Raw genomic sequence first — 56477 nt, forward strand, 5'->3', positions numbered from 1 at the left:
CCGTAACACCATCCATGTGAGGGACGACCGCCCGCCTTCCAAGCAAGCCGCGCGAAGCGCGCATTCAACAGCGCCGTAGCAAGCGCGGCTTGCTTGGAGGGCAGACCGGGCCCGTTACCCCATCTACGAATTTCAGCCATGCCGTTGGATTAGGGCACAAATTGCCTCGCTGCGTCGGCCCGAACGCAGATGGGGCGGTCACACCTTCACGCCATGCGGTCGGAACAGCCGGCCTTTCTCCACCACCAGCACCACGGCGAGCGCGGCCAGCGTGCAGAGCAAGAAGCCGGTCGCGAACGGCACCAGGGTGCCGTCGTAATCCTGGCCGATGGTGGCGCCGATGCCGATGGCGAGCAGGGTGGTGATCGAGCCGTACAGCGACGCAGCGGTGCCGGCGATATGGCCCTGCGGCTCCATGGCGAGCGCGGTGAAATTGGCGATCATCAACCCGAACGCAAACATCATCGATACCGAAAGCACCATGAACAGTGGCAGGGGCAGCATCTGCATCTTCGCCGCCACCAGCATGGTCGCGGCGATGACCACGAAGCCGACCAGCGCGCTGTGGGAGAGCACGCGCATGCCGAGGCGGCCGACGAGGCGGGAATTGACGAACCCGGCGATCGCGGTTCCGACGGCGACGCCGGCAAACGCAACCGGAAAATAATGTCCGAGCTGGTAGATGCCGGTGAACACCTGCTGCGAGATGAATACGAAGGCGAACAGCGAACCCAATACGCCGCCGGCCGCCAGCGCATAACCCAGCGTCTGGCGATTGGTCACGGTCTGGCGGAACGCATCGAACACCGCGCGAACCGCGAGCGACCTGCGGTTGGCGACAGGCAGCGTCTCCGGCATGCGCAGCGCACTCCAAACCAGCGCCACCACGCCATACAGCATCAGCACGATGAAGATGCCGCGCCATTGCGTCAGCATCAGCACGGCCTGGCCGAATGCGGGGGCGATGACCGGCACGGCAATGAACACCATCATCGCCAGCGACATCACGCTCGCCATACGCCGGCCGGCGTAGCAGTCGCGGACGATCGAGGTCGCAATCACGCGCGTAGCCGAAGTGCAGAGGCCCTGCAGCGCGCGCGCCAGCAGCAAGGTTTCAAAAGAAGGAGCCGCGATCGCAAGCAGGCTGGCGATACAATAGACGGCCATGCCGCCGAGCAGGACCGGCCGCCGCCCGAACCGGTCGGACAGCGGGCCCATCACGAACTGGCCAACGCCGAAGCCGACCAGAAAGATCGACAGCACCATCTGCGGCCGGTTGGCTGAGGTGATGTGGAAGGCGGATGCGATGTTCGGCAGCGCCGGCAGCATCATGTCCATCGCAAGCGGATTGAGCGCCATGATGGAGGCGATCACGATGACGAATTCGGGGAAGCCCATCGGGCGGTGGCCTGAAGCGGCCAAGGCATCGGCACTGGTATCGGACAACGAAAAATCCTTTTTCAGGTGGCACCTTATGGAGTTTGGTGCGCTGCACAATCGGCGTTTTCGGAATGGCAGACCATCGGTAAGTGGGCCTTGAACGCGCAACACTCTTATTTGCCGGCGAGTGCCTCATTGCACCTCTTTGCAAACGCCAGGAGATAGGCACCCATCTCGGCGGACAGCCGTGAGGTGGGTTGCACATTCTGCGTGCTCATATTAAGCGCGTACACTGGCAGACCCTTGACGATGATTGGTGTCGCAACAGCCAGAACGCCGCGCTGCCACGAGGCGGCGCAATAACCATCGCGCTTGACGGATCGGATCGATCTTTGCACCTCGGCGAGCAAGTTCTGCGTTGCGCCGGCACCGCGCCGCTTGAAGGTCGCAAATAGTTTGGCTCGTTCTTGTTCGGTTATGCCCGCCAGATAGGCGCGCCCGAGCGAGGTCGATTCCATCGGCACCTGCTGCCCCGCAACGACATTGCGTAGCGCTACGCGCGGGTTGAAGCGGACCGATTCCAGATACACCATCATTGAGCGGTCCGCGGTGGCCAATCCAACATTCATCTTCCGCCGCATGGATTCAACGCGCATCATCGGGCCCAAGGCGTTGAGGATTGGCGAGCTCATACGCATCGCGTGCCCGAAGCTGATCACCGCCGCGGCCAGCCTGTAGGCGCGTTCGCTGCGAACATCGTCCAGCATGCCGGCTTGGACAAGCGTGCGAGTGAGCCGGCTGACCGTCGCTCGCGGAATCCCGGTTCGCTCCGCGATCTCTCCATTTCCGAGAACATCGATTCCCTGCCGGAACGCCCGCAAGATCTCGACGCCCCTCTGCAACGAACGATTGCCGTCAGCAGAGTTCATCCGTGGCTCCTCCTCGGCTCGTCTAATGGATAGGCGGAATACAAGGCAGGACGCAAGCGGCCACCGCTCTTGGACCAACTCAGCCGCGTCGCGGACGTCAAACCGCCCGGCCGCCAATTCCACTAGGTGGAAATGGGCCCAAGGAACGCGGGCTTGCATGTGCTACCGCATAGCGCGGCCCGGATAAGCAGGAAGCCGCCGTGACAGAAGGCATTTTCAAAATGCTCGAACAACAGCCAAAGGGAGGTACGCATGCAGAAGAGCAATGTCACCCGTCCTTCAGGACCCGCAGCACGCCGGGGCCTGCAGATCAGTCTTGCCGCTTTATCGCTGGTAGCGGCATTGGCCGCCACCCCGGTTCGAGCCGAATACCCCGCCAAGATCATCAAGATCGTGGTTCCCTTCGCATCCGGCGGCGGTACCGACGTCATCGCGCGAACGCTGGCTCAAGAAATCTCGTCGGATCTGGGCAAGTCGGTCATCATCGAAAACAAGCCGGGGGCCGGCACCATCATCGGAACGAAGACTGTCGCCGCCAGCGAGCCTGATGGCTACACGCTGCTGCTGGCAAGCTTCTCCCATGCGGTCAATCCGAGTTTGAACGACAAGCTTCCATTTGATCCGCACAAGGATTTCGCGGCGGTCTCGCTGATCGCGCGATCCCTCAACATCGTCGTGGTGAATCCGGCATCGAAGATCAAATCGATCCCCGACCTGATCGCGGAAGCCAAGGCTAACCCTGCGAAGCTCAACTACGGCACGTTCGGGACGGGAACTTCGGCCCATTTGGCGGGGGAGCTGTTCAAATCGATGGCGAATGTGAACCTGACAACGGTGTCTTACAGGGGCGCTGCGCCGGCGATCACCGATCTCCTGGGCGGCCAGATCGATGTCATTTTCACCACGGTGGCAAGCGCAGCCTCGCTTGTCGGAGCTGGGCAACTCCGAGCACTGGCCGTCACGACTGCCGAGCGCTCGCCCGCGTTCCCCGATTTGCCGACGGTCGCCGAAAGCGGGCTGCCAGGCTACGCCGCTGAGAGTTGGTACGGATTGTACGCGCCGGCCAAGACGCCCGCGCCGATCATCGAGCGTCTAAACAAGGCCGTCGCCAAGGCCATTCAGTCCGCAGCTTTCAAACGGCTCGAGAGCAACGAAGGCCTGATCACGGTCGGCGGCTCCCCCGAAGAACTCGATCGCTATGTTCAGGATGAGGAAGCCCGATGGCGCAAGCTGATCAAGAACGCGAATATCAAGGTGGAATAGCGCTCCGCAATCTTGGCCCACATCCCTGCGCTTTGACGAAGTCACGCCGCGCCGCGAGCGTACTAGATTCCTTCACCGGTTTGAGAGGTAACCATGACGAGCCTGGTCGAGTTGTCAGTTGAGGATTCAGTCGCGATCGTGAGGTTAAACAGGCCGGATGTGCGCAACGCCATCAATGACGAGATGCGCGCTCAGTTCATCGCCGCACTCGATCGAGCAGGTAACGACGAGGCCGTGCGCGCCGTCGTTTTGACCGGAAATGGCAAGTCGTTCTGTTCGGGGGGCGACATTTCCGGCATGCGCGATCGGCTGCAGGCGCCGTCCGGAAAGGTGGCATTCAACGGCTGGCGGCGGCAGCAGCAGACTCACAGGAGCGTTGCGGCGCTTCACGGCATGGGAAAGGTGACTGTCGCCGCCGTGAACGGCGCTGCGGCGGGTCTCGGATGCGATATCGCGCTCGCGTGCGATTTCATCGTGGCCTCGGAAGATGCCGTGTTCAGCATGAGTTTTGTTCGTCGTGGATTGGTTTCCGATGGTGGAGGAATGTACTTCTTGCCGCGTCGGGTAGGTTTGTCGCGCGCGAAAGAGATGATCTTCACCGGCCGCACCGTGAGTTCAACCGAAGCTCTCGCGATTGGACTGGCGGATCGCGTGCGTCCGGCTGCGACGCTCGTGCATGACGCCGCAGCATGGGCGCGCGATCTCAGTCGGGGTTCTATCGCAGCGATCGCTCTAACCAAGAGTATCGTGGACCGCACATTTGAAACTGCGGAAGAGCAGGTCTTTGCGCTCGGCCGGGAAGCCCAGGCCATCTGCTACACGACGTCCGAACACCGGGAATCCGTCGCGGCATTCCTCGACAAATCCGCGCGCTAGGGGGCGATATGGATTCGCTGGAACGTTTGATCCGACCGAAGAGCGTGGCGATTGTCGGCGCTTCAGCCGATGCCGGCAAACTGACCGGCCGTCCGCTGGCCTTTCTGGAGAAGTATGGCTACGGGCATGAGGTCTTCCCGGTCAATCCGCGCTATCAATCGATTGGACGCTATCCGTGTTTTCCGGATATCCGGTCGCTGCCGCATGCTCCCGATGTCGCGATAGTCCTGATCGGCTCCAGCCGTGTTCTCGACGCGGTGAAGGATCTGGGAGCCATTGGAACGGGGGCGGCGGTCGTTCTTGCCGGCGGATTCGGTGAAAGCGGCGCGGAAGGAATGGCGCGACAGCAACGTCTGAAAAGCGCAGCCGGCAATATGCGGCTTCTTGGACCGAATACGATCGGCCTCGTCAATGTCACCGACGGCATCGCCCTCTCCGCGAGCGCGGCCCTCCAGATCAACCAACTCGTGCCCGGGTCCATCGCGCTGGTTTCCCAAAGCGGGGGAATCCTCGGATCGCTGCTGTCGAGAGCTGAGGCCCAGGGTATCGGGTTTTCCAAACTGGTCGCGACGGGCAACGAATCAGACATCGACGTGTCCGATCTGATCAACTACCTGGTCGATGATCCCGCCACGAAAGTGATTGCGCTCTATCTGGAGGGCCTTCGCAAGCCGATGCAGTTTCGGCAGGCGGCACTGCGGGCAGCGGAAGCTGGCAAGCCAATTGTCGTCTTCAAAGTCGGACGATCGGAGTCTGGTATCCAGTCGGCAAGTTCGCATACCGGAGCGTTGGCGGGATCGGATGTCGTCTACGATGCATTGTTCAGGCAACTCGGCATCATCAGAGCACTGTACTTCTCTGATCTGCTCGATATCCCGCTCGCGCTGAGTTCTGGGCGCCGATTGAAAGGCCGCCGCGTCGCCGTGGTAACATCAACTGGCGGCGCGGCGAGCTTGGTCGCTGATGCAGCCGGCCTGGCGGGGTTCGAAACCCCGGCACCAGACCCCATGACGGCTGGGCGCCTGAAGGCTCTGAATATTCCCGATGCCGTGCTGGATAGAAACCCCATCGACGTTACGCTCGCGGGCGTGAAATCCGAGTACTTTCGAGATGTGCTCGACAGCGTGCTCGAAAGTCCTTCCTACGATGCAGTTGCCGTCATTTTGGGTTCGTCTTCGATCACGGAACCGGAGACTGTCGGCGCACCGTTGCGTGATTGTTTCGTCGGGACCGACAAGCCCGTTGTGGTATTTGCCAGCCCCCACGCGCCGCACGCGGTCAAGCATCTCAATCTCGCGGGCATACCAACCTTCGCCGCGCCTGAGGCCTGCGCCGCGGCATTTTCCGCAATGTGGCGCATGCACCGAAAGACCTCCCCGCAAACCGGCGATCCGGCCATGCCCGTGGCCGTCGGGGCCGACATCCGGCGCATGCTGCGTCCCGGTCCTCTCAATGAGTATGAGAGCAAGGCGCTATTTGCGAAATTCGGCGTTCCGGTCACCCGTGAGATCTGTGCCGCCACGCCCGAGGAAGCCGCGTCTGCAGCGGCACACTTCCAGAGCAACGTCGTCATCAAGGCGCTTTCACGCGACGTGCTTCACAAATCCGATGTCGGCGGAGTTGCAGTCAACATCTCTTCCAGCGATGTCGCGGCCACTTGCACGCGGATGGCGGAAACATTCTCGTTGGCGACGAATCGAAAGGCGGAAGGATTTCTGGTCCAGGAACTGGTGACCGGCGCGATCGAACTGATCCTGGGCCTCAAGCATGACAATCAGCTTGGGCCTTCGATCCTGTTGGGCATGGGCGGCATCGCCGCTGAACTTTACAAGGACACCGTCGTGAGGCTGGCGCCGCTTTCGCGAAAGGATGCTGAGGAAATGATCGGCGAGTTGAAGTCCGCCCCACTGCTGAGCGGCTTTCGCGGCCGCCCGGTTGCGGATGTCGAGGCCCTTATCGACGCCATGCTTGCATTTTCGAGCATGGTATCTTCGATCGGGACAAACCTGCTGGAGGCGGAGATCAATCCCTTGTTTGTCTTGCCGCGGGGGAGCGGGGTGAAGGCGGCGGACGGCGTCGCGGTGGTGGCGGCGGACAAAGCCGAGATCGGAGGTTAAAAACCTGGCGAAACAGGCCGTTGCGGTGCACAATGGGCACTCCAGAACAAACGGCCCGCCGTTACCCAAGGAGTTGTTCTGGTGGGTCGCTTGCTCTATCCCCCTACGCACGAAACAACAGCTTGATCGCCTTCGAACGGAGACCTTGTGTCGGGACAGACCTTGAAGATCGGCACGCGCAAGAGCGTGATGGCGCTGGCGCAGACGGAAGCGATCGCGCGGCTGCTCCGCGCCGCCGATCCCACGCTCGACGTCGAAATCGTCAAGTTCGAAACCCGCGGCGATCAGGACCAGACCAGCAAACTGCTGCGCCACGGCGGCAAGGGCGGCGCCTTCGTCGCCGAAATTCGCGAAGCCATGCGCGGCGGCGAATTGCAGGCGGCGATGCATTCGCTCAAGGACGTTCCCGGCAACGAGGAGACGCCTGGCCTGATCATCGCGGCCACCCTGCCGCGCGACGCCGCCAACGACGCGCTGGTGTTGCGTCCCGGCGTCTCGCTGGAGGATTTCCGCGCATCGAAGGGCAGGGGCTTCAAGATCGGCACCAATGCGGTGCGCCGTGCAGCCTATCTGCGCCGCCTGTTTCCCGAGGCGACCGTGATTCATTTTCGCGGCGCGGCTGATACCCGCGTCGCAAAACTCGATCGCGGCGACAAGCAGCGGCTTCCCAAAGGCGGCAAGGTCGGCCCGGCGGACGCGCTGGTGATGGCGCGATCGGGGCTCGAGCGCATCGGAATGGCTTCACGTATCGTCCATGACTTTTCGGTTCGCGAGATGCTGCCGGCAGTGGGGCAGGGCATCGTCGCGGTCGAATGCGTCGAGAAGGATTGGCTCACCCGCGGGCGCCTCGCCAGGATCGAGGATGCCTCGTCACGGCTTTGCGCCGAGGCCGAGCGCGAGGTGCTGTGGGTGTTGAACGGCCATTGCAATTCGCCGATCGCCGGCCATGCCACGCTCGCAGGCGGCGAGATGACGCTGACGGCTGCTGTGCTCGATGAAGCCGGCGACCGCTTCATCGAGGTCTCGCAGCGTGGCTCCGCGGACCGGCCCCGCGAACTCGGCCGCGCCGTCGGTCTCGACCTGCTCGACAAGGGCGCCGCCGAAATCATCGCGCGCACACGGCCGGAGGAAACGTCGCTGCTTTCGTGAAGCTGCCGACATCGCGCCCAGCGTCATTGCGGGCCAACTGGTCGCGAATGCGCGCCCGATGACAAGCAATCCATCTATCCCCGAGCCGAAATGTGGATTGCTTCGCTGCGCTCGCAATGACGTGGATAGGCCGCGGGGTATGTGCGGTGGCGCAATGGCGGCGGTGAGTGTCACAGCCACAAAATCTTCTTCATCGATCGTTTATATCGATGGCGGTGCGCTGGTGACCTGACGGCAGAGGAGGCCATCATGGCTTCAGAAAATAACGGCGCCTTCATCCGCAACATCGCTGAAGTGCCGTGGCGCGAGTTCCCCAATCATTTCGGCGGCGCGCTGTCGAAACCGCTGGTGATGCCGGAGACCGCAGGGTCCCGTCACATCGACTACCGCATTTCGATGTATCAGCCGATGGCGCATGTCGCGCGCCACAAGCATCTCGTGCAGGAACAGATCTATCACGTGCTCGAAGGCGAGGGGCTGATGGAGATCGCAGGCAAGAACCATGTGGTGCGCAAGCACGATTTCATCTTCCTGCCGCCCGGCGTCGAACATGCGATCTCGAATTCGGGGTTGGTCGATCTGGTGTTTTTGGTGATCACCTCGCCGGTGACGGACGGCGAAAAGCCTGTGTGAGGTGCGTTCCCCGGATGCTGCGCAGCACGAAGTGATGCGCTGCTGAGCCGGGGTCCATGTCCGCCATATGGGTCCCGGCTCTGTGGTGCATCGCCAAGAGGCGCTGCACCGCGTCCGGGACACGGAACCAAGAATCAAGCCGCCAGGTCCTGCAACAGCAGCGATGAGCCGCGAATCAGCACCTTGCGTCCCTTCGCTGTGATAACCGGCACATCGCCGTTCATCACGGCAAGTTCGAGCGCGATGAGGCCGTCGATCGTGAAGCGGCTCATGCGCGGCAGCCGTGAAGCTGGCGTCCGCAATGCCTTCAGCGTTTCCCACTGTGCCGGCGTCAGCTCGTAGTCGAATTCTTCGTTCATGGTACCTCGGCTTCCCACAATTCTTGTGGCGCCTCATAGCGAGCGCACATGAAATTCGTGCGACCGCAACGAGTCGGTATTTCGACAAGCGACGATGCGCTGTCACATCATCGTGTCATTGGAATCAATCGATTTTGTCGAATCACGCGGGCAGCCAAAAACAAACAACGCCGGCGCAGGTCGCGTGAGCAGGGACGCGTCAAAAAGACCGCCCAATCGCCGCAACCCTTAAGAGAAAGTTACTAACCAAAGGTAAATTTGCGGATGGGAGGAATGCGGTTTGTGCTGCGCGTGTTCTGTCAGACCTCATCCTGAGGAGGCGCGTAAGCGCAGTCTCGAAGGATGAATGGCACCAGCAGGGCCGCATGGTTCTCCCGGCGATGCGAAGCATCGTCCGGAGACGGCGCTAAAGCGCCTCCTCACCATAAGGGTTGAGCTGCCGTAGGGTGGGCAAAGCGAAGCGTGCCCACCATCTTTTTGGTGCCGAGAGAATGGTGGGCACGGCGCGGTGCGCCTTTGCCCACCCTACAGTCTAGGACTATCCCCGCCGCACACTCGCGCCGCCATCGACCGGCAGCGTCACGCCGGTAACAAAACTCGCTTCGTCCGAGGCGAGAAACAGCGCAGCGTTGGCGACGTCCCAGCCGGTGCCCATCTTCTGCCGCAGCGGAACTTTTGCGTCGCGTTCGGCCTCGACTTCGGCGCGGCTTTTTTTGAACTCGCGCGCACGGGTATCGACGGCCATCGGCGTGTTCATCAGCCCGGGCAGGATGACGTTGGCGCGGATGCCGTATTGCGCGTTCTGATAGGCGAGCTGTTCGGTGAAGGCGATCATCGCCGACTTGGTCGCCTTGTAGGCCACATAGGGATAGGTCGTGATCGCGGCCATTGAGGAGATGTTGATGATCGCGCCGCTGTTTTGCGCCCGCATGATCGGGATCACGTGCTTGGCGGCCCAGACGCAGCTCTTCAGGTTGATCGCTACGCAGCGGTCGAACGCTTCCTCTGAGATCTCGAGCAACTCGGCGTCGCCGCCGGAAAGGCTGACGCCGACATTGTTGTGCAGCACGTCGATGCGACCCCAGCGACCTTTCGCATCCTCTACCATCGCCTTGAGGTCGGCATTTTTGGTGACGTCGGCCTTGAACGCCGTCGCGGTGCCGCCGCTGGCGGCGATCATATCGACGGTCTCCTGCGCCGAGCCCAGATTATGATCGACGCACAAGACCTTCGCGCCTTCGCGCGCAAAAGTGAGCGCTGTGGCGCGGCCGTTGCCGATGCCCTCGCCGGGGCTTTGGCCGGCGCCGACGACGACGGCGACACGATCTTTCAGGCGCATCTCACTCCACTCCCGGGATCGGGTACTGTCTCAGTACCTCTTTATAATGGGGTTCGTTGTCGATCTTCATCGTCGCCAGCACGCGCAGCCGTTGCGCTTGAGCATGTCGCGATATTCGGGGGCGACCTGGTCGGCTTCGAGATAGGGCAGGCGGGCCATTTTGTTGTTGTCCTTGTTGGCGATGGCGGATCTAGCTCAGCTAGCCGTAGAGCGCTTTGTGCTCCCGCTCGTAATTGGCGTAGGAATCCTTGATGCTCGCCATGTTCAAGAGCATGGTTGCAACCGGTGTGTCGTCGGCGCCGAACACGGTGGTGCGTATCCACACGCTCTCGGTGCGGCGGCTGCCGCTCAGCGCAACGACCTCGCGCTCGGTGGTGTAGCCCTCACCGACGAATAGCGGGCCGCGCAGCAGGCGGATTTCCTGATCCGCAAACAGCCCGACGGCGGGCCCGCGCACCGGCAGCCGGTCCTCGCGCGCGCGGTATTGAAACAGCACGCTCAGCATCTCGAACGGGATGATCGCCCGGCCCCAGGGGTTGAGCTCCTGCGAATAATACGCCGAAGGTTCGGTGATGACCTTCAGCTTCTGCTCAAGCGAAAACGGATAGAGATCGCCCATGTGCTGGTCGAAATCCATCTTCACGGTCTGGCGGGGTGTCTTCATGCCGACCTTGAGGTCGGCGAGAATGACGGGATCGGCGAGCGGCTTCAGTTCGCCGAGCCGCCGCGCCAGCGCAGTCTCAGATCCGTCGCCGCCAACCGACGCGGTGCCGCGCAAAATCTCGGTGCCGTCGCGCTTGGTCATGCCGATCGCGCAAGTTGTCTGGCCGGGCTTGGGCCTTTCGATGTTGGCCTGGACTTCCTCGCCCTCGAAGGCGGGATTGCGGTAATGCGCGGAGAGGCAGCCGGTCTCGAACCAATCCTGGCCCCAGATTCGTTCGCATAGCGGCGCAAACTGGCTGAAATGGGTCGGGCCCTCGATGGTGCCGCCCTGAAACCCGAGCTTCTGCGCGGTCGCATCGTCGTGGATCGAGGCGTGGGAGTCGTAGACCTGCGCGTGAAGCATCTGCTTCGGGCTCCGCCACGGCCCAACGAGCAGATTGCCGCTCTCCAGTATCTCGGTCCTGAACGCCGGTTCTGTCATCCCTGGTGTCTCCCTTTACTCCCAAGCGTTTCAAAGAAGACGGGCTTCGGCAAGAGGCCGGCTGATCCGCAAGATGGTGAGATATGTCCTGCGGCCATGAATCCACGCTGGGCACGCATAGCAAAATCAGTGCATTCTGTTCCCAATTAGACCGGTTCAAACAACCGGCGGAACGCGCGACGGGGAGCGGACGAATGGCGTTGATGGAAGTGGGTCTGGACGACAAATACCGTCTGGATGCGAAGCGGATTTTTCTTTCCGGTACGCAGGCGCTGGTCCGCCTTCCCATGTTGCAGCGCGAACGCGACCGCGCTGCAGGACTCAACACTGCGGGTTTTATCTCCGGATACCGCGGCTCGCCGCTCGGCATGTACGACCACGCGCTGTGGCGCGCGAAGACCTTCCTCAAGCAGCATGACATTGAGTTCTCCCCCGGCCTCAACGAGGACCTGGCGGCAACGGCGGTGTGGGGCAGCCAGCAGGTCGGCATGTTTCCCGGCGCCAAGGTCGATGGCGTATTTGGCATCTGGTACGGCAAGGGGCCCGGCGTCGATCGTTCCGTCGACGCGCTGAAGCACGCCAATTCGGCAGGCACCTCGCCGAATGGCGGCGTGATTGCGCTGGCCGGCGATGACCATGGCTGCCAGTCCTCGACACTGGCCCATCAGAGCGAGCAGGTGTTCGCCGCGGCGCTGATGCCGGTGGTCAACCCGGCAACGCTGCAGGATTACCTCGATCTCGGCATCTTGGGCTTTGCGCTGTCGCGCTACTCAAGTTGCTGGGTCGGCTTCAAGGCGATTTCCGAAACTGTTGAAAGCTCGGCCTCGATCGTCAGCGATCCCGATCGCATCAAGATCATGTTGCCCGATGATTTCGAAATGCCGCCGGGCGGGCTTTCGATCCGCTGGCCGGATGGACCGCTGGAGCAGGAGCGGCGGCTGCACGGACCGAAGATGCAGGCGGTCGCGGCGTTCACGCGCGTCAATCGCTTCGATCGCATCGTGCTGGATTCAAAGCCGGCGCGGCTTGGCATCATGGCGACCGGCAAGGCCTATCTCGACGTCCGGCAGGCGCTGGCCGATCTCGGCATATCAGACGCCGAGGCGCAGGTGCTGGGCTTGCGCATCTACAAGGTGGCGCTGACCTGGCCGCTGGAGGAATCCGGAGCAAAGGCGTTCGCGGAAGGCTTGCAGGACGTGCTCGTCGTCGAGGAAAAGCGCGGCTTCATCGAGGACCAGCTCCTGCGCATTCTCTACAACGTCGATGCCTCCAAGCGGCCCTCCGTAGTTGGCAAGCGCGACGAGAGCGGCGCGCCGCTGTTGCCGAGCGAAGGTGAGTTGACACCGACCATGGTCTCGGCGGCCATTGTCGCGCGGCTGCGCAGGCTCGGCCATCGCAGCCCGGCGCTGGAACAGCGCCTCGCCAAGCTCGAAGCGTTCGATCGGCCGGCGGAGGGCATTGGTGCGGCAAAACTGCAGCGGACGCCGTATTTCTGTTCGGGCTGTCCGCACAACACCTCGACCAAGATCCCCGAGGGCAGCCGCGCGATGGCCGGCATCGGCTGTCACGGCATGGCGCTGTCTGTGCCGAACCGCCGGACACAGACGATCTCGCATATGGGTGCGGAAGGCGTCACCTGGATCGGGCAGGCACCATTCACCAGCGAACAGCACGTGTTCCAAAATCTCGGCGACGGCACTTATACCCATTCCGGGCTGTTGGCGATCCGCGCGGCGGCAGCTTCCGGCGTCAACATCACCTACAAGATCCTCTACAACGATGCGGTGGCGATGACCGGCGGCCAGCCGGCCGAGGGCGGACTGACGGTGTCGCAGATCGCGCACCAGGTTTCGGCGGAAGGCGCCAAGCGCCTCGCCATCGTCTCCGACGATCCGGAAAAGTATCCGTCGAACTATTTCCCATCAGGCGCGACCATCCATCACCGCCGCGAACTCGACGCGGTACAGAAGGAGCTGCGCGAGGTCAAAGGTCTCACCGTCCTGATCTACGACCAGACGTGCGCGGCGGAGAAGCGCCGCCGTACGAAGTCGCCCGGCTTTATTCCGACGGCGAGTTTGCGAAAACGCTGAAGGAGCAGTTCGACGGCGGCCCCGGCGTCAAAGTCAGCCTCGCACCGCCGCTGCTTGCTTCCCGCGACAGGGCGACCGGGCATCTGCGCAAGCGCGAGTTCGGCTCCTGGATCTTCCGCGCCTTCGAACTCTTGACGCGGTTCAAGTTCCTGCGCGGCACCGCATTCGATCCGTTCGGCTACACGGCCGAGCGGCGGATGGAGCGCGCCTTGCCGGGTGAATATTCCGCGATGATCTTCCGCCATCTCGACAAGGCGAAGCCGCATGACTGGCCACGTCTGGTAGCGCTGGCAAAATCCGCGGAACTCGTTCGCGGCTACGGCCACATCAAGGAAGCCAATGTCGCGAAATACCGCGCGGAGTGTGTGCGGCTGGAAGCCGCGATTGGCCAGGAAGTGGCGCAGGCAGCCGAATAGAGGGAGTTCATCCGGCTCGTGAAGTTCTTCACGGCCGGGATCACTCACCAGCAACCCTGAGGGCGGAACCGGCTGGAATTGTCCGGCCGCCTTCCTACATGAGGATCGTTCTTCAAACCTTTGGTTGATTTCAGGAGGCCTGCGATGGTCCTGAAAGGCGCTATTGCGGCAGTACTTTGCACGGGGTTCCTGATGTCGGGGGGCACCGCGCTAGCGGATGAATACCGTGCAGGCGAGATCCTTGGTCTCGATCTCCCCGAGGCCCTGCTTTCGCCGAAGCGGCTCGGCCCGCCGACGCAATTCGCGCCGGTGCGGATCGAAGCCAGAACCGACCGCAAGCCGGTGAAGACGGAGCGCGTGGTTGTGCCTAAGGCTGCCGAGCGGAACGTGGTTCCGAGGCCCGCCGAGCGCAAGCCCCGCGTCGTGCAGGAGCGTGTGGAGAAGCCGCGCGCTGCGGTCCGCGCCAAACTTGCGCGTCGCCCTACCAATCCGCTCGACGCGCAGGCGCGCGACACGCGGATCCAGACCTGGCCGTGCAGGTCCGGCGGCATCTGCGACTGGCAGCGCTGACGTTCTCGTTGCGCGGCAACCATCAACCCTCATGGTGAGGAGGCGCGCAGCGCCGTCTCCGGACGATGCTACGCATCGCCGGGAGAACCACGAGGCCCCGCTGGCTGCGCGGAATTGATGGGTATCGCTGCGCTCCACCCATCCTACGGCTCTGCGATTCCGCCGCGTCATCCACCTGTCGTAAAACCTTAGACGTAGAGTCAAACTCTACAGGCACACCTTCGTCGTGATTCGACGAGGGTGCTTCGATGCCGATTGCGATACGCGCCGGGCAAAGCTTGAACCGGCGTCAATTGTTGGTCCGCTCCGCCGCAACATGTGCCGTCGCCGGTCTCGGCAGTCTCGCCAGACCCTACCTCAGCCGCGCCGCGGATCGGCCGCTCATCACGAGCGGCATTCAATCGGGCGACGTCTCGGCCGACTCCGCGGTGATCTGGGCACGCGCCGATCGCGCCGCCCGCATGCAGGTCGAGTGTTCGACGCTCGAGAGCTTCAATACCGTCATCGGCTCGGCGACCGCCGACGCCTTGCCGGACAGCGATTTCACCTCAAAGGTGCTGCTCGACGGCCTGCCGCCCGGGCAGGACATTTTCTATCGCGTGCGGTTTGAAAGCATCGACGGGCAGGGGCTCGCCGGCGAGACGCAGCTCGGGCACTTCCGCACCGCCCCGACGTCGCGAAGTTCGATATCGTTCGCGTGGTCAGGCGACACAACGGGCCAGGGTTGGGGCATCGACGAAAGCCGCGGCGGCATGCGGACTTACCGCACCATGCTCGACAACCGTCCGGACTTCTTCATCCATTCCGGCGATCACATCTATGCGGATTGCCCGGTGGAGCGGGAGTTGAAGCTGCCCGATGGCGGCGTCTGGCGGAACATCGTTACCGAAGAAAAGTCCGTCGTCGCCTGCAGCCTCGCCCAGTACCGCGGCAACTACAAATACAATTGGCTCGACGAAAGCTTTCGCGCCTTCCATGCCGCCGTTCCGTTGTTCGCGCAATGGGACGATCATGAGGTCACCAACGACTGGGCGCCGATCGGCACGGCCGACGAGACCGGCTACGCCGAGGACGGGACTTCGCACCTGGTGGCGCGGGCGCGCCGCGCGTTCCATGAATTCATGCCGATGCGCGCGGCACCCGCGCAGGAGGACGGCCGCATCTATCGCAAGATCGCTTACGGCCCGCTGCTCGACGTCTTCATGATCGACATGCGCAGCTACCGCGATTCCACCTGGAATAAGCGCGACGACCACGGCGACACCTGCATTCTGGGCGCTGCGCAACTGGCGTGGCTGAAGCGCGAACTGGTGGCTTCCGATGCCACCTGGAAAGTGATCGCCGCCGATATGCCGATCGGGCTCATCAGCGAGGACGCTATTGCGCTCGGCGACGGTCCGCCGGAGCGGCGCGAGCACGAGATTGCCGACCTGTTGTCGTTCATGAAGCGCGCCGGCATCCGCAACACGGTGTGGCTGACCGCCGACATGCATTACACGGCTGCGCATCAATACGATCCGAATCGCGCGGCCTTTCAGGATTTCGAACCGTTCTGGGAATTCGTCTCCGGCCCGCTGCATGCCGGCACCTGGGCGCCGGCCCCGCTCGACAATACGTTCGGCCCCAAAGTGATGTTCCAGAAGGGCTGCAGCGGCGAGAACCTCGCCCCCTGTTACGGCATGCAGTTTTTCGGCCGCGTCGATATCGACGGCAAGACCGAAGTGATGACCGTGACGTTGAAAGACGTCGACAACCGCGACCTCTGGTCGGTCGATATCGAGCCCCGCCAGGATGCGCGGCCCGGCCAGATCATGGCGCAGCATATCTAACGTGTTCGATTGGGAGACCGTCGGCACGGAATCCCTCCATGTTCGCGCCTCATAGTCTGGATAGGTTTCGTCGCCTTGCTAACGGGTAGCGCGCATAACAGCATCTGGAAGTTGCGTATTGTTTCTTGAAGGAGGCGTTGCGGTGGCGCACAATTCACCTGTCCCTCCCGATCGGAGCGTTGCCATGTTTGTCGCCGAGCGGTGGTGATTGGGAGACCGATTTGCGGGTCGCCAGGATGGCCGTCGAGTCGATCGGCGCGGATTGGGAATGACATAGCAGGGGCCGGAGCCACCAACTCGGCCTCGGGAAGAGAGTTTTGGAGAGGGCAAAGTGATGAGTGCCGATCCGCTCCGCGTGGCCTGTATCGGGATGGGATGGTGGTCCGACGTTCTGGCGGATGCCATCCAGCGCTCGGGCAAGCTCGAGATCCGTAGCTGCTACACCCGGTCCGACGAAAAGCGCAGGAATTTCGCGGCAAAATATCGCTGCCGGCCGGCCGCGAGCTTTGAGGCGATACTCGCCGATGCCGAGATCGAGGCGATCATCAACACGACGCCGAACGATGTGCATCTGGCGACGACCTGCGCTGCCGCGGCAGCGGGCAAGCACGTCTTTCTGGACAAGCCGATCGCCAACAGCATCTCGGACGGCCGCGCCATCACCGAGGCCTGTCGCCGGGCCGGCGTCGTCCTGGCGCTCGGCTATCAGCGGCGGCGCGAGAGCCATTTCCGCTACATTAGGCAAGAGATCGATGCCGGTCGCTTCGGCAAGCTCGTTAACGCCGAGGCGAACATCAGCCGCGACCGACTCGGAAAGGTCGATCTCACCTCCTGGCGCTACCAGGCCGCGGACATGCCGGGCGGCGTGATGCTGCAGATCGGAATCCATTACATCGACGTGCTCGCGTACCTGATCGGGCCGATCCATGCAGTGTCCGCACAGTCGGTGCAACTGGTGCTGCCCGGCGACAACCCGGATGTCGCGAGCCTGATCCTGCAGCATGAGAACGGCGCACTTTCGACGCTGAACGCAAGCTACGCCTCGGCGTCCGAGTACTACCTAATGAATGTCTACGGCAAGGACCAGACGGCCTACTACGATCTGCACAACGGGCTCCGACTGCTGAGGCGTGGTGAAAGCCAGCCAGTCGTGGTGCCATGCGCGAGCAACGATACCCTGGTCGAGGAACTCGAGGAATTTGCTGCGGCAGCGCGCGGGCAGCGCCAGCACGAAGTCGGGGGCGAGGAAGCGACGAGATCGCTCGCAGTAGTGCGCGCCGGCATTCTCTCGGCGATTGAAGGACGTGGGGTCGAGGTTGCGGAAATATTGAACGGTGTGCGAAAAATGTGAGCGCGCAGCAGCACGGACAGGAGCCGCGTTATGAAACCTGGCATGGGGATCTGGAAAGCTTTCGCGATTGCAATGGTATTGGTCGGCATCGCGGGGAAGGTAGGCGCGCAGGACTACCCCTCCAGAGCGATCACGGTGGTCGTGCCGTTCCCTCCCGGAGGCGCAAGCGACGTCGTTGCGCGCATCGTTACCAACCAGATGTCGAAGACCCTCGGGCAATCCATCGTTATCGAGAACGTCAGCGGCGCCGGCGGCACGGTCGGCAGCGCGCGCGTCGCGGCGGCTGCACCCGACGGCTACACCCTGCTTGCCGCGGCGATGGGCTCGCATGTCGCAGCGCCGGTGCTGACGCCCAACCTGAAATACGATCCCGTTGCCGACTTCGTGCCGATCGGCTTCACCGCCCACTCCCCGGCAACCATTATCGCGCGGAAGGATTTCCCGGCCAAGGACCTGAAGGAATTCGTCGCAGCCCTCCGGCAACGCGGTGACGCGGTGAAGCAGGCCCATGGCGGCATCGGTGCGTCCTCGCATATGGCGTGTCTGCTGTTCACGGCGGAAATCGGCGCGAAGCCGGCGCTTGTTGCCTATCGTGGTTCAGGACCGGCATTGAATGATCTGGTCGGGGGGCACGTCGATTTCATGTGCGAGCAGTCGGTCAGCGTGGCGGAGTCGGTTCTGGCCGGCTCGGTCAAGGCGTTCGCGGTCTCTGCCGCGAAACGCCTCGATACGCTGCCCAATGTTCCGACGGCCAGGGAGGCCGGCATCAACTACGAGATGAGCGTCTGGGCAGGATTGTTTGCGCCGAAGGGCGTTTCGTCCGAAATCATCGCCAGGCTTTCCGACGCGCTTGAGCGAGCGCTTGATGAGGACGTCGTGCGCGAGCGGATTGCCCAACTCGGTGGCTCGATACCGGCAAAGGACGAACGCAGCCCGGCTGCCTTCGATCGCTTTGTTCGATCCGAGATCGCACGCTGGGCACCCATTCTTGCTACGGCCGGAACCGGAAAATGAGGCAAGTGAAGCAGTGGGCCGGGGAGGGACTGCTCAAACCTCGTGCTGCGAACTGCGATTGTCGAACAGTGCGCCACAAATTGGCTCAGGGCGTCACCTCGAGATAACCGCCCACCACCAGCAGTACTGAGAGCGTCACGACCACGCCGAGCACAGCGGCGATGATCGCGGGCAATTCATGGTTTTCCAGCCATTGTCGCAACGCCCTTACCATCGCACCCCTGACCTGGTCCTGATTGCTCCGCGCCTTGCACGCGGGTGATTTCAATAGCGGTCAATTTCGCTCAGTGAAATAGCTCGTCCATGCGTCTTTCGTCGCGCGTCGCGTCGCGCCGCTGCAAAAGCGGGAACGCCACCACGGCCTTGCCGAAGGACGGGCGTTGTGCAAATCCCCGCTCCGGGCCGGGCTGCGGGGCAATTCTTTTCCGCGGGCCGGAATTCGGGTTTTCGCTACACACGGGCGCGGCTCCAGTCCATACTGGATCGCATCAAAGGGAGGTCTTTCAAATGCGTGAAGCTGTCATCGTTTCCTATGCACGTACGGGGCTGGCAAAGTCCGGCCGCGGCGGGTTCAACATCACGCCGCCGATGTCGATGGCGGCTCACGCCATCAAGCACGCCGTCGAGCGCGCCGGGGTCGAGAAGGAGTATGTCGAGGACTGCTATCTCGGAAATTGCGCGCATGGCGCTCCCAATATCGGCCGCCAGGCCGCGCTGCTCGCGGGCCTGCCGAAATCGACGGCCGGCGTCTCCGTCAACCGGTTCTGCTCCTCCGGCCTGCAGACCATCGCGATGGCCGCCAACTCGATCCGCTCTGACGGCGCGGATTGCATCGTGGCCGGCGGCGTCGAGAGCATCTCGATCCCCGGCGGCGGCTCGCCCAAGGAATCGATCGATCCTGATTTGCTCAAGGCCGCGCCCGACATCTTCATGGCGATGATCGACACCGCCGATATCGTCGCCGAGCGCTACAAGGTCAGCCGTGAGTATCAGGACGAATACTCGCTGGAATCGCAGCGCCGCATGGCGGCCGCCCAGCAGGCCAACAAGTTCAAGGACGAAATCGTCCCGATGAAGACCAAGATGAAGGTGGTCGACAAAGCGACCAAGGCGGAAAGCATCGTCGACTACACCGTCGATCGCGACGAGTGCAACCGCCCCGAGACCACCATGGAAGGCCTCGCCAAGCTCGAGCCGGTCAAGGGCCCCGGCAAGTACGTCACCGCCGGCAACGCCAGCCAGCTCTCGGACGGTGCTGCGGCGGTCGTTCTGATGGAAGCCAAGGACGCCGAGAAGCGCGGCCTCAATCCGATGGGCCGCTTCGTCGCCTGGGCGGCCGCGGGCTGCGAGCCGGACGAGATGGGCATCGGCCCGATCTATGCCGTGCCGAAACTGTTGAAGCGCCACGGCCTGAAGGTCGACGACATCGATCTCTGGGAGCTCAACGAAGCCTTCGCCAGCCAGTGCCTCTATTCGCGCGACAAGCTCGGCATCGATCCCGAGAAGTACAATGTCAATGGCGGCTCGATCGCGATCGGCCACCCCTTCGGCATGACCGGTGCGCGTCTCACCGGCCACATCCTGCAGGAAGGTCGTCGGCGCAAGGCCAAGTGGGGCGTCGTCACGATGTGCATCGGTGGCGGCCAGGGCGGCGCAGGACTGTTCGAGATCTATAGCTGAGGTTTTTCGAACGGCGCGTTACTGAGAAGGCGCTCGCAACAAAGAAGATGGCTCCGCAAGGAGCCATTTTCCGTTTGAGACCTCGTTCCGTTCGAGGCCCCGGTGCCTCAGTAGCGATGCTTCTTGATGATCACGACCTTGTCGCGATGACCATGCCGCCATCCGCGATGGTAGCCGCGGCCGCGGTGCCCTCGGAATTCGGCACGCGCGCCGTAGCCGTGGTGATGGCCGTGATAACCGCCACGCTTGATCACGACGGTCTCGGCGCTCGCAATCGACGGCGCCGCGATGATGATCGCGCCAAGCGCGGCGATAGCGTATCCAAGCTTCTTCATTCCAATTCTCCTCAATTGAGCGAAGACAAAACATTGGATTGCGGGGAACGTTCCCGCGGAACCTCAAGAGAATTCTGAACGCTTGTTCAGATGCGTGCGTCGCGCTGCGTCGGCCGTTCGACCTTTGGATAGATTCGTAGGATGGGTGGAGCGAAGCGATACCCACCAACGCCAGCGCTTGTGGGCGATGGGTATCGCTTCGCTCCACCCATCCTACGTGGATGTAGCCGCCGGTGGATCAAAACGCGTCGGTCTGCCCACTCATGGATCGTCGGCACCACGATTGGCTTTGCGTGGGACGATGGACGCCCTGCTTGCGGAACGCCGGTGCCGGGCGCATCATCGCGCCATAAAAATCACAGGGGGGAGTGTTGCCATGAGCGGGGTTTCACGCCGTCATTTTCTGGGTCTGACCGGCTCGGCCGCGGTCGCAGCCATGTCGGGACCTGTCAACGCCGCGATGGGGCCGAATGACAAGTTCGACCTCGTGATCAAGGGCGGCGATGTGCTGGATCCCAGCCAGTCGCTTAGGGGCAAGCGCGACATCGGCATTCGCTGGGGCGTGATCGAGGCGGTCGAGAACGAGATTCCGGCCGCGCGCGCCGCAAAGACCATCGACGCCTCGGGCAAGCTGGTGACGCCCGGCCTGATCGATCTGCATTCCCACGTCTATCCCTACGGCTCGGCGATCGGCATTCCCGCGGACGAACTGGTGCAGGCGCAGGCGACCACCACGGTGGTGTCGGCGGGCGATGCCGGCGTCCACAATCTCGCTGCGCTGCGCCGTTACATCGTCGCGCAATCGCGGGCGCGGATTTACGCCTTCGTCCATATCGCCAACAACGGCCTGTCCGGATTCCCGGTCGCCGAACTCTACAACATCGATTACGCGCAGGTGGAAGCCTGCGCGATGGCGCTGGCCGAAAATCCGGATTTCCTGCTCGGTGTGAAGGTCCGGATGTCGGAGAACGTGATCGCCAAGCACGGCCTGGAGCCGCTGAAGCGTTCGATCAAGGCCTGCGAAATGTGCGGCTGGCCGGCCAAGATGATGGTGCATATCGGCGGCGTCGAGACCAAGGAACTGATGTCTGAGATTCTCAACCTGCTGCGGCCGGGGGACGTGTTGACGCACGCCTATTCCGGCGCCCCGAACATCGCCGGCGCCTTCACCAACATCGTGCAGGATGGAAAACTGTTGCCGGCGGCGCTCGCCGCCAAGCAGCGCGGCGTGATGTTCGATGTCGGCCATGGCGGCGGCAGTTTCGACTTCACGGTGGCGGAGGTGGCGATCCCCGGCGGCTGCACGCCTGATACGATCTCCTCCGACATCCACGTCTTCTCCGGCAATTCGCCGGGCATGCCTTACTTGCCGAACGTCATGAGCAAGTTCATCCCGCTCGGCCTTTCGCTGGAGCAGGTGGTGGCGGCGGCGACGGTGACGCCGGCCAAGATCATCAACCGCGCGCCGAAGATCGGCACGCTGCAGATCGGCGCGCCCGGCGACGTCGCGATCTTGGAGTTGGTCGAGGGGCAGACCTCGTTCGTCGACACCCGCAACAACAAGCGCGAGGGCAAGCTGCTGCTCAAGCCGGTGCAGACTGTGATTAACGGCGTGCCGTTCGGTCGGCCCTACCAGGCGCCGTTCGCGGTGCGATGAGGGATCGCGCCGCTGGCCTCAGGCGGAAGCGGGCCCGTCGGCTCGGCCGATCAGCTTCCTGACCAGCGGCTCGGGATCATCAGGGATGGCGTCGCCCCGCCAGGCGACGTGCTGATCGGTGCGCGCAAGGATGAGCTTTGGGCCGCCGGGCGGCTGCGCTTCGTTGGCGGGGACGTCGACAATCCCAAACGGAACGCCATTGGCGCGCATCGCCTCAGCCAAGGGCTCAACCGCGATGTCCGGGTCGTATCGCAACAGGGTGTAGCCCGGCCCGAGCGCATCATAGACCGGCCGTCCGTCGGACAATGTCGCGAACGGAAGCCGGCAGCCCGGCGTCGAGGACGGCGTGAACTCCGCCATCGTAAAACCCGGCTGCTCGGCGCCGTCATAGGCGATGATCGGGGAGCGATCGTAGAAATAGCCAAAGTTGAGGCCGGCGCAGCAATATTGCTGCACGTTCAAATCATAGGCCGCTTGCCCCACTTGCTGGCGGACGGCGTCGCCCTCCGGCCCCGGCTGCTCGATCGCATCGGGAACGGTGCGACGCTGGCTCAACACCTTGCCCGCCATCTCCATCGCAAAGCGGGACACTTGCTCGGTGATCGGAAGGCGCTCGGCTTCATAGGCATCGAGGATGGCGACGTCGGCCCATCCCTGCAGATAGGCGGCCAGCAGCCAGGCGAGGTTGGTTGCATCAGCGATCCCGGCATTCATCCCGTAGCCGGCATAGGGCATCCACAAATGCGCGGCGTCGCCACAGATGAACGCACGCCCCTTGCGAAACCGGTCGGCAACAAGGCGGCGGCCGACCCAATCCTCCTTGCTCAGGACCTCGTATTCGAAGTCAGGGCCGACGCCGAGAATGGCACGGATCGAGGTGTCGCGATCGACAGATTCGAAGGTCTCGTCCTCGCGATTGAGGTGGTTGTGGATCAGCCATTTCTCCCGGCCGTCGATCGCGACCACCGTTCCGCAGCGCCGCGGATTGAGCGACAGCGTCATCCAGGCAGGACGGTCCATAAGCTCGATCAGGCCGGGCGCGTGTATGTAGGTCGATTGCACGCGCTGGATGATCGGTGTTCCCTGCAAATTCGCATCGATGGCCTTGCGAACGAGCGAGCGCGCCCCATCGCAGCCGACGATGAAGTCGGCATGAATCTGCGAAGCAGTTCCGGTATCGAGGTTCCGGACGGTCGCAACGATGCCGTCATTGCCTTCGCTGAAGTCTTCGAACGCGGTGCGGTTTAGAATCTGAAGCCCGTCGATAGCAGCGGCGTGGGCGAACAGCACGGGTTCCATGTAGATCTGGTTGATACGGTGCGGCGGCTCGGCCGTCAGCCAGTCGGTATCGGGTCCACCAGTGGCGGTATAGCGATCGCGCCGGCAGGGAATCAGGATGCGCGAAAGCTCGATGCCCGTTGCTGTTGTGCGGTAAGAGCAATCGTTCGGGTAGTCGGCCGGCAGTCCGGTGTCGCGCAGCTTCTGCGCCAGCCCGAGCCGGCGGAAGATCTCCATCGAACGCGATGAGACATGGTTGCACTTCACGCTCGGCGGCTCGCCGGCCGAGCGCGTTTCCACTGTCGTGACGGATATTCCACGCAGCGCGAGGTCCATGGCGAGCGTTAGCCCGACCGGACCGGCGCCGACCACGAGAACAGAACAGGTCTTCACCTTGTCGCTCACTGCCTTGTCGCTTGCTGCGTGGGGACGATCATGCATAACTGCTAGCCACAAAAAATTTCATCGGGGAGACGTGGATGTTTCGATCGATGCGGCAGCGCGTAGCCTTGCGTCCTGTTGCCTTGGGCCTTGTTGTCATGTTCTCGCTGCTGTCGCCATTGGCAGCCAGTATAGCAAACGCATATCCCGATCAGCCGATCAAGATCATCGTGTCGTTTCCGCCCGGCGGCAGTGCCGATATCGTGATCCGTGCCCTGCAGCCGGCGCTGGCGGAGGAATTGCGTCAGCCGATCGTCATCGAAAATCGAGCGGGAGCGGGCGGCAACATCGGAATTGGCGCCGTGGCGCAGGCCGCGCCGGACGGCTATACGGTCGGCGTCGCCGCAGCGGGCGTGCTCACGGTCAATCCTCACCTCAATCGCGCGGCGATGCCCTTCGATCCGTTGAAGGATCTTGTGCCCGTCACCTTGCTGGCGGAAATCCCGTTCGTGTTGGTTGCATCGCAAAAATCAGAAATTTCTTCAGTCACGGACCTCATTGCGAGGGCCAAGGCCCAACCGCAAAATCTGTCGATCGGCCATGGCGGCAACGGCACCGCCATGCACCTGACCTCGGCGCTGTTCGCGCAAAAGGCGGACATCAGAGTTCAATTGATCGCCTATCGCGGCACCGCGCCGGCTACGACCGACGTTCTTGCCGGCCACATTCCGCTGGCCGTGCTGGATATCCCGGCGTCCCAGCAATTGATCCGGGAGGGCAAGCTCAGGGCGCTCGGGGTCTCTGCCGCCAAGCGCGTCGTATTCCTGCCGGACGTTGCGCCGCTGGCGGAGTTGGGCCTGAGCGGATTTGAATCCGTCGGCTGGTTTGGAATTGTTGCGCCCGCGGGCACGCCGCCCGACATCGTCGGTAAATTGAACGCAGCTTTCGTCAAGGCATTGAGCGATCCCGCGGCCATCGAGAAGATCCGCGTGCTCGGCGCCGAGCCCGCGCCCACCTCGCCCGACGCCTTCGCCAGATTCATTCAGAGCGAAAGCACGAAATGGGGGAAACTGATCGCCGAGGCGGGAATCAAGAGCGAATAAGACGCGTCTCGATCGTGCGGCTATTGCGGATCGCGCTGGTGTTTCGCTGCGAATAGCGCGAAGCCGATCCGGCCGTCAGGCCGGCTGCTTCCGTGCGCGGTTCTCGCCGATGATGTCGGCGACGACGGCTGCCATCACCAAGGCCCCGCCAACGAGCGCCCGCGAACCTGGCGCCTCGTGGAACGCCAGCCACACCCAGAACGGCATCAGCGGTGTTTCCAGCGTTGAGATCAGCGCGGCCTGACCTGATGGCAACAGGCGCAAGGCGAGGAAGAACAGCGTCAGGCCGAGCGCGACCTGAAAGAACCCGAACATTGCGAGAATGAGCAGGTCGTGGCCGGTGACGGCCGCTACCCCCTGGGCAAAAGGAAAGCTGACGATGCTGCCCAGGATATTGGAGACGACTGCGGCGGCGACCATCGACCGATTCTTGTTCCGCCTGACCGCGGCCGTCATGACGGCGATTGCCACGGTGGTGAGGCAGGCCAGCGCAATCCCGAGGACATCGGAACCAATACTGGCATGGCCGACGATGATCACGACGCCGAAGAGCGCGGTCAGGATGGCCAGAACGGTGCGCAGCGCAATCGCCTCCCGCAGCCATATCCACGCGATCGCGGCCGTGACCAGCGGGCCCGTCGCAATGATGACGGCGACATTGGATACGTTCGTCAACTGCAATGACGGAATGAACGCCACCATCGCCAGCGTCGAAAGCGATGCGACCAGCCAGCCGCTTGTGCCCATCTCGGCCAGATCGCGCAAGCTGGTGCGGCCTTGCAGCACCAGCATGATCGCAATGATCATCGCACCGCCGAACAAGCCCCGCCAGAACAGGATGGTCCAGGAATCATAGGGCAGCAGTCGCGTGAAGAACGGCGCCGTGCTCCAGGCTATGGAAGCGCCCACCACGAGCGCAATCCCGATGCGATGCTGCGAATGTGTCCCGGTCATCTCTGGATTTCATCTCCGCGCACGACCGGGTTTCGGGCGCTCAGCTCCGCGCCCGTTTCTCCACATTGGCGATTCTGGCCGGCACGCCAAATTCCTTGCGGCAGACTTCGGCGAGGACGGCGACACCCTCGCGGATCTGCTCATGCGAGGGGCTGGCAAAGCACAGCCGTAAGCGGCTGCCGGCATAGGCCTTGTCGGTCGACCATTCAGGACCGGGATTGATGGCGACGCCCGCGGCAAGCGCGGCCTGATAGAGCTTCAGCGTGTCGACATTGTCGGGAAGTTTCACCCACAGGAAGATCCCTCCCTTGGGATCTTCGAATTCGGCCGCGGTGCCGAACTGCTCGTTGAGCGCTTCCATCAGCGTGTCGAGCTTCGCGCGCAGGCCGCGCGTCAGCTTCGGCACATGGGTGGAAAAATGCGGCGCGCAATATTCCGCCAGCACCATCTGCTCCAGCGCGCCACTTCCGGCGTCGGTCTTCAGCGCCAGCATCCGCGACATCATTTCCCAGGGCGCGACGATGAAGCCGACCCGCAATGCGGGCGCGATCGATTTCGAGAACGAGCCGATGTGAATGACGCCGCCGTGCCGGCTCATGGCATAGATCGCGGGCGGACGCTCACCGCTCCAGATCAGATCGGCGTAGCAATCGTCTTCGAAGATCGGCACGCCGTATTCCTGCGACAGTTTCAGCATCTCCGCGCGCCGCGTCTGTGGCAGGATCGAGCCGGTCGGGTTTTGCACGGTCGGAATGGTGTAGATGTATTTCGGCGTGATGCCGCGCCGCTTGTGGTCGGCGAGCGCCGCCGCCAGCGCGTCCATCCGCATGCCCTGATCGTCCAGGGGAATGCCGACCGCCTTGACGCCGAGCCGCGTCAGCCGGTTCAGCGCGCCCTGATAGGTCTCCTGTTCGACCAGCACGGTATCGCCGCGCGCCAGTAGCGTTTGATTGACGAGGTCGAGCGCCTGCAGCGAGCCCGAGACGATCAGGATGTCGTCGGCGCTGCAGGCGATGCCGGCGTCACGCTTGAGTTTGGCGGTGAGGAATTCGCGCAACGGGCGATAGCCCTGCGGCCCGCTGGCAAGCCCGTAGGTCGCAAGCGTCTTGCCCTCGCGCCTGAGCACGGCGTTGACCGCCTCGATCAGGCCGTCGACCGGCACCTGCTCGGGATCGTTGTTGCCGCCGACGAAGCTGTATTTGGCGAGACCCGTCCACCGCGCTGCCGGCGCCGGCAATCCGGCTGGCAGCAAGGGCGCAAAGTCGAAGGGGGTTGCGGTAGACATGGATATTCACTCCCGTTTTGTTTTTCGTTGAGAAGGCCGCTCGCGGGCTTCCGGCAGGCTAGTTCTTGCTGATCCTGGTCGGCCGTCCCTGGCTGATGAAGGCATAATGCCCGCCGACGCCGCTGAACATCAGCGCCCCGGCCGTGGATTCGGCGATTTCGCCGGAGGCGGCGAAGTTCTGTTCGATGGTCCCGGTCTGCGCACCGGCGGCCGCACAGTTCAGGATCGACAGCGCGGCCAGAATCGCGAAAAGAAGGCTGCTACCGCCGCTGTGACACATTGCTTGTTTGACCCCCGCACCGGGACCTCTAGGTTGGGGCAGGGGAAAGTCCGGAACCATGCACGAGCTTATTCGCGATATCACCTTATCCATCCTGTTCGCCTGGGGGCTCGGCCTGCTGGCGCATTTTTCTCGGCAGCCGCTGATCCTGGCCTACCTTATCGCCGGGTTCGTCATAGGTCCATTCGGCATGCGCTGGGTCGAGTCCCAGGAATCGATCACCGTCATCTCCGAGCTTGGCCTGATCTTCATGCTGTTCATGATCGGGCTGGAAATCGACCTGAAGAAGATCGTGCGCGCCGGCAAGGTCATCCTGTTTGCCGCCGGCGGGCAATTATTCGGCGGCGTCCTGCTCGGAATATTGTTCTTTATCGGGATCGGCCTGTCGATGGGCAACGGCCATTTCGACGCGCTGTATCTGTGCGTCGCCTGCGCGCTGTCGAGCACGGTCATCATCGTCAAGGTGCTGTACGAGAAGCGCGAGCTCGACACGCTGCCGGGGCGGATCACGCTCGGCGTGCTGGTGCTGCAGGATATCTTCGCGATCCTGTTCCTGGCGGTGCAGCCGAGCCTCGACAATCTGCAGGTGAGCGTGATCCTGATCTCGATCGGCCGGGTCGGCGTGCTGGTGGCGACCGCGCTGGTGCTGAGCCGCTATGTGCTGCCGTGGCTGTTTCACCACATCGCGCGCCGGCCGGAACTGGTCCTGCTCGGCGCACTGGCCTGGTGCTTCCTGATCGGCGAGATCGCCGAGAAGCTGCATCTGTCGCGCGAGATGGGCTCGCTGGTGGCGGGCGTTTCGCTGTCGACGTTCCCCTATGCGCTCGACGTCACCGCCAAGGTGACCACGCTGCGCGACTTCTTCATCACGCTGTTCTTCGTCTCGCTCGGCATGACGATCCCGATCCCCGGAGCCTCGGTGATCGGGCTGGCGCTGATGATTGCCGCCTTCACGGTCGTCAGCCGCGTGGTGACGACGTTCGCGCCGCTCTACCTGATGAAGCAGGGCCTGCGGGCGAGCCTCTTGCCGGCGATCAACCTGGCGCAGATCTCGGAATTCTCGCTGGTCGTGATCCAAACCGGCGTTGCCGCGCGACATATCAGCACCGAGACGTCGAGCGCGGCGTCATTCGCCTTCGTGGTGCTGGCGGTCCTGAGCACCTTCGTCATGGGCCGCAGCGACCAGGTCACGCGCGGACTGATCGGTCCGTTGAAGCGGATCGGCTTGCGCGATCTCGATCACAAGCATGAGGCCGACGCCGGACATGAGGGCGCGCATGGGGAGGCGCGCCGGATCGTCATTCTCGGTTTCTTCCGCGCTGCCAGCGCGCTGTTGAGCGAGATCGAGCGGCACAGTCCGGCGGTTCTCGAACAGATCACCGTGATCGATTTCAATCCGCTGGTGTTCCGGACCTTGACCGATCGCGGCATGCACGTAGTCTATGGCGACATCAGCAGCGTCGATACGCTGGTGCATGCAGGCGTCGGCAAGGCCGAACTGATCATCCTCAGCATCCCGGACTCGCTGTTGAAGGGCGCCGACAACGAAAAGCTGGTCCGGCATGTCCGCTCGCTGAACCCGACCGCCAAGATCGTCGCCACCGCGGAGATCCTGGCCAGCGTCAACGACCTCTACGAGGCCGGCGCCGACTACGTGACGGTGACCAGGCTCAGCGACGCCGACGAGCTCTATAAGGTCATTGAGGCAGCCCAGGCCGGGCTTTTGGAAGACAAGCGCGCCGAGACCGACGCGCTGCTCAGCGAGCGCCGCGAGGTGCTACCGTAGAAGCGGGCCCTGCGTAGCCCGGATGAAGCGAAGCGAAATCCGGGACTCTCGCAAAACCGGGTGGACTTTCCCGGATTGCGCTTCGCTCCATCCGGGCTACAGGCTCCATCCGGGCTACGGCCGGTATGCCTGCGGGCGCCGTTCTGCCCTGCGTATTGACGCTGGCGCTGACCATTGAGTCCGGCTAATGCACTGGCTGTAAATAGCGAGATTTTGGAAAAATGGCCGATACCATCCAGGAAGTTCTGCAAGCCTTTGCCAAGGGTGAACTCGTCGTCGTCACCGACGATGATGACCGGGAGGGCGAGGGCGATCTGATTGTCGCGGCCTCGCTCTGCACCGCGGAGAAGATGGCATTCATAATCCGCCATACGTCCGGCATCGTCTGCGCGCCGATCACCACCGACGATGCGCGCCGGCTGCGGCTCGATCCGATGGTGGCGCACAACGAGTCCAACCACACCACCGCCTTCACGGTCTCGATCGACTACAAGCCCGATGGCGGCACCGGCATTTCGGCGGACGAACGCGCCTCGTGCTGCCGCGCGCTCGCCAACCCCAACGCCGGCGCCAACGACTTTGCCCGGCCCGGTCACATCTTCCCGCTGATCGCCCGCGACGGCGGCGTGCTCTTGCGCTCCGGCCATACCGAGGCGGCCGTCGATCTATGCAAGCTCTCCGGCCTGCCGCCGGTCGGCGTCATCTCTGAGTTGATGAACGACGACGGCACCGTGATGAAGGGCGAGCAGGTCGCGCGCTTCGCCGCCGCCCACAAGCTCAAGCACGTCACGATCGCTGACATGATCGCCTACCGCCAGGCGCGCGAGAAACTGATCGAGCGGGTCGCGACCTTCACCACCGACAGCCCGATCGGTCCGTTGCAGGGCTATGCGTATCGCTCGCCGTTCGACGAAATTGCGCATGCCGCCTTTGTCTATAACGGCGTCGGCGACGGCAAGAACGTGCTGACGCGGCTGCACAAGCCCAACATCGTCAAGGACCTCTTCACCGGCCAGGCGCGCATGCAGATCGTGCTGGACCATTTCAAGAAGGCCGGCCGCGGCGTGCTGGTCTATCTGCGCGACGGCGCCGCCGGGGTTCCCGTCGAGCCGGTCGGCGAACAGAGAACCGCTGAAGCCGATCGCCATCGGCAATGGCGTGAAGTCGGCGTCGGCGCCCAGATCCTGCGCGATCTCGGCATCACCTCGATCGTCAACCTCACGTCGTCGGTACACGACTACAAGGGACTGTCCGGTTTCGGCATCGAGATCGTTTCCAACGAAAAGTTGGAGTAGTCGTCATTCCGGGGCGATGCGCAGCATCGAACCCGGAATCTCGAGATTCCGGGTCTGCGCTTCGCGCATCCCGGAATGACAGGTGAGAGACGTCACCCAATCCAATTGCGCTTCTGCCGAGAGCGCATTAATTTGTTGACAATTTCCAACAGGACAGTGATGCGAAAGGGATTTTCATGAGCGTGCGGCCTCAGACCAAGGACAAGCCGACTACTGCGGGTTTCCAGTGGGACGATCCGTTCCTGCTCGATGATCAGCTTACCGAAGACGAGCGCATGATCCGCGACACCGCGCGCGCCTATGCCCAGGACAAGCTGTTGCCGCGTATCGTCAAGGCCTATCTCGAAGAGAAGACCGACCGCGAGATCTTCAACGAGATGGGCGAACTCGGCCTTATCGGGATAACGCTGCCCGAGGAATATGGCTGCGCGAACGCGAGCTACGTCGCCTATGGCCTGGTGGCGCGCGAGATCGAGCGCGTCGATTCCGGCTATCGTTCGATGAACTCGGTGCAGTCGTCACTGGTGATGTATCCGATCTACGCCTATGGCGACGAGAACCAGCGCAAGAAATACCTGCCGAAGCTCGCGACCGGCGAGTGGGTCGGCTGCTTCGGCCTGACCGAGCCGGATGCCGGTTCCGATCCCAATGGCATGAAGACCCGCGCCGAGAAGGTCTCCGACGGTTATCGCATCAGCGGCAGCAAGATGTGGATTTCCAACGCGCCGATCGCCGACGTCTTTGTCGTCTGGGCGAAATCGGCGGCGCATGACAACCAGATCCGCGGCTTCATTCTCGAAAAGGGCATGAAGGGCCTGTCGGCGCCGAAGATCGGCGGCAAGCTTTCATTGCGCGCCTCGATCACCGGCGAGATCGTGATGGACGGCGTGGTGGTGCCGGAAAGCGCGCTGCTGCCTAACGTAAGCGGCCTGAAGGGTCCGTTCGGCTGCCTCAACCGCGCCCGCTACGGCATCTCATGGGGTGCGATGGGCGCGGCCGAAGACTGCATGCATCGCGCGCGGCAATACACGCTTGATCGCAAGCAGTTCAATCGGCCGCTGGCGGCAACGCAACTGGTGCAGAAGAAGCTCGCCGACATGGAGACCGAAATCGCGCTCGGGCTGCAGGCCTCATTGCGCGTCGGCCGCCTGATGGACGAGGGCAAGATGGCGCCTGAGATGATCTCGATCGTCAAGCGCAACAATTGCGGCAAGGCGCTCGACATCGCGCGGGTGTCCCGCGACATGCACGGCGGCAACGGCATCCAGATCGAGTACCACGTGATGCGCCACACCGCGAATTTGGAAACCGTCAACACCTACGAGGGCACCCACGACGTCCACGCGCTGATCCTCGGCCGGGCAATCACCGGCATTCAGGCGTTTTCGTAGACCACTTGCTCGTCATTCCGGGGCGATGCGAAGCATCGAACCCGGAATCTTGAGCCGTATTCTTTTTCCCCACCTCGGGATTCCGGGTTCATCGCTGCGCGACGCCCCGGAATGACGCCAAGAAAAAACCATGGCCGACAACGACGACATCCCGTTCAACCGCGACTTCCCGCTCAAGCCCGGCGTCGTCGACGAAGCCCGTCCCGGCGTGCGGCGCGTTCTCTGCAATAATCCGAGCCCGTTCACCTTCACCGGCACGGTCAGCTACATCGTTGGCAAGGGCAACGTTGCGATCATCGATCCCGGGCCTGATGACGAGGCGCATGCCAAAGCGCTGCTCGACGCGGTGCGCGGCGAGACGGTGACGCATATTCTCGTCACCCACACCCATCGCGACCATTCGCCGAACACCGCGCGGATCAAGGCCGCCACCGGCGCGCCCGTCTATGCCGAGGGGCCGCATCGCGCCTCGCGGCCGCGCTTCGAGAGCGAGAAGCACAATCCGGAGTCGGGCGCCGACCGCGATTTCAGGCCCGACATCGAGGTGAAGAACGGCGACGTCATCGAAGGGCAGGGCTGGGCGCTGGAGGCGGTCGCAACGCCCGGCCACACCGCCAATCATCTGGCGTTCGCGTGGCCTGATCGAAAGATCAATTTCGTCGGCGATCACGTGATGGGCTGGTCGACCTCGATCGTGGCGCCGCCGGACGGATCGATGATCGACTACATGGCTTCGCTGGCGCGGCTGGAAGCCCGCGAGGAGGATCTGTATTTTTCTGGCCACGGGCCGGAAATTCCGGAAGGGCCGCGTTACGTCCGTTTCCTGACCCGGCACCGTCAGGCCCGCGAAGCCTCGATCCTGCACCGGCTCGCCAAGGGCGAGGCCGACATCCCTACCATGGTGCGCGCGATCTATATCGGCATCGACCCGCGCCTGACCAACGCCGCCGGCTATTCCGTGCTGGCCCATCTGGAAGATCTGGTCGCGCGGGGGATCGTGGCGACCGACGGCGATCCGGTGATCGGCGGCACGTACCGGATGGCTTCTTAACCTCTCCCCGCTTGCGGTGAGAGGTCGGATCGCCTCGGCGATGCGAAGCATCGTCCGGTGCGATCCGGGTGGGGTACAGATCAATCAGCAGGCATCAGTATCTGCGGATAGAGCCCCTCACCCCAACCCTCTAAGAGCGAGCTTCGCTCGTCTCGACCCCGCAAGAGCGGGGCGAGGGAACGCACTCTCTCCGCGCCGCGCTAGCTGCCCTTCTTCACATTCTTCGCCTGGGCTTTCGCCGGCGCCTGTGGCTTCTTCGGCACCACCGGTTTGGCGTTGTCGACGGCCGCGTTGATGTCCTCGATCAGCTTGGAGACGCGCGCGGCGTTGCTGCCGAGGTCGCTTTCGAAATAGCGCGAGGAGGAGCGGATATCGACGCGCGATTCGTCGCCGTCGGGCGTGATGCGGATCGAGACGTCCTCGCGAAATCCCATGATCGGCGTCCGCGCCACCGCCTCGATGCGGCCGATGCGGCGCGGCGGCTGTGGCGGCCGTTCGTCGATCACGAGCCATTTGCGCTTGTTGACCAGCCCCAGCGTTACCTCATAGGCCCGCTGCGGCGGAACTTCGAGTTCCACGGTCTCGACGTCGGGGTAGGCGATCCGTTGCTGTTCGGCCGAATAGAGCCCGGCATAGACCGCGGAATTGGTGCCTTCGCCGCTGCGCAGCCGCGCCAGCGCCTCGAAGCGGGGCGGATCGATCGGATCGGTGGTGATGTCGTGGATCGGCGGCAGCTTGCGGTATTGCAGGGCGAGATAGGCCGGGTAGGCGAGGATGAGGGCGTTGATCAGGAACGCCAGCAGGATCCGGCCCATGCCGCGCGAGCCGTTCTGCCAGATCGCGGCAAAGGCGGCGAGGCCGACCAGGATCGAAAGCACGGCGCAGCCGAGCGCGCCGAAGAAGGTCGCCAGCGCCGGCTTCATCTCAAGGAAGCCGAAGCGGACGATGATGATCGAGACCGCCACGGCGACCACGGAGAAGATGGCGAGGTTGCGCGACCAGGTGGCGAGGCTGGACACGGGCTCCGACTGATAGGGAGCGGAAAACCTTCGGGCCATCGATGTAATCTGCCGGGTTGAAATCTGTCTGGCCGACCGGCGGGCCGGACTGCAAACTCGCAGCTTGAGACCACGGCGGGGCGCCAATTTCAAGGTTTGCAGGCGATACTAATCGGGCAATGTGCAGGCTACATCAACTTTACCGGTTAACTATCCCTGTAAATTGATTGTTAGTTGTAGATTGAAGTTTGTCCAATTTTTGTCTACCTCTCGCCGCCGGGTTGTCGTATTTGCCGTTACACGGGACTGTCCTGCGCGGGACACGGCGAACACCAACCCAAAGTGGAAACGGCGGGCGTCAGCCGGAAGCGCTGCAGGATGATCTCAACCTCCGGTCCTTGTTACCGGGCGGAGCCGCAAGCTTGCGGTTGCGCCCATCCGGAGTTTCAGTGATCATAGGCGCAATCGGCATACGTCCGCGGGGTGGCGGAAGCCCCATCAGGGCGAGTGTTCAGTATGAGTGATGCAAAGCACGAAAGACATCTCGGCCCGAACGATCCGGAATACTATGCGCCGCGCGAACTGAGGGAGCGGACGGCCGGCGAACTGCCGAGCCCTACGCTCATGCAGCAGGACGACGGGTGGCGTCCGCGATCGACGACGGAAGGAGCGCCCTTGCAGCCATTCGGTAAGCCTCCACGCCGCCAGGATTCGGAAATGTTCACCAAAGCCGTCGCGCAGGCCATGCAGGAGGCGCGGGAGATCGCGCCGGTCGAAGCGCCATCCGTGCTCCGCGACCTGTCCGGGCGCCGCGCATTGCTTCAGCAGGTCATCCGCTTTTCGATCGCGGTGGCGATTGCGGCGAGCATCGCGACGCTTCTCGTTATGGCGATTCCGTCTTCGCAGCGCCCCGCAGGGCAGGACAGCGCGTCGCTTTCGGCGGCCTGGCAGTCGGTGAAATCGTCGGTGGCTCCGGCACCGCAGCCGGCACCGCCACCGAAGCGCACGGCGACCCTGGCCGTGCAGGACGGCAGTGGGTTCACCAACGATCCAGTGCCGCTCGGAATTCACGTCGGTTCGCCGCCGCTCGACGCGTACGTATCGATCAATGGACTGACTGCCGGAGCACGGCTGACGTCAGGCAAGCGTGTCGGCTCCAGCGAGTGGCGTGTGCCGGCCACGGAGATTTCCGGCGTTTCGGTGATTCCGCCTGAAGGATTCACCGGCCAGATGCTGGTGACGGCGGAATTGCGTGACGGTAACGGTGTGGCGCTCACCGGCACCTCCACGCGGCTGACTTGGACGGCCCTGCCAAAGGTCACCGCGCCGCTTGCCGCCGCGGCGCCGCCGGTCGCCGCGCCCCCGGTCGCCGTGGCTGCGGCCGTGCCGCCGCCGGTGACGGCTCCAGCCCCGGCAGCGGTTTCGCGGCCGCAGGCGGACGTCGTGCGCAGCCTCGATCCGAGGGAAATTGCCGGCCTGATCAAACGCGGACAGGACCTGCTCGCCAGCGGCGATGTCCAGTCGGCACGGCTGTTGCTGATGCGCGGCGCCGAGGCGCGGGATGCGCGGGCAGCACTGCTCGTCGGCACGACCTATGATCCGGCGCTGCTCAAGCAGATCGGCGTCGATGGTCCGCTGGCTGATATTGCGCAGGCCCGCATGTGGTATCAGCGGGCAAAGGAATGGGGCGAACCCGACGCGCAGCGAAAGCTGGAGGCGTTGGCGCTCTCGCGCTGATTTGGACGCGGCGCGTCGCACGCGCCCGTCAATTGCATCCGTGAAAATTGGCCTAAACGGCGGTGCTGCGCGTTATCACTGCGCACCGTCCAACTGCGCGATCATGAACTCGGTGAAGGCCTTGACGCGTGGCGTGCGGTGACGGCCGGGCACCGTCACGACATGGATCGGAAACGGCTCGCTCAGATGGGTATCCTCCAGCAGCGGAACGAGCGCGCCTTCCTGGAACGCGCGCGCGACCACGAAGTCGGCCAATCTCGCGATGCCCAGCCCCGCTACCGCAGCGTCGAGCAGCAGGTCGGCATTGTCGCTTGCAAAGGTGCCTGAGATGGCGAGCCGGTTAATGCCTTCATTGGTGTGGAACGGCCATCGATTGAACTGCGCAAAGCCAGTCAGCGTCAGGCAATTGTGCTGCAATAGATCGGCGGGTACGCGCGGTGAACCGTATTTCTCAAGATAGAGCGGGCTGGCGCAGATAAGGCGTCTGGCGTCGGTGATCTTGCGGGCCACGAGGGTTGAGTCGCCAAGCCATCCGGAGCGGATGGCCAGGTCTGCCTGCTCGGCAACAAGGTCAATTTGCCGGTCCGAAACAAGAAGCTCGACGGTGATATCTGGATAGCGGGCGAGGAAGAGCGGAAGCGCGGGACCGAGTATCTGTTTGGCATAGGCTGTCCCAACGCTGATCCTCAAATGGCCGCGCGGAGCACGGCTTCCCGCTGTTATCTCGGCTTCCGCGGCCTCGATCGATGCAAGTATTTCCCGGCTTCGGGCGACGAAAAGCTCCCCTTCCGGGGTCAGGACCAGACGTCGCGTGGTGCGCGTCAGCAGACGGACGCCCAGCCGGTCCTCAATGCGGGTCATGAGCTTGGAGAGCGCTGAAGGCGTGATTCCGAGATCGCTCGCAGCCGCGGCGAAGCTGCCGCGCTCAATGACGCGTACAAAGGCATTCATCTCGGCGGAGGCGCTATTCATGAATCAATTTCACGAATGAAATGAAATTACAGCTTATTATCACCCTTCAGGGATAGAATAAAGTGGCTCCGTCAGCTCATGGAGACAGACAAATGTCAGTGGAAAAGAACTGGAGCGGCGGTCCAAAGCGAGCTGGCAGCGATGATGCTGTCCTGCGCCATCCCAACGGCAGTATCGACATTGGAGCTTACGCAGCGATCGCACACCGCCAGCGGGCTGCAGCGATCGCGTCTTCGATGCTCTCAGCAGTCAGGTTCATGCGGGATGCTGGGGCGGCTATCACCGCGCGCCGTGTTCATAAACAGCCCGCTGCGGGGAAACCCTGCGTTTGATTTGGGGCAGTGCTTATTTGCCGCCGACGATACCACTCGCGCGAGCGCATGGCCCGTCACGCAGGATCAGAAACAGATCGAAATTACGAAAAGCGCGTACATCGCACACTGGTCCGCCGGCGTGCCATCAAATTCCACGCCGGCTCTTTGTTTGAACTGTCCCTCCCGGCAAGGGAGGGACAGATTTGATTCAGGCCGCCGCGTTCGGGAAGCGGTAGCTCTTGAACTGTTCGCGCAACGCGGTCTTCAGGATCTTGCCGGTCGCTGTGTGCGGAATGCCGTCGACGAAGACGACGTCGTCGGGCATCCACCACTTCGCGATCTTGCCATCCATGAACTTCAGGATGTCCTCGCGCGTCGCCTGCTGGCTGGCCTTGAGCTGGACGATCAGCAGCGGACGCTCGTCCCACTTAGGGTGATAGACGCCGATGACAGCGGCTTCCGCGACGGCGGGATGGGCGACTGCGAGGTTTTCCAGATCGATCGATGAAATCCATTCGCCGCCGGACTTGATGACATCCTTGGAGCGATCGGTGATCCGCATGTAGCCATGCGGGTCGATCGTCGCGACGTCGCCGGTGTCGAAATAGCCTTCCTCGTCGAGGATGTCGGTATCGATCTTGAAATAGGCCTTGGCGACCGCAGGTCCGGCCACCTTGAGGCGGCCGAAGGTCTTGCCGTCCCACGGCAGCTCCTTGCCGGCATCGTCGGTGATCTTCATCTCGACGCCGAACGGCGGATAGCCCTGGGTCTGCAGGATGTCGAGCCGTTCCTCGCCGGTGAGTTCGGCGAACGGCGGCTTCAGCGCGGCGACGGTGCCGATCGGGCTCATCTCGGTCATGCCCCAGGCGTGGCGCACCCGAACGCCCATGTCGACGAACGACTTGATCATCGAGCGCGGCATCGCCGAGCCGCCGCACACCACGCTTTTCAGGTGAGGCAGCTTCAGATTTCCGGCCGCCATGTGGTTGAGCAGCATCAGCCACACCGTGGGAACTCCGGCGGTGTGCGTGACCTTCTCGGTATCGAGAAGTTCATAGACCGAAGCGCCGTCGAGCTTCGCGCCCGGCATCACGAGCTTGGTGCCCATCGACGGCGCTGAGAACGCGATGCCCCAGCTATTGGCATGGAACAACGGCACTACCGGCAGCATTGTCTCGGCGGCGCTGGTGCCGAGAGCGTCGACATTGTTGGCCATCAGTCCGTGCAGCACGTTGGAACGGTGCGAATACAACACGCCTTTCGGATCGCCCGTGGTGCCCGAGGTATAGCACATCGCGGCTGCAGTGTTTTCGTCAAAGTCCTTCCACTGGAACTTGCCGTCGGCTTCCGCGATCCAGTCCTCATAGGCGACCGCGTTCTTCAGCGTGGTCTGCGGCATGTTGGCCTTGTCGGTCAGCACGATGTAGCGCTCGACGCTCGGCAGGCTGGCGGCGATCTTTTCCAGGATCGGCACGAAGGTGATATCGGTCATCACCACGCGGTCTTGCGCGTGGTTGATGATCCAGGCGATCTGATCGGGAAACAGCCGCGGATTGACGGTGTGGCAGATCGCGCCGATTCCCATGATGCCGTACCAGGCTTCGAGATGGCGCCAAGTGTTCCAGGCGATGGTGGCGACGCGGTCACCGAGCTTGATGCCGTCGCGGTCGAGCCGTTGCGATACTTTCAGCGCGCGCGCATGAATTTCGGCGTAATTGGTGCGATGAATGGGACCTTCGACCGACCGCGTGACGACCTCTTGCGTGCCGTGATACTTCGCCGCGTGTTCGATAATCCGGTGGCAAAGCAAAGGCCAGTCTTGCATCAATCCGAGCATACGCACTTCCCTCCGATGGTTTTGTTCGTTGCCGCACGATCCGCCGACTGTACGGGCGGACCGCGGGTTGGGTTCGTGGAATTGACATGAACTTTACCGTGCGGAAAGCAAGCCGAAAATGGGTTACTGGCGCCTTTGGCCGCATTGGAGCGGCAATGGTTACCGTTGCCGTCGCGGCAATCCTGATTGGCATGCCAGTCGAGCCGGCCTGGGCGGCGAAACGGTCTCGCGCCGCGCCATGGGCTGACCTGTTCAGGGATATCTCGCCAAGGGAACGGGGAGCGCCGCGGCCAGCGGCGCGCCGCGCGGCGATACCGTTGCCGAAGGCGGCAGTGCCGCTGCCGAAGCCGCGCCCATCCGAGGCCCCATCAGCCGAGCGCGACAAGCCGGACAAGAAGCAACAGGCATCTCCCCCGAACGGCAAGCCGGACCAGCAGGCTGCGCCCGAACCGTCGCCCACGCCACAGCCATCGGCCTGCCGGCTGGCGCTGACGGACCAAGTCGCCATTGCGCCCAGCATCCCCGACATCAAGGGCGCCGGCGGCTGCGGTGGCGAGGATTTGGTGCGGCTGGAGGCGATCGTGCTGCCGGACAAGCGGCGGGTGTCAGTGAAGCCGGCGGCGATCCTGCGCTGTCCCATGGCGACCGCGCTGGCTGACTGGATTCGCAACGACATCGCGCCGCTGGCGATCAGCCTCGGCAGCACGATCTCGGATCTCGATAATTTCAACTCGTACGAATGCCGTGGCCGCAACCGTATCGTCGGTGCCGTGCTTTCCGAGCACGGCCGCGCCAATGCGGTCGACGTTCGCGCCTTCAAGCTCGCCAACGGCCGCTCGATCTCGCTCACCGATCGCACTGTGCCGCGCCAGTTACGTGAAACCGTGCTGCATTCCGCCTGCACGCGGTTCTCGACCGTGCTGGGGCCGGGCTCGGACTGGTACCATGAGGACCACATCCATCTCGACCTGATGGAACGGCGCAATAATTACCGGATCTGCCAGTGGGACGTGTGGGACCCGCTGCCGCAGAAAGCGCCGCTATTGCCGGCCGAGCGGCCCGACGAAGCGCCGCCGCGCGAGGTCGCCGCCAAACCGGACGGCGCCAAGTCTGATGCCGCCAAATCGGGTGCTGCCAAGCCTGGTGCTGCTGCCGAACCTGAAGCCAAAAAATCAAATGCCGAGAAACCGGATGAGGCCGCGCCGTCGCGCCAGGAGAAGCCTGCAACGAAAAAGCGCCGGAAAAACCGGCGCTCTTGATACTCGATTGCGGTGTATGTGACCGGCGTCGGCTAATGGGCCACCGGGCCGGCGTTGCCGCCGCCCTGCAGCGCCATCTTGGAATTGTACGGCGAGTCGCCCTGCTTGGGCTCGAGCACGACCACCACCGTACCGTGCTTCACCCGGCCGTAGAGGTCGATAACGTCCTCGTTGGTCATGCGGATGCAGCCCGACGAGATCGAGGCGCCTATATATTCGGGCTGGTTGGTGCCGTGGATGCGGAACAGCGTGTCCTTGTTGCCCTGGTACAGATAGAGCGCGCGGGCGCCTAGCGGATTGTCGACGCCGCCGGGCACGGAGGCAGGCAGGCCTTCGATACGCTTGTGAATGTCAGCGGTCGGTGTCCATTTCGGCCATTCGGCCATGTTGCCGACGCGGGCGATGCCGGAGAAGGCGAGGGCTTCCTCGCCGACAGTGACGCCATAGCGGATCGCCTTGCCGCCGTCCTGAACCAGATAGAGGTAGTGGTTGTCGGAATCGACGACGATGGTGCCGGGCAGTTCCTTGCGGTGATAGTCCACAATGGCGCGGCGGAACGGCTCTGCCGGCGGAACAGCGGCGTAGCGCGCCTTGGCGAGCTGGGCCTTGTCGTTCGGCTTGAGGTTGGCTTCAGGGGCGGCCTGATAGGTGGTTGCCGGCATGCAGCCGGACAACGCAAGGCCGACGGCGAGCAGCCCCAAGATTACTTTCAGCGACGACATGGGTACACTTCCAATCGAAAGTCTGGCGTTCGCAGCAACAATCTTGCGCCAAAAACGCGACGATTCCATTAATCCCAGTATCCGCAAAAACCGGCAGATATGCCAGCATTTGCACGTCCGTTCGGCGCTGCGGAAGGCTAGCTGTGGCTTTTTTGCCGCAAATTTTGCGAGTTCCGGTTGATTTCAGGGCAGGGGTGGCACGGGGCCAAATCGTGGCCGCGCGAGCGCCGCCTCACTGCCACAAATGTGGATCGGCGGTTAATGCGCCGGTCATGAAGCGCTTGCCAGAATCGGCTTTAGTGCCGCTGGGTGCTCGTAGCGTGTTCAAGCGAAAGCCTGCCCCGGACTTGATCCGGGGTGGTTACCGGTTCGCGTCAAAGACGAGAGACTGCGCCCCGTTCCGGAGTTGCCCATGTTTTCGGTGTTTGTTCCCTCTGAATCTAGCTTGAAGAAGCTGCCGGCCGCCGACCCGGCGGCGTTGCCCGACAATGCGGTCTGGATCGACCTGTTGAATCCAACGCTGGAGGAGGACCGGGCGGTCGAGCGGCTGACCGGGATTGCAGTACCGACCCGGGAGGACATGCAGGAGATCGAGATTTCCAGCCGGCTCTATATCGAGAACGCCGCCCGCTACATGACGGCGACGCTGATGTGCCAATCCGACACCGATATGCCGCGGACCACCGCCGTCACCTTCATCCTCGCTGGCCACCGCCTCGTGACGGTCCGCTACGACGAGCCGAAGCCGTTTGCCCTCGTCGAGCATAAGCTGTCGCGGTCATGCCTGCCGGGGATCTCGGGCGAAATGGTGCTGATGGAATTGCTCGACGCGGTGATCGACCGCTGCGCCGACATTCTGGAGCGCGCCGGCGCCGAGGTCGACCAGGTCTCGCACGACATCTTCGAGCCGGAAAGCGCACGACATGGTCAGGCCAAGCGATACTCGCAGATCCTGATCGCGATCGGCCGCAAGGGCGACCTGGTCTCCAAGATCCGCGAGAGCCTGGTTTCGATCGGCCGCGTGGTCACCTTCCTGTCGGCGGTGATGGAAGGCGTCAAATGGTCCAAGGACATGCGCGAGCAACTCAAGACCATGCAGCGCGACGTCGGTTCCCTGACCGACCACGCGTCCTACCTCTCCAACAAGATCACCTTTACGCTCGACGCGATGCTCGGCGTCGTCAATCTCGAGCAGAACAACATCATCAAGCTGTTCTCGGTAATGGCGGTGGTGCTGATGCCGCCGACCTTGATCGCGTCGGTCTACGGCATGAACTTCAAGGCGATGCCGGAACTCGAATGGGCGCACGGCTATCCGATGGCGCTGCTCATGATGCTCATGGCAGCAGTGCTGCCGTACTTGTTCTTCAGATGGAAGAAGTGGCTGTAGATCACGGTTCCGTGCGGTTCCCGATGTGCGAAAGATCGGCTCAATCCCACCGCTAAAATTTGAGCGGTGGACTGAACGAATGGTCGAAACTTGTCTGCGATAAAGTGTATCTCAGGCCGCGAGGATCCCATGGTTGAGAAACTCATAATGTCGCCACGCAACGTCATCGATCTGGCGCGCTATCAGCAGAGCCGCTCTGCTGGCAAGGCGCAGGCGTTCTCGACGCGGCTTTGCCGGCACTGCGGCGCGGCGCTGGCGGACGGCGAGAACGAGGACGAGTGTTCGAGCACTTTGAATCTCGACGCTGCGGCGGTGCGAACCGCGACGCGGAAGTTTTACGCGGAGTGAGCGGCGAGTTTGCGAAGTAACGTAGTAGCGTAGGATGGGTGGAGCGAAGCGATACCCATCGCTTCATCGCGAGCCGATGATGGGTTTCGCTGCGCTCTACCCATCCTACGCAGATCACTGCGAGATCTGCGACCACGTCGCACTAGACGTGCTGGCCGCCGTTGATGTGAATCTCCGCGCCGTTCACATACGAGCTGGTTTCAGTACACAGCACATAGATGATCTTCGCCACCTCGTCCGGCGTGCCGAGCCGGTGCATCGGAATCTGCTGCTCGACGATCTTCTCGGTGCCCGGCGACAGGATCGAGGTGTCGATCTCGCCCGGCGCGATCGCGTTGACGCGGACGCCGACCCGGCCGAAATCGAAGGCCATTTCCCGCGTGAGTGAAGCAAGCGCCGCCTTCGAGGTCGCGTAGGCGACGCCGGCGAACGGGTGCACGCGCGAGCCCGCGATCGAGGTGACGTTCACCACCGCGCCCCTGGCGTGCTTCAATTCCTCGATCAGGCCGCGCGCGATCATGACCGGCGCGAAGAAGTTGACGTGAAAGACGTGGCTCCAGGTTTCGATATCGGTGTCCATGGTGCCGAGCCGCCCGCCGTCCGGGGCCTTGGGCGAGATCGCGGCGTTGTTGACCAGCGCGTGCAGCTCGTCGTTCTCCAGCCGCCTGCGGATCTCGGAGATCGCGCGCACGGTGTCGTCGTGGCTGCCGAGGTCGACCTCGATGTGATCCTCCGGGCCTGCGCCCCATGGGCAGATTTCCGGAAAGGCATGCCGCGAGCAGGTGATGACGCGCCAGCCGGCGGATGAGAACCGGATCGCGGTGGCGTGGCCGATGCCGCGGCTGGCGCCGGTCAGGAGCAGCGTGCGCCGCGGCGCATTGGATGAAGGGGGCATTCAGGTTCTCTCGGTTTTCGTCATGCTCGGCAATCGTAGGCTGCCTTGCGCGGACTGCGTAGACTTGTCTGCGTTGCCGGGCATCCACGTCTTGTCTTGTCGCGTAGAAGGAAGTCGTGGATGGCCGGGACATCCTACACGAAGACGCGCTTCGCGCTTTAGTCCGGCGATGACGATCATTCAGGGATAGAGTCGCACCTTGCTCCACTGCGTCTCGGTCGGCGCATCGCGGCGGAATTCGATGCGGTCGTGCAGGCGGAACGGGCGGTCGTGCCAGAATTCGAAATGTGTGGGATAAATGCGCCAGCCGCTCCACCCGGGCGGGCGCGGCACTTCGCCGATCATGTATTTGGCGGCGACCAGCGCGATCGCCTGCTCGAAGGCAAAGCGGCTTTCCAGCGGCTGCGATTGCTTGCTGGCCCAGGCGCCGATCTGCGCCTGCTTCGGCCGCGTGGCAAAGTAGGCGTCGGCTTCCTCATCCGTCACCGGCGACACGTTGCCGCGGATGCGCACCTGACGACGCAGCGACTTCCAGTGAAATAGTAAAGCCGCCTTAGGATTTGCGGCGAGTTCACGGCCCTTCTGGCTGGCGATGTGGCTGTAGAATACGAAACCATCCGCATCATAGCCCTTCATCAGCACCATCCGGACATCCGGCAGCCCGTCGCTATCGACAGTCGCCAGCGCCATCGCATTGGGATCGTTCGGCTCGGACTTCACGGCTTCCGCAAACCACTCGGCGAACAGCGCAAACGGTTCCTCGGCGGCGGTAAAATCACCCGATGTTAACGGTGTCGGGTGTTTGATGGAGGTCGTGTCCGTCATGTCAGGAGTCCCAGTTGCGTCCGTTCGCGTCCCAGAGCGCGTTGCAGCCCCGGTACGGGCTCGCCCTATATAGGACATGGGGACGCGTTGGCCTATCGGCGATCGGGCCGACGGGAGCGGCGATGACATTGATTTTGATCGGCCTCGGCTCGGGCGGCTGCAGCCTGTCGCGCCCCGACGCCTACGCCAGGATGAACGCCGCCGACGTCACGGGTTCGCTGAGCAAGCAACCGGGCGCCCCGCCGGTGCCGACCGAGAGCGATCTCGCCTTTGCACGCACCGCCGCCTCCGACGTGCTGACCAAGGGCGACAAGGATTCCAGCCAGCCTTGGGAAAATCCGGAGACCGGCGCGCGCGGCTCGGTGACGCCACTGTCGCAAGCCTATTCCGCGGAAGACGGGCGCACCTGCCGGGATTTCCTGGCGAGCTACGTCAACGGCCGCGCGGAGAGCTGGCTGCAGGGCGCTGCCTGCAAGGCCGGCCATGGTCGATGGGAAATCCACACCATCAAACCCTGGACGAGGGGCTGAACAAGCGCTTCCAGCCGTTGCAAAAATGCAACTGGCTCCCCAGATGAAGCCAAAGCGGGCGAATTGCCCTAAGCTTCGAGAACCGAATTCCCGTGAAGGAGATGTGACGGATGCGCGACCCCTATGAGGTCTTGGGGGTGCCGCGGGGCGCCAGCGCTGCGGCGATCAAGAGTGCCTATCGCAGGCTCGCCAAGAAGCATCACCCGGACAACAACAAGAACGATCCGAAGGCGGCTGCACGCTTTTCCGAGATCAATTCGGCCAACGAGATCATCGGCGACGAGGACAAGCGCAAGCAGTTCGACCGCGGCGAGATCGACGCCGAGGGCAAGCCACGCTTCCAGGGTTTTTCTGGTAGCGGCTTTCCCGGCGGCGACCCGCGCGGCCGCGCCGGTGGGCCCGGCGGCTTCGAATCCTACACCTTCCGCACCGGCGGCGGCCCCAGCGGCATGGGCGGGGCTGGCTTCGAGGACATCCTCAACAGCATGTTCGGCGGTGCTGCCCGGGGGGCACGTCCCGGCGGTGGCAGGACCTTTGAATTCGAGACCGGCGGGATCGGCCTCGATCTCGATCTGAACGTCGCCATGACGGTGTCGCTGGAGGAGGCGGTCAAGGGCGGGGAGAAGCGCGTCCGCCTGCCGACCGGCAAGGAGCTCAACGTCAAGATTCCGGCAGGCGTCACCGCCGGCCAGCAGATCCGGCTGAAGGGACAGGGCGAAACCGCGCCGGGCCATCCGCCGGGTGACCTCCTGATTACGGTCAACATCGCGCCGCATCCTTTTTTCAAGGTCGATGGCAGCGACCTGCGGCTGGACCTGCCCATTACGCTCTATGAGGCCGTGCTGGGCGGCAAGGTCCGGGTTCCTACCCTTGGCAGCGCGGTCGAACTGTCGATTCCGAAAAATACCTCCAGCGGCCGAACCTTCCGCCTCAAGGGCAAGGGCCTGCCCAAGCTTGGGGGAACCGGGGACCTGTTCGTCATCACCCGAATTATCTTGCCCGACGGGAACGATAGCGAGCTCGAGGCATTGATGGAGAGGTGGCGCGATAGCCATCCGTACAATCCGCGCAGCGATTTTGGCTGATTCGGCCGGGTTCGCGGCGCGAATTTTGCGTGGAAACGATAGCGGGGTTCCGAGCAGCAGTTTCCCGAAAAAGCGCGCTTTTTCCCGGGAAACACAGAGTTTCCCGGAAAAAGGGCGGCCTCGAAAGGGGGACCAGCGCGGTACCAAACCCCGATCGAGGCCGCTTGCGCCGATCGGCGGATCGAACGCCACTCATTTTCGCGTGATCACCCGGTGCATTAATGAGACGCGCTGGTGGTTTCATTCCAGATTTTCGATGTCAGAATTGGGACAAGCGCCGGGGTGTTGCCGGTCCGCCACTCTTTTTGCCGGTAGCTCGGATGGAGCCAACGGGTTAGCCCTTTTTTTCCATCTGATCGTAGACGGCTTGGGCAATCTGCGTCAGCCGGCCCCGGTCGACGCCGGTCGACACAACCGCATAGACGACGCCGTCGTCGGCCCAAAACAGGGTGCTTTCCTTGCCTTCCGCCGCGTATCGCATCTGCGTCGCCCCGGCGTCCGATTTCACCGTATAGATTGTAAAGCGTTCGCCCGACGCGCTCTCGTACATAAGGAACGACGCCGGACCCACGGAACCCGGCAGCAGCCGTCCGCCGACGAGCTTCAATCCTGCTCCCGCCAGTTCGGGCGCGCGGACGACCCAGCCGCAGCGCTTGGTCAGCCACTGTTGCAGATGGTTGCGCTCGCTGCCCGGCACCTCGACGGGATGCCGTACTTCCACCACGTAGAGCCGGTGCGCCTCGATCGCATGCACCGTCAGATTTTGGAAAGCCGAAGGCGCTGCCGCCGCGCCGCGCGCGACCCAGCCAATGCCGCCGCCGACGATGAACGCCGCCAGCGTCGCGGCGAGCGCGCCGTACACCCATTTGCGCGGCTCTCGCACCAGCCGTTCGATCTCGAGCCGCTTCGGCACCGCCTCATCGACAATCGAATCGTACCTGGCATGCAGCGCCTCCGCCATCGCGCGCCACGACTGCACCCGCGCGGCATCGTCGGGATGCGCTGCGAGCCACGCCTCGACGTCGCCGCGGCGTTCCGCCGGCAACTCGTTGTCGACGTAAGCATGCAGCTCGTCTTCGGTGACGGGGATGTTGCGATCGGTCATTGTCGTCGTCTCTGTCTATTCCTGATCAGCCTATGCGTAACGCGTTTCATGCGCCTCATTTCACCCGCCGCAGCGCTGCGCGCTCGCCCTCCAGCGAAGCTTTGACATGCGCGCGTGCGCGGGCAAGCCGGGACATTACGGTGCCGATCGGCACGCCCTGGATTTCGGCGACCTCGCGGTAACTCAGTCCTTCCAGCATCACCAGCAGGAGCACCGAGCGCTGCTCTTCCACCAGCGTTGCCAGCGCGCGGGCGATGTCGCGGCCCTCCGCCTCGGTGCCGCTGGCGTCGGGGTTGTTGTCGAGCAGCGGCATGAACTGCGGCCGCCGCGCCAGCGAGCGCCGCCGGTTCTTGTTCAAATTGGTCAGGATCGTGTAGAGCCAGCTCCTGACGTCGCCGCCGAGAAACAGCCGTTCCGAACGCAGCGCGCGCACCAGCGTATCCTGCACCAGATCGTCGGCGATGTCGGCATCGCGCGCGAGCGCGCGTGCATAGCGGCGGAGCGCCGGAATCATGGCTTCGACACTTTGGCGAAACGCGCTCATCGGGACCAGATTGCAAGAGTTGTCGGGCGCGAACGCCTTACCTAGCATAACACCTAATCGCAGCATCTATTCCGGCCATTGAGCCCGATCCGGAACAGCGGTAATCCGAGAGCCGATTTAGGCTCGACCGCGCTGGACTGCTGGTGTACCTCCAAGCCCCACAGGGAAGCTCGATTGGAAACCGGATGTCGCAAAAATCAGGTCTGATGCAGGGCAAGCGCGGGGTGATCCTCGGCGTCGCCAACAATCGCTCGATCGCCTGGGGCATCGCCAAGGCATGCCACGACGCGGGCGCGGAAATCGCGCTCACCTGGCAGGGCGATGCGCTGAAGAAGCGGGTCGAGCCGCTAGCGAAGGAACTGAACGGCCTCTTGCTGGGCCATTGCGACGTCACCGATTCTGCCACCATCGACGCGGTATTCGACGTGCTTCGCGAAAAATGGGGCAAGATCGACTTCGTGGTCCATGCCATCGCCTTCGCCGACAAGGACCAGCTCGACGGCCGTTACCTCGAGACGACGCAGGACAATTTCACCAAGAGCATGCTGATCTCCTGCTATTCGCTGACCGCGATCACTCAACGCGCCGAAAAGCTCATGACCGACGGCGGGTCGATCATCACGCTGACCTATTACGGCGCCGAGAAATGGATGCCGCACTACAACGTCATGGGCGTGGCGAAGGCAGCGCTCGAAGCCAGCGTGCGTTATCTCGCCGCTGACCTTGGCGAGAAGAACATCCGCGTCAACGCGATCTCGGCAGGTCCCATCAAGACGCTGGCGGCGTCCGGCATCGGCGATTTCCGCTATATTCTGAAGTGGAACGAATACAACGCGCCGTTGCGCCGCAACGTCAGCATCGAGGAGGTCGGCGACAGCGCGCTCTATCTGCTGTCGGACCTGTCGCGCGGCGTCACCGGCGAGGTGCATCATGTCGATTCCGGCTATCACGTCGTCGGCATGAAGCGGCCCGACGCGCCGGATATCTCGCTCTCGAATTCGGTAGCCAAGGAATAGCCTGACAGTCCGATGCCTTCGCCCGTGATCTACTACATCCGCCACGGCGAGACGTCGTGGAACGCGGAAGGCAGGCTGCAGGGCGCGCAGGACATTCCGCTCAATGATCTCGGCCGCCGGCAGGCTGCCCATGCCGGCAGCGTGCTGGCCGAGCTGTTCGCGCGCGACGGCCGCGACAAGGCTGCGCTGCCGTTCGTCGCAAGCCCGCTTGGCCGCGCGCGGGCGACAATGGAATTGGTGCGCGGCGCCCTGAAACTTCCGCCGGAAGACTACGCACTCGACGATCGCCTCCGCGAGATCGGCTACGGCGTCTGGGAGGGCTCGACGCTGGCCGAGATGCAGGCGGCCGACCCCATGCTGTATGCCAAACGGCTGACGGCGAAGTGGACGATGGCGCCGGAAGGCGGCGAGACCTATGCCGAGGTTCAGCTTCGGATGCGCGACTGGTACGATTCCCTGCGCGCGGACACCGTCGCGGTGGCCCATGGCGGCACCGCGCGGGCGCTGATGGTGGCGCTCAGCATCGAAACGCCGGCCAGCGCCGCCGACCTCCTGATCGAGCAGGGCGCGGTTTACGTGTTTCGCGACGGGGGGCTTAGGAAGTATAGTTAAGGGGAGGCCGATGAATGCCGTCATTCCGGGATGGCGCGTGAGCGCCAGACCCGGAATCTCGAGATTCCGGGTCTGGTCCTTCGGACCATCCCGGAATGACGGTCTGCGGGTTTGACCGCCGCCTGGCACCGCGTTACGACACGCCATGTCCCACAACACCTTCGGCCATCTGTTCCGGGTCACGACCTTCGGCGAAAGCCATGGGGTCGCGATCGGCTGCGTGGTCGATGGTTGCCCGCCGCTGATCCCGCTGACGAATGCGGACATCCAGCACGATCTCGACCGCCGCCGTCCCGGACAATCGCGCTTCACCACCCAGCGCCAGGAGCCGGATGCCGTAAAGATCCTGTCCGGCGTGATGGCCCATCCCGAGACCGGCGTGCAGGTCACGACGGGAACGCCGATCGCGCTCCTGATCGAAAACACCGATCAGCGCTCCAAGGACTATTCCGAGATCAAGGACAAGTTTCGGCCCGGTCACGCCGACTTCACCTATGAGGCCAAATACGGCCTGCGCGATTATCGTGGCGGCGGGCGCTCCTCCGCACGTGAGACCGCGACGCGCGTCGCGGCCGGCGCCATCGCGCGAAAAATCCTGCCTGACGTGAAGATCCGCGGCGCGCTGGTGCAGATGGGCCCGCACAAGATCGATCGCGACAGATGGGACTGGGACGAGATCGCGCGCAATCCGTTCTTCTGTCCCGACAAGGAGAAGGCTGATTTCTTCGAGCAGTATCTCGACGGCATCCGCAAGGCCGGCTCCTCGATCGGTGCCGTCATCGAAGTGATCGCCGAAGGCGTTCCGGCGGGGTGGGGCGCGCCGATCTATGCCAAGCTCGACGGCGACCTGGCGGCGGCCATGATGAGCATCAATGCGGTGAAGGGCGTCGAGATCGGGGCCGGCTTTGCTGCTGCCGAATTGTCGGGCGAGCAAAACGCCGACGAGATGCGCACCGGCAATAACGGCACGCGCTTCCTGTCCAACCACGCCGGCGGCGTGCTCGGCGGCATCTCGACGGGCCAGCCGGTGGTGGTGCGCTTTGCGGTGAAGCCGACGTCCTCGATTCTCTCGCCGCGCAAGACGGTGGATCGCGCAGGCGCCGACACCGACATCATGACCAAGGGCCGCCACGACCCCTGCGTCGGCATCCGCGCGGTGCCGGTGGGCGAGGCCATGATGGCCTGCGTGCTGGCCGACCATTTCTTGCGCCACCGCGGCCAGGTCGGCGGGTAGGAATCCCGGCCTCTCTCACTGCATGGCGTCTGCGATCTTTTCTGCCGCCATCAGGACCGGGAAATTGGTGTTGGCGCACGGCACCACCGGGAAGATCGAGGCGTCGACCACGCGCAAACCCTGCACTCCCTTGACCCGGCCTTGCGTATCGACGACCGCCATCGGATCGTCCGCCCGGCCCATCCGGCACGAGCACGAGGCATGCCACACGCCGATCGCCGCCTTGCGCACGAAAGCCTCGAGCACCTCGTCGTCGCTCATGACCTGCTCGAACGTGAACCCTTCGACAATGAAGTTGTCGATCATGTAGTGGCGCAGCGCCGCCGGCCCGTCCATCAATGTTGCGGCAATGGCGGTGAGGACCTTGTTCTTCGTGTTGACCACGCCGATCTTGCGCACGCGGTCGGAATACGAGGCCGGGAACGGCTTGTCGGTGACTGCCTTGAGCGGCGCGCTCATCTGCAGCGCCGCCATTTTGCGAAAGCCGCTCATCAGGCGGTCGAGATCGCGCCTGTCAGACAACAGGTTGAACTCGACAATCGGTTCTATCAGCGGGTCGCGCGAGGCAAGTTTCACCTGCCCGGTCTCCGAATAGGTCTTGTTGACGAAGGTGAGCAGCGAGGCGATCTGCTCGCCGACCGAATGCCAGGCCGACTTGCTGAGCACGGCGACGAACATGTCGCCGGCAGGTACGCCCGGAAGCCCCGACGAGTAGCGCAGCCCCATCTGGATGTGGCGCCTGGTGTGCTCGTTCATGCGCGCACCACGGCGGACATAGGACGACAACGCGATCGAGGGATGATCCATCAGACCCTGGCCGACGCCCGCGAGGCCCGTCAAGACCGGAATGCCCATCTCCTTCAGATGCCCGACCGGTCCAATGCCGGCGCGCAACAGATGCGCCGGCGAATGGATCGCGCCACATGAGAGTATAATTTCGCGACCGCGGAACTCCTGTTCCCGGCCATCGACCAGCGCCTTGACGCCGACGCATTGCGTGCCCTCGAACAGCAGCTCCTTGACTTGCGTGTTGGTCGATATGGTCAGGTTGGCGCGCTTGCGTGTTTCGCGATCGAGATAGCCCATCGCGGCCGAGACGCGCTGCTCGTCCTGGTTGGAGTGCGTCACCGGGAAGTAGCCGTCTGTGAACTCGCCGTTCTGGTCGGGCAGGAACGCAAAGCCGGCGAGCTTGCAGGCCTCGCCCACCGCTTGCGAATGCCCTGTCCAATGCTGGTGCGGAATGCGGCGGACAGGGATGCGGCCGTCCTTGCCGTGGAACGGCCCGTCGAAATCGAGGTCGCGCTCGACCTTCTTGAAGTAAGGCAGCACGTCCTTCCAGTTCCAGCCCACGGCGCCGCGAGCCTCCCACTCCTCGTAATCGGTCGGCGCGCCGCGATTTGCCATCTGGCCATTGATGGAGGATCCGCCACCCAACACGCGCGCCTGCTCATACTTGCGCAATGGCGGGCGGCTCTCATCCGGGTTGTTGTGGCTGACGATCTGGGTCGTGACCTTGAGTTCGGTCCAGTGGAAGCGCGGATCGAAATACGCCAGCCCCGAATAGCTGTCGCGGATTTCGGGCGGTTCGTTTCCGGGCGGGGTGTCCTGGCCGGCTTCACAGAGCAGGACCTTGTTGGCACTCCCAGCGGAGAGCCGGTGGGCCATGACCGAGCCCGCCGATCCGCCGCCGACGATGATGATGTCGTACACTTTGACGTTTCCTCTTATTTTTGCACCGTAAAGCTAGCGCAGCTCCGTCGTCGGGTCACGCCGGCTGTCGTTGCGAGCGCGCTTGACGTTTCGCGGGGTTGCGCGGCAAATACCGGCGTCATGGATGCATCAAGACTGCGAGAGTTGACCGACTGGCTGATGGATGGCGGCAGATCCGCGGCCAGCCCCAAGGGATTTATGGCCGAGTGCTGCGAACGGATGGTCGCGGCGGGGCTGCCGCTGTGGCGTGTCGGCGTCTTCGTCCGCACGCTGCACCCCGAAATCTACGGGCGCAGTTTCATCTGGAAGCCGGGCGCCGAGGTCGAGATCGGCGCGGTCGACTACAAGATTCTGGACTCGCCGGATTTTCACTCCAGCCCGCTGTACATCGTGTTCCGGCAAGGACTGGAAGTTCGGGCCCGTTCGGACGGTCCGCAAAGCAATCGCTTTCCGATCGTCGATGAGCTGCGCGCCGAAGGCATCACGGATTATATCGCGTTGCCGCTGCCTTTCATCGGCGGCACGGTGAACGCATCGAGCTGGACCACCAAGCAGCCGGGCGGGTTTACAGACGAACAGTTGGTGGCGCTGCGAAGCCTTGTGAAGCCATTGGCGCGGGTGGTCGAGATACTCAGTTTGAACCGCATGGCTGCGAGCCTTTTGGACACCTATGTCGGCAACAGCGCCGGCGAACGGATCATGGGCGGGCAAATCCGCCGCGGCCACACCGAGACAATGAACGCCGCGATCTGGCTGTCCGACCTGCGCGGCTTCACAGCGCTGTCCGATCGCGTGCCGGCGGAGACCGTGGTGGACATCCTGAACAATTACTTCGACTGTCAGGTCGCCGCGATCAAGAAGCATGGCGGCGACGTGTTGAAGTATATGGGCGATGGGCTGCTCGCGGTTTTTCCGATCGATGAATATGTCGGCGACGAGCAGCAGGTTTGCAGCCACGTGCTCGAAGCCGCCCACGAATCCCGTGCCAGCGTTGCCAACCTTAACTATCCGATCGGCGATGCGGTCGAACGTTTTCGCTTCGGCCTCGCGCTCCATGTCGGGCGAATTCTCTACGGCAATATCGGCGGCGGCAACCGGCTCGACTTCACTTGCATTGGACCAGCCGTGAATCTGGCGGCGCGGCTGGAAAAGATCGCGAGCCAGCTCGGCCGCACAGTCGTGGCATCGGAGGGATTTGCCGGCATCTGCCGGGAAGGCTGGAGCGATCTCGGCGAGTTTCCGGTCGCCGGTTTCTCCAGGACTGCACGCGTGTACGGCCTGGTCGACGAAAAATCGGCGGCCTGAGGAATCCCGTAGCCCGGATGGAGCGCAGCGCAATCCGGGATTTGGCCGCGGCCAAAGCTGTTCCCGGATTGCGCTGCGCTCCATCCGGGCTACGCGTCTAGCGCAATCTGGGGTAGATTGGCTCCATGGTCCGCTATCGGCGCAATTTCGTCCCCGGTGGGATGTTTTTCTTCACAGTCACGCTGGATGACCGAAAGTCGTCGGTGTTGATCGATCATATCGAGCTGCTGCGCGCCGCATTTCGAGAAACGCAAAGAGAACGGCCGTTTGTTATCGACGCCATCGTCGTTCTGCCCGACCACCTACATGCAGTTCTGACATTGCCGCCTGGCGACTCGGATTTTTCCGATAGGTGGCGTCGGATCAAGGGGAGTTTCACACGAAGCGTTCGCGCCGTGGGCGCTAAGATTTCGCGGGATCATCGTGGTGAATATTCTCTTTGGCAAAGGCGATTTTGGGAACACACCATACGGGACGACGGCGACTTCGAACGCTGCGTTAATTATGTGCATTTCAATCCGGTCAAGCACCAACTCGCAACTTCGCCGTCCGATTGGCCGTTCTCCTCGCTGCATCGCTATGTCCGCGCGGGCATTCTGCCTCCGGATTGGGGCGGCGATGGGCGCGTCGATACGACCAATTTCGGCGAGCGGAAGGACTGAGCCCGGATTGCGCTGCGCTCCATCCGGGCTACGGGAGAATTCATTCTTCCGGCTCGGTCGTGAACAGCAGCGGATAGCCCTTGGCGCGGCCGGCGTCGGTGGCGCGCGTTGCCTTGGTCTCGGCGACGTCCTTGGTGAACACGGCGACCACGCAGACGCCGCGTCGGTGCGCCGTGATCATCACCCTGTGGGCCTGGTCCTCGGTCATGCGGAATTCGGCCTTCAGGACGGTGACGACGAATTCGCGCGGCGTGTAATCGTCATTGATCAGAATGACCTTGTGCAGGCGCGGGCGCTCGGTCTTGGTTTTGACCTTTGTTTTTGGCGTGACGACGGTATCGGCCATTTCCAGTCAAGTCCGGCAAGCAAGCGAGTTGTGGCGGGCCCGCTGCGCTCAGTCCGCCAGACGTTCCGCCATGGACTGATCGCCGCAGCTGACGGCCGCCTCGATCAGTTTACAGGCTCCGGGCCGGTCCTGAAACTGGGCGTTTGCAGAGAGTTTCAGTTCGATCAGGGCTTTCATGCGCGAAAGCGAGCAGGCCGCTCGACATAACGGCCGTGCGCAACAATGGCGGCAGGCTGTCATTTGCGGGAAGTTTTGGAGGCGTAACCGTGATCGTGCCAATTCGGCCCTTCTTGTCCGGCCGCATCGCTTCTGTCGCGCCGAGCGCCGTAATCGTGCAAGCCCGAAGCGCGGCGCTGGGCAGGCGAATCGCGGAGTGGAACCTGCGGGGCACGCGGGCTGCGGATGAAGCCTGATCCTAACCCGAATGTGAAGGACAAATGATTTCAGCGCTTTGCGTCGGCCGCTTTGCATGTCACCATCACTGTCGTTCGACGGGAGGGCCGCAATGCGCTGGTATGTCTCGATCGGGGTCGTGCTTGTAGCGGGCGTACTCGCCGGCGGCGATGTGGCGAGTTTTGCCGCGCCGTATCAAACGAACCGGCCGGGCCACCAGCCGGACGCGAGCCGCCAACTGGCCGATAAGGATGCCAATCCGACCGTCGATGTCGAACTCGTCCTTGCCGTCGACGTCTCCTATTCGATGGACATGGACGAACTCGCGCTGCAGCGGGAGGGCTACGCACAGGCGATCGTCTCCAAGGAATTCCTGCAGGCGCTGAAGAGCGGCCCGAACGGCCGGATCGCGGTGACCTATTTCGAATGGGCGGCATCCTCCGACCAGAAGATCATCATCCCGTGGCGCCTGATCGACGGGCCCGAGACGGCGGACGCCGTTGCCAATGAAATCGTCAAGACCCCGATCCGCCGGGCATCGCGCACCTCGATATCGGGTGCGATCAACTTCGCCTTGCCGCTGTTCGACGAGAGCCCGCACCGCGGCTTGCGGCGCGTGATCGATATTTCCGGCGACGGCCCCAACAACAACGGTATGCCGGTGACGGTCGCGCGCGACGCCGCGCTCGAAAAAGGCATCATCATCAACGGCCTGCCGATCATGGTGAAGGAGCCGTCTTATTCCACGATGGATATCGACAATCTCGATTACTATTACGAGGACTGCGTCATCGGCGGCCCCGGCGCCTTCGTCGTGACGATCAAAGACCGCGACAAGTTCAAGGAAGCGATCCGCACCAAGCTGCTGTTGGAAGTCGCCGGCCGCACCCCGGAACGCCACGTCGTGCCGGCCGCAGGCAAGGAGCCGCGCGTCAATTGCATGATCGGCGAAAAGATCTGGCAGGACCGGTGGGGGAGGTAGCTATCTCGTAGCCCGGATGGAGCGAAGCGCAATCCGGGGAGCGGCGTTACCGCTTGCACCGCCCCTTCACGCGGGGTTGGTGGTCCCTGCTGATATCTCCCTGATATCATGCTCCAGCGAACGCAGCGTCTGTAATGCCGCCTCGTGCTGTCCGGATCCGATCAATCGCCAGAGATCGGCGACCCGGCCCGTCAGGCCCCGGATCGTCACGGGAAAACTGGCAGCCGCAGCCAACGCGCTTTTCTCGTTGATGAGATATTGCCCGTTGAGGGCAAACAGAACCTGTCCCAGGCAAGCCAGTGCACGGTAGGCGCAGCCGGCAATATGGGTGCTGTCGCCGCGCGGCAGGGCGGTCTCGGCATTCTCGATGCTGAACAAGATTTCCCATTGAAAGCGCCGGATCAGGGTATCGCGCATCGCGCGCGGGTAGGGCGAAGTGCTCGCCTTCAACGCCGCGATCACTCCGTTAGGATCATGCAGCGGATGGCACTGCGCGACCTCGCCCATCCATATCGCGGAGCAAAAGCCATGCGGATGGCCGGGCTGGTAATATATGCCGATGTCGCCGCGCTGGCACATTTCGATCGTCTCCGTGACTTTGTCGATGCTTCGGTAGAGCAGGTCGACCTTGCGTCCGCCGATCGCGAGCCACGCGCCGCCGACGATCCATGGCCCCCATTCGCCAACGGGCGTCACGCGGATGGCGTCCGGCTCGTCGACG

53 protein-coding genes (1 of these 53 running past the window's edge) are annotated in these 56477 nt (G+C 63.2%); 30 read left to right on the forward strand and 23 right to left on the reverse strand.

The window, feature by feature from the left end; all coding sequences use genetic code 11:
• Positions 1-198 precede the first annotated feature (198 nt).
• Together GWE18_RS28350 and GWE18_RS28355 are read right to left on the reverse strand one after the other, a co-directional pair.
• Positions 199-1446 carry a multidrug effflux MFS transporter gene (locus tag GWE18_RS28350; protein ID WP_275188999.1) on the reverse strand — a complete coding sequence of 416 codons (1248 nt, stop codon included), beginning with the start codon at positions 1444-1446 and terminating at the stop codon, positions 199-201.
• A 107-nt stretch (positions 1447-1553) separates the two neighbouring features.
• Complete coding sequence (locus GWE18_RS28355; RefSeq protein WP_275189000.1) at positions 1554-2309, reverse strand: helix-turn-helix domain-containing protein; 756 nt, start codon at positions 2307-2309, stop codon at positions 1554-1556.
• A 252-nt stretch (positions 2310-2561) separates the two neighbouring features.
• Here GWE18_RS28355 and GWE18_RS28360 point away from each other — a divergent pair, with 252 nt between their 5' ends.
• From GWE18_RS28360 to GWE18_RS28380, 5 genes are all read left to right on the forward strand, one after another.
• On the forward strand, positions 2562-3572 hold the full coding sequence (locus GWE18_RS28360) for a tripartite tricarboxylate transporter substrate binding protein (protein ID WP_275189001.1): 1011 nt from the start codon (positions 2562-2564) through the stop codon (positions 3570-3572).
• Between the two features lie 93 nt (positions 3573-3665).
• On the forward strand, positions 3666-4448 hold the full coding sequence (locus GWE18_RS28365) for an enoyl-CoA hydratase/isomerase family protein (protein WP_275189002.1): 783 nt from the start codon (positions 3666-3668) through the stop codon (positions 4446-4448).
• Between the two features lie 8 nt (positions 4449-4456).
• On the forward strand, positions 4457-6565 hold the full coding sequence (locus GWE18_RS28370; RefSeq protein WP_275189003.1) for an acetate--CoA ligase family protein: 2109 nt from the start codon (positions 4457-4459) through the stop codon (positions 6563-6565).
• Between the two features lie 147 nt (positions 6566-6712).
• Complete coding sequence (hemC, locus tag GWE18_RS28375; RefSeq protein ID WP_275189004.1) at positions 6713-7714, forward strand: hydroxymethylbilane synthase; 1002 nt, start codon at positions 6713-6715, stop codon at positions 7712-7714.
• 249 nt (positions 7715-7963) lie between these two features.
• The gene (locus GWE18_RS28380) at positions 7964-8347 is read left to right on the forward strand and encodes a cupin domain-containing protein (protein WP_275189006.1); all 384 of its coding nucleotides are present in this window, start codon (positions 7964-7966) and stop codon (positions 8345-8347) included.
• Positions 8348-8481: 134 nt separating this feature from the next.
• On the opposite strand, the gene GWE18_RS28385 is transcribed toward GWE18_RS28380, so the two are convergent.
• From GWE18_RS28385 to GWE18_RS28395, 3 genes are all read right to left on the reverse strand, one after another.
• Positions 8482-8706, reverse strand: coding sequence for a hypothetical protein (locus tag GWE18_RS28385; protein WP_275189007.1), 225 nt, complete (start codon positions 8704-8706; stop codon positions 8482-8484).
• Between the two features lie 538 nt (positions 8707-9244).
• Positions 9245-10045, reverse strand: a complete 801-nt coding sequence (locus GWE18_RS28390) for an SDR family NAD(P)-dependent oxidoreductase (RefSeq protein ID WP_275189008.1) — start codon at positions 10043-10045, stop codon at positions 9245-9247.
• A gap of 199 nt (positions 10046-10244) precedes the next feature.
• Positions 10245-11189 carry a hypothetical protein gene (locus GWE18_RS28395; protein ID WP_275189010.1) on the reverse strand — a complete coding sequence of 315 codons (945 nt, stop codon included), beginning with the start codon at positions 11187-11189 and terminating at the stop codon, positions 10245-10247.
• Positions 11190-11383: 194 nt separating this feature from the next.
• Here GWE18_RS28395 and GWE18_RS28400 point away from each other — a divergent pair, with 194 nt between their 5' ends.
• The 6 genes from GWE18_RS28400 (at position 11384) to GWE18_RS28425 (ending at position 18459) form a co-directional block, all read left to right on the forward strand.
• On the forward strand, positions 11384-13279 hold the full coding sequence (locus GWE18_RS28400) for an indolepyruvate ferredoxin oxidoreductase family protein (protein WP_275189011.1): 1896 nt from the start codon (positions 11384-11386) through the stop codon (positions 13277-13279).
• Positions 13207-13695, forward strand: coding sequence for a DUF6537 domain-containing protein (locus tag GWE18_RS28405; protein WP_275189012.1), 489 nt, complete (start codon positions 13207-13209; stop codon positions 13693-13695). The genes GWE18_RS28400 and GWE18_RS28405 overlap by 73 nt, the downstream gene beginning before the upstream one ends.
• 144 nt (positions 13696-13839) lie before the next feature.
• A complete protein-coding gene (locus GWE18_RS28410; protein WP_275189013.1) occupies positions 13840-14265 on the forward strand; it encodes a hypothetical protein in 426 nt (141 codons plus the stop codon).
• A 248-nt stretch (positions 14266-14513) separates the two neighbouring features.
• Positions 14514-16094 carry an alkaline phosphatase D family protein gene (locus GWE18_RS28415; RefSeq protein WP_275189014.1) on the forward strand — a complete coding sequence of 527 codons (1581 nt, stop codon included), beginning with the start codon at positions 14514-14516 and terminating at the stop codon, positions 16092-16094.
• 334 nt (positions 16095-16428) lie between these two features.
• Positions 16429-17445: a Gfo/Idh/MocA family oxidoreductase gene (locus tag GWE18_RS28420; protein WP_275189015.1), complete on the forward strand. Its 1017-nt coding sequence runs from the start codon at positions 16429-16431 to the stop codon at positions 17443-17445.
• 30 nt (positions 17446-17475) lie between these two features.
• Complete coding sequence (locus GWE18_RS28425) at positions 17476-18459, forward strand: tripartite tricarboxylate transporter substrate-binding protein (protein WP_275189016.1); 984 nt, start codon at positions 17476-17478, stop codon at positions 18457-18459.
• An 85-nt stretch (positions 18460-18544) separates the two neighbouring features.
• Here the strand turns inward: GWE18_RS28425 and GWE18_RS28430 are convergent, their stop codons facing one another.
• The gene (locus tag GWE18_RS28430; protein ID WP_275189017.1) at positions 18545-18727 is read right to left on the reverse strand and encodes a hypothetical protein; all 183 of its coding nucleotides are present in this window, start codon (positions 18725-18727) and stop codon (positions 18545-18547) included.
• 239 nt (positions 18728-18966) lie between these two features.
• Between GWE18_RS28430 and GWE18_RS28435 the strand changes: the two genes are divergently transcribed.
• Positions 18967-20139: an acetyl-CoA C-acyltransferase gene (locus GWE18_RS28435; protein ID WP_275189018.1), complete on the forward strand. Its 1173-nt coding sequence runs from the start codon at positions 18967-18969 to the stop codon at positions 20137-20139.
• 107 nt (positions 20140-20246) lie between these two features.
• Here the strand turns inward: GWE18_RS28435 and GWE18_RS28440 are convergent, their stop codons facing one another.
• On the reverse strand, positions 20247-20474 hold the full coding sequence (locus GWE18_RS28440) for a hypothetical protein (RefSeq protein ID WP_275189019.1): 228 nt from the start codon (positions 20472-20474) through the stop codon (positions 20247-20249).
• 376 nt (positions 20475-20850) lie between these two features.
• Here GWE18_RS28440 and GWE18_RS28445 point away from each other — a divergent pair, with 376 nt between their 5' ends.
• Positions 20851-22131, forward strand: coding sequence for an amidohydrolase/deacetylase family metallohydrolase (locus tag GWE18_RS28445; protein ID WP_275189021.1), 1281 nt, complete (start codon positions 20851-20853; stop codon positions 22129-22131).
• An 18-nt stretch (positions 22132-22149) separates the two neighbouring features.
• On the opposite strand, the gene GWE18_RS28450 is transcribed toward GWE18_RS28445, so the two are convergent.
• Complete coding sequence (locus GWE18_RS28450) at positions 22150-23850, reverse strand: FAD-dependent oxidoreductase (protein ID WP_275189022.1); 1701 nt, start codon at positions 23848-23850, stop codon at positions 22150-22152.
• A gap of 38 nt (positions 23851-23888) precedes the next feature.
• Here GWE18_RS28450 and GWE18_RS28455 point away from each other — a divergent pair, with 38 nt between their 5' ends.
• A complete protein-coding gene (locus GWE18_RS28455) occupies positions 23889-24893 on the forward strand; it encodes a tripartite tricarboxylate transporter substrate binding protein (RefSeq protein ID WP_275189023.1) in 1005 nt (334 codons plus the stop codon).
• Positions 24894-24968: 75 nt separating this feature from the next.
• Here GWE18_RS28455 and GWE18_RS28460 read toward each other — a convergent pair whose 3' ends face one another.
• From GWE18_RS28460 to GWE18_RS28470, 3 genes are read right to left on the reverse strand one after another with little or no spacing between them, the layout of a single operon-like run.
• Complete coding sequence (locus GWE18_RS28460; RefSeq protein WP_275189024.1) at positions 24969-25847, reverse strand: DMT family transporter; 879 nt, start codon at positions 25845-25847, stop codon at positions 24969-24971.
• 40 nt (positions 25848-25887) lie between these two features.
• Positions 25888-27132, reverse strand: coding sequence for a PLP-dependent aminotransferase family protein (locus tag GWE18_RS28465; RefSeq protein ID WP_275189025.1), 1245 nt, complete (start codon positions 27130-27132; stop codon positions 25888-25890).
• 58 nt (positions 27133-27190) lie between these two features.
• Positions 27191-27472, reverse strand: coding sequence for a hypothetical protein (locus GWE18_RS28470; protein ID WP_275189117.1), 282 nt, complete (start codon positions 27470-27472; stop codon positions 27191-27193).
• Here GWE18_RS28470 and GWE18_RS28475 point away from each other — a divergent pair.
• The 4 genes from GWE18_RS28475 to GWE18_RS28490 all read left to right on the forward strand — a co-directional run bounded on the left by GWE18_RS28475 (position 27471) and on the right by GWE18_RS28490 (position 32935).
• Complete coding sequence (locus GWE18_RS28475; protein ID WP_275189026.1) at positions 27471-29198, forward strand: cation:proton antiporter; 1728 nt, start codon at positions 27471-27473, stop codon at positions 29196-29198. The genes GWE18_RS28470 and GWE18_RS28475 overlap by 2 nt on opposite strands.
• Before the next feature lie 221 nt (positions 29199-29419).
• Positions 29420-30493, forward strand: a complete 1074-nt coding sequence (gene ribB / locus GWE18_RS28480) for a 3,4-dihydroxy-2-butanone-4-phosphate synthase (RefSeq protein ID WP_275189027.1) — start codon at positions 29420-29422, stop codon at positions 30491-30493.
• 176 nt (positions 30494-30669) lie between these two features.
• Positions 30670-31884, forward strand: coding sequence for an acyl-CoA dehydrogenase (locus tag GWE18_RS28485; protein WP_275189028.1), 1215 nt, complete (start codon positions 30670-30672; stop codon positions 31882-31884).
• A gap of 130 nt (positions 31885-32014) precedes the next feature.
• Entirely contained in the window at positions 32015-32935 is a 921-nt protein-coding gene (locus tag GWE18_RS28490; protein ID WP_275189029.1) for an MBL fold metallo-hydrolase, read from the forward strand.
• Between the two features lie 200 nt (positions 32936-33135).
• Here the strand turns inward: GWE18_RS28490 and GWE18_RS28495 are convergent, their stop codons facing one another.
• Positions 33136-33993, reverse strand: a complete 858-nt coding sequence (locus GWE18_RS28495; RefSeq protein ID WP_275189030.1) for a DUF1499 domain-containing protein — start codon at positions 33991-33993, stop codon at positions 33136-33138.
• A gap of 456 nt (positions 33994-34449) precedes the next feature.
• Between GWE18_RS28495 and GWE18_RS28500 the strand changes: the two genes are divergently transcribed.
• Positions 34450-35670 (forward strand): hypothetical protein, encoded by a 1221-nt coding sequence (locus GWE18_RS28500; RefSeq protein ID WP_275189031.1) that lies wholly within the window; start codon positions 34450-34452, stop codon positions 35668-35670.
• A gap of 75 nt (positions 35671-35745) precedes the next feature.
• On the opposite strand, the gene GWE18_RS28505 is transcribed toward GWE18_RS28500, so the two are convergent.
• Entirely contained in the window at positions 35746-36642 is an 897-nt protein-coding gene (locus GWE18_RS28505) for a LysR family transcriptional regulator (protein WP_275189032.1), read from the reverse strand.
• A 522-nt stretch (positions 36643-37164) separates the two neighbouring features.
• Positions 37165-38793 carry a fatty-acid--CoA ligase gene (locus GWE18_RS28510; protein WP_275189033.1) on the reverse strand — a complete coding sequence of 543 codons (1629 nt, stop codon included), beginning with the start codon at positions 38791-38793 and terminating at the stop codon, positions 37165-37167.
• A gap of 86 nt (positions 38794-38879) precedes the next feature.
• Between GWE18_RS28510 and GWE18_RS28515 the strand changes: the two genes are divergently transcribed.
• A complete protein-coding gene (locus GWE18_RS28515) occupies positions 38880-40052 on the forward strand; it encodes an extensin family protein (RefSeq protein WP_275189034.1) in 1173 nt (390 codons plus the stop codon).
• Positions 40053-40084: 32 nt separating this feature from the next.
• Here GWE18_RS28515 and GWE18_RS28520 read toward each other — a convergent pair whose 3' ends face one another.
• The gene (locus GWE18_RS28520) at positions 40085-40774 is read right to left on the reverse strand and encodes a L,D-transpeptidase (protein ID WP_275189035.1); all 690 of its coding nucleotides are present in this window, start codon (positions 40772-40774) and stop codon (positions 40085-40087) included.
• A 412-nt stretch (positions 40775-41186) separates the two neighbouring features.
• On the opposite strand from GWE18_RS28520, the gene GWE18_RS28525 reads away from it, so the two are divergent.
• Positions 41187-42164 carry a magnesium transporter CorA family protein gene (locus GWE18_RS28525; RefSeq protein ID WP_275189036.1) on the forward strand — a complete coding sequence of 326 codons (978 nt, stop codon included), beginning with the start codon at positions 41187-41189 and terminating at the stop codon, positions 42162-42164.
• 129 nt (positions 42165-42293) lie between these two features.
• Positions 42294-42512: a hypothetical protein gene (locus GWE18_RS28530; RefSeq protein ID WP_275189037.1), complete on the forward strand. Its 219-nt coding sequence runs from the start codon at positions 42294-42296 to the stop codon at positions 42510-42512.
• Between the two features lie 142 nt (positions 42513-42654).
• On the opposite strand, the gene GWE18_RS28535 is transcribed toward GWE18_RS28530, so the two are convergent.
• Together GWE18_RS28535 and pdxH are read right to left on the reverse strand one after the other, a co-directional pair.
• Positions 42655-43407 (reverse strand): SDR family oxidoreductase, encoded by a 753-nt coding sequence (locus GWE18_RS28535; RefSeq protein WP_057855112.1) that lies wholly within the window; start codon positions 43405-43407, stop codon positions 42655-42657.
• Positions 43408-43587: 180 nt separating this feature from the next.
• Positions 43588-44232 (reverse strand): pyridoxamine 5'-phosphate oxidase, encoded by a 645-nt coding sequence (pdxH, locus tag GWE18_RS28540; RefSeq protein ID WP_275189038.1) that lies wholly within the window; start codon positions 44230-44232, stop codon positions 43588-43590.
• Positions 44233-44354: 122 nt separating this feature from the next.
• On the opposite strand from pdxH, the gene GWE18_RS28545 reads away from it, so the two are divergent.
• Complete coding sequence (locus tag GWE18_RS28545) at positions 44355-44762, forward strand: RT0821/Lpp0805 family surface protein (RefSeq protein WP_275189039.1); 408 nt, start codon at positions 44355-44357, stop codon at positions 44760-44762.
• 110 nt (positions 44763-44872) lie between these two features.
• On the forward strand, positions 44873-45847 hold the full coding sequence (locus GWE18_RS28550; protein ID WP_275189040.1) for a J domain-containing protein: 975 nt from the start codon (positions 44873-44875) through the stop codon (positions 45845-45847).
• A 334-nt stretch (positions 45848-46181) separates the two neighbouring features.
• On the opposite strand, the gene GWE18_RS28555 is transcribed toward GWE18_RS28550, so the two are convergent.
• Together GWE18_RS28555 and GWE18_RS28560 are read right to left on the reverse strand one after the other, a co-directional pair.
• Positions 46182-46952: an anti-sigma factor gene (locus tag GWE18_RS28555; protein ID WP_275189041.1), complete on the reverse strand. Its 771-nt coding sequence runs from the start codon at positions 46950-46952 to the stop codon at positions 46182-46184.
• A gap of 55 nt (positions 46953-47007) precedes the next feature.
• Positions 47008-47496, reverse strand: a complete 489-nt coding sequence (locus tag GWE18_RS28560; protein ID WP_057855117.1) for an RNA polymerase sigma factor — start codon at positions 47494-47496, stop codon at positions 47008-47010.
• 185 nt (positions 47497-47681) lie between these two features.
• Here GWE18_RS28560 and fabI point away from each other — a divergent pair, with 185 nt between their 5' ends.
• From fabI to aroC, 3 genes are all read left to right on the forward strand, one after another.
• Positions 47682-48512 (forward strand): enoyl-ACP reductase FabI, encoded by an 831-nt coding sequence (gene fabI / locus GWE18_RS28565; protein WP_275189043.1) that lies wholly within the window; start codon positions 47682-47684, stop codon positions 48510-48512.
• Between the two features lie 12 nt (positions 48513-48524).
• Entirely contained in the window at positions 48525-49124 is a 600-nt protein-coding gene (locus GWE18_RS28570; protein ID WP_275189044.1) for a histidine phosphatase family protein, read from the forward strand.
• A 145-nt stretch (positions 49125-49269) separates the two neighbouring features.
• Positions 49270-50358 (forward strand): chorismate synthase, encoded by a 1089-nt coding sequence (gene aroC / locus GWE18_RS28575; protein ID WP_275189045.1) that lies wholly within the window; start codon positions 49270-49272, stop codon positions 50356-50358.
• Between the two features lie 15 nt (positions 50359-50373).
• Here the strand turns inward: aroC and GWE18_RS28580 are convergent, their stop codons facing one another.
• Positions 50374-52068 (reverse strand): GMC oxidoreductase, encoded by a 1695-nt coding sequence (locus GWE18_RS28580; protein ID WP_275189046.1) that lies wholly within the window; start codon positions 52066-52068, stop codon positions 50374-50376.
• Between the two features lie 120 nt (positions 52069-52188).
• On the opposite strand from GWE18_RS28580, the gene GWE18_RS28585 reads away from it, so the two are divergent.
• Positions 52189-53373: an adenylate/guanylate cyclase domain-containing protein gene (locus GWE18_RS28585; RefSeq protein WP_275189048.1), complete on the forward strand. Its 1185-nt coding sequence runs from the start codon at positions 52189-52191 to the stop codon at positions 53371-53373.
• Positions 53374-53498: 125 nt separating this feature from the next.
• Positions 53499-54035 carry a transposase gene (locus tag GWE18_RS28590; RefSeq protein ID WP_275189049.1) on the forward strand — a complete coding sequence of 179 codons (537 nt, stop codon included), beginning with the start codon at positions 53499-53501 and terminating at the stop codon, positions 54033-54035.
• A 40-nt stretch (positions 54036-54075) separates the two neighbouring features.
• Here GWE18_RS28590 and clpS read toward each other — a convergent pair whose 3' ends face one another.
• Complete coding sequence (gene clpS / locus GWE18_RS28595) at positions 54076-54381, reverse strand: ATP-dependent Clp protease adapter ClpS (protein ID WP_275189050.1); 306 nt, start codon at positions 54379-54381, stop codon at positions 54076-54078.
• 48 nt (positions 54382-54429) lie between these two features.
• Complete coding sequence (locus tag GWE18_RS28600) at positions 54430-54558, reverse strand: hypothetical protein (protein WP_275189051.1); 129 nt, start codon at positions 54556-54558, stop codon at positions 54430-54432.
• 328 nt (positions 54559-54886) lie between these two features.
• On the opposite strand from GWE18_RS28600, the gene GWE18_RS28605 reads away from it, so the two are divergent.
• The gene (locus tag GWE18_RS28605) at positions 54887-55756 is read left to right on the forward strand and encodes a DUF1194 domain-containing protein (protein ID WP_275189052.1); all 870 of its coding nucleotides are present in this window, start codon (positions 54887-54889) and stop codon (positions 55754-55756) included.
• A gap of 66 nt (positions 55757-55822) precedes the next feature.
• On the opposite strand, the gene GWE18_RS28610 is transcribed toward GWE18_RS28605, so the two are convergent.
• Positions 55823-56477, reverse strand: the 3' portion of a protein-coding gene (locus GWE18_RS28610; RefSeq protein WP_275189053.1) for a nucleotidyltransferase domain-containing protein. It continues 191 nt past the right edge of the window; the window shows 655 of its 846 coding nt (coding positions 192-846); the start codon falls outside the window, past its right edge — the gene reads right to left on this strand; it ends in the stop codon at positions 55823-55825.

It is taken from the genome of Bradyrhizobium sp. CSA112 (genome assembly GCF_029051645.1).
Taxonomy (GTDB): Bacteria; Pseudomonadota; Alphaproteobacteria; order Rhizobiales; family Xanthobacteraceae; genus Bradyrhizobium.

Bases quoted from the DNA above. Each gene is read 5' to 3' on its own strand.
- GWE18_RS28410 (WP_275189013.1), top strand. From the start codon at position 13,840: ATGGTCCTGAAAGGCGCTATTGCGGCAGTACTTTGCACGGGGTTCCTG.
- GWE18_RS28455 (WP_275189023.1), top strand. From the start codon at position 23,889: ATGTTTCGATCGATGCGGCAGCGCGTAGCCTTGCGTCCTGTTGCCTTG.
- GWE18_RS28360 (WP_275189001.1), top strand. From the start codon at position 2,562: ATGCAGAAGAGCAATGTCACCCGTCCTTCAGGACCCGCAGCACGCCGG.
- GWE18_RS28485 (WP_275189028.1), top strand. From the start codon at position 30,670: ATGAGCGTGCGGCCTCAGACCAAGGACAAGCCGACTACTGCGGGTTTC.
- GWE18_RS28495 (WP_275189030.1), bottom strand. From the start codon at position 33,993: ATGGCCCGAAGGTTTTCCGCTCCCTATCAGTCGGAGCCCGTGTCCAGC.
- fabI (WP_275189043.1), top strand. From the start codon at position 47,682: ATGTCGCAAAAATCAGGTCTGATGCAGGGCAAGCGCGGGGTGATCCTC.
- ribB (WP_275189027.1), top strand. From the start codon at position 29,420: ATGGCCGATACCATCCAGGAAGTTCTGCAAGCCTTTGCCAAGGGTGAA.
- GWE18_RS28605 (WP_275189052.1), top strand. From the start codon at position 54,887: ATGCGCTGGTATGTCTCGATCGGGGTCGTGCTTGTAGCGGGCGTACTC.
- GWE18_RS28445 (WP_275189021.1), top strand. From the start codon at position 20,851: ATGAGCGGGGTTTCACGCCGTCATTTTCTGGGTCTGACCGGCTCGGCC.
- GWE18_RS28545 (WP_275189039.1), top strand. From the start codon at position 44,355: ATGACATTGATTTTGATCGGCCTCGGCTCGGGCGGCTGCAGCCTGTCG.
- GWE18_RS28490 (WP_275189029.1), top strand. From the start codon at position 32,015: ATGGCCGACAACGACGACATCCCGTTCAACCGCGACTTCCCGCTCAAG.
- GWE18_RS28380 (WP_275189006.1), top strand. From the start codon at position 7,964: ATGGCTTCAGAAAATAACGGCGCCTTCATCCGCAACATCGCTGAAGTG.
- GWE18_RS28420 (WP_275189015.1), top strand. From the start codon at position 16,429: ATGAGTGCCGATCCGCTCCGCGTGGCCTGTATCGGGATGGGATGGTGG.
- GWE18_RS28440 (WP_275189019.1), bottom strand. From the start codon at position 20,474: ATGAAGAAGCTTGGATACGCTATCGCCGCGCTTGGCGCGATCATCATC.
- GWE18_RS28400 (WP_275189011.1), top strand. From the start codon at position 11,384: ATGGCGTTGATGGAAGTGGGTCTGGACGACAAATACCGTCTGGATGCG.
- GWE18_RS28520 (WP_275189035.1), bottom strand. From the start codon at position 40,774: ATGTCGTCGCTGAAAGTAATCTTGGGGCTGCTCGCCGTCGGCCTTGCG.
- GWE18_RS28510 (WP_275189033.1), bottom strand. From the start codon at position 38,793: ATGCTCGGATTGATGCAAGACTGGCCTTTGCTTTGCCACCGGATTATC.
- GWE18_RS28425 (WP_275189016.1), top strand. From the start codon at position 17,476: ATGAAACCTGGCATGGGGATCTGGAAAGCTTTCGCGATTGCAATGGTA.
- GWE18_RS28415 (WP_275189014.1), top strand. From the start codon at position 14,514: ATGCCGATTGCGATACGCGCCGGGCAAAGCTTGAACCGGCGTCAATTG.
- GWE18_RS28555 (WP_275189041.1), bottom strand. From the start codon at position 46,952: ATGACCGATCGCAACATCCCCGTCACCGAAGACGAGCTGCATGCTTAC.
- GWE18_RS28460 (WP_275189024.1), bottom strand. From the start codon at position 25,847: ATGACCGGGACACATTCGCAGCATCGCATCGGGATTGCGCTCGTGGTG.
- GWE18_RS28505 (WP_275189032.1), bottom strand. From the start codon at position 36,642: ATGAATAGCGCCTCCGCCGAGATGAATGCCTTTGTACGCGTCATTGAG.
- GWE18_RS28585 (WP_275189048.1), top strand. From the start codon at position 52,189: ATGGATGCATCAAGACTGCGAGAGTTGACCGACTGGCTGATGGATGGC.
- GWE18_RS28530 (WP_275189037.1), top strand. From the start codon at position 42,294: ATGGTTGAGAAACTCATAATGTCGCCACGCAACGTCATCGATCTGGCG.
- GWE18_RS28525 (WP_275189036.1), top strand. From the start codon at position 41,187: ATGTTTTCGGTGTTTGTTCCCTCTGAATCTAGCTTGAAGAAGCTGCCG.
- GWE18_RS28535 (WP_057855112.1), bottom strand. From the start codon at position 43,407: ATGCCCCCTTCATCCAATGCGCCGCGGCGCACGCTGCTCCTGACCGGC.
- clpS (WP_275189050.1), bottom strand. From the start codon at position 54,381: ATGGCCGATACCGTCGTCACGCCAAAAACAAAGGTCAAAACCAAGACC.
- GWE18_RS28590 (WP_275189049.1), top strand. From the start codon at position 53,499: ATGGTCCGCTATCGGCGCAATTTCGTCCCCGGTGGGATGTTTTTCTTC.
- GWE18_RS28395 (WP_275189010.1), bottom strand. From the start codon at position 11,189: ATGACAGAACCGGCGTTCAGGACCGAGATACTGGAGAGCGGCAATCTG.
- GWE18_RS28385 (WP_275189007.1), bottom strand. From the start codon at position 8,706: ATGAACGAAGAATTCGACTACGAGCTGACGCCGGCACAGTGGGAAACG.
- GWE18_RS28365 (WP_275189002.1), top strand. From the start codon at position 3,666: ATGACGAGCCTGGTCGAGTTGTCAGTTGAGGATTCAGTCGCGATCGTG.
- GWE18_RS28355 (WP_275189000.1), bottom strand. From the start codon at position 2,309: ATGAACTCTGCTGACGGCAATCGTTCGTTGCAGAGGGGCGTCGAGATC.
- GWE18_RS28550 (WP_275189040.1), top strand. From the start codon at position 44,873: ATGCGCGACCCCTATGAGGTCTTGGGGGTGCCGCGGGGCGCCAGCGCT.
- GWE18_RS28515 (WP_275189034.1), top strand. From the start codon at position 38,880: ATGAACTTTACCGTGCGGAAAGCAAGCCGAAAATGGGTTACTGGCGCC.
- GWE18_RS28470 (WP_275189117.1), bottom strand. From the start codon at position 27,472: ATGGTTCCGGACTTTCCCCTGCCCCAACCTAGAGGTCCCGGTGCGGGG.
- GWE18_RS28560 (WP_057855117.1), bottom strand. From the start codon at position 47,496: ATGAGCGCGTTTCGCCAAAGTGTCGAAGCCATGATTCCGGCGCTCCGC.
- GWE18_RS28570 (WP_275189044.1), top strand. From the start codon at position 48,525: ATGCCTTCGCCCGTGATCTACTACATCCGCCACGGCGAGACGTCGTGG.
- GWE18_RS28500 (WP_275189031.1), top strand. From the start codon at position 34,450: ATGAGTGATGCAAAGCACGAAAGACATCTCGGCCCGAACGATCCGGAA.
- GWE18_RS28450 (WP_275189022.1), bottom strand. From the start codon at position 23,850: ATGCATGATCGTCCCCACGCAGCAAGCGACAAGGCAGTGAGCGACAAG.
- GWE18_RS28370 (WP_275189003.1), top strand. From the start codon at position 4,457: ATGGATTCGCTGGAACGTTTGATCCGACCGAAGAGCGTGGCGATTGTC.
- GWE18_RS28435 (WP_275189018.1), top strand. From the start codon at position 18,967: ATGCGTGAAGCTGTCATCGTTTCCTATGCACGTACGGGGCTGGCAAAG.
- GWE18_RS28390 (WP_275189008.1), bottom strand. From the start codon at position 10,045: ATGCGCCTGAAAGATCGTGTCGCCGTCGTCGTCGGCGCCGGCCAAAGC.
- GWE18_RS28465 (WP_275189025.1), bottom strand. From the start codon at position 27,132: ATGTCTACCGCAACCCCCTTCGACTTTGCGCCCTTGCTGCCAGCCGGA.
- pdxH (WP_275189038.1), bottom strand. From the start codon at position 44,232: ATGACGGACACGACCTCCATCAAACACCCGACACCGTTAACATCGGGT.
- GWE18_RS28600 (WP_275189051.1), bottom strand. From the start codon at position 54,558: ATGAAAGCCCTGATCGAACTGAAACTCTCTGCAAACGCCCAGTTTCAG.
- GWE18_RS28475 (WP_275189026.1), top strand. From the start codon at position 27,471: ATGCACGAGCTTATTCGCGATATCACCTTATCCATCCTGTTCGCCTGG.
- aroC (WP_275189045.1), top strand. From the start codon at position 49,270: ATGTCCCACAACACCTTCGGCCATCTGTTCCGGGTCACGACCTTCGGC.